The sequence below is a fragment of the Microcoleus sp. B5-D4 genome (genome assembly GCF_036705145.1).
In the GTDB taxonomy this organism is placed as follows: Bacteria; Cyanobacteriota; Cyanobacteriia; order Cyanobacteriales; family Microcoleaceae; genus Microcoleus.
Genome location: NZ_JAUBTV010000032.1, coordinates 4229 through 61899, shown reverse-complemented (window position 1 = coordinate 61899; position 57671 = coordinate 4229). Strand labels below are relative to the sequence as shown.

The following is a 57671-nucleotide window of genomic DNA, read 5'->3' as shown; positions in this document are numbered from 1 at the left end:
CTGGAAATTCGGTACAAGCGTTACTTGACCGTTAGCCGGTACACCGCCTTTAACCGCAGCAGTCCTTGAAGGCTCAGTGCGGATAGCTAGACCCCTCGGCGCTACGCGAGGTTCTACTTGTCGGCACAGGCTTACTGGGCCCGTTGCAGGTGCTGGTGCGGGCGCTGGTGCGGGCGCTGGTGCGGGCGCTGGTGCAGGCGCTGGTGCTGGCGCTGGCGCTGGTGCTGGTGCTGGTGCTGGTGCTGGTGCTGGTGCTGGCGCTGGTGCTGGTGCTGGTGCTGGTGCTGGTGCTGGTGCTGGTGCTGGTGCTGGTGCTGGCGTCGCTGCGGGTGCCGGTGCCGGTGCTGGTGCTGGTGCCGGTGCTGGACTAGGGGAAGGAGTTTGACTAATTGTGCTGGCTGTCGTGCACGAACCTAAATTAGCCTCGTTGTTGGGATATCCGCTAGCCACATACCCTGTGACGGGAGCGGTAATTTGAATCCAGAGGCGACCGTCGGAGGCTTTAACAGAAGTAGCGCCTTGGGACAGCATTACCTGAGTATTAAGTGGTACCCCGCCAACTCTAGGGGATTTGGGGTCTGGGTTCTGGCGAACGGTCAAACCTTCTTTGGGAGTGACTTTGCGGCAAAGGTTGCCAGCCTGGGCTATTTGAAACGTGGCGCTATCTTCAAAGGAAATATTTTCCGCATCTTGACTGACAGTGGATGTTGATGGGGCGGCAACACCGATGGCATTCGCCTGCAAACTTCCGGCTACGATCGCGATCGCGCCCAGCACTGCAGCGGGCTTATTCCAGCAATTCAAGTTTTTCATCCGTTCAAATCCTCACTTAACCACAATCATTATCTTAATTGCAGGTCAATATAGCAAAAAAATCGATTTGTCTTCCACAAAAAAGCTTTATATAACTTTTTTATGACCGCAAGTCAAGTTTAATTTATATATTTTAATGTTTGGTGAGTTGAGCGAAGACAAATAAAGCTGCTACGCCGATAAATGACTCATTATGGCAGAGCGGGGGAGGGAGAAGGCGAGAGTGTCCGAGTCGGGGAATGGTAGACGGGAAAAGTAAACAGTTAAGTGTTTAAATGCGGGACAGTTTACTAGGACTGCAAGTCATTTGTTGTGTTCGTTAAACCATTTAGCTGTCAGTTGTTGCAGTTGAGTAATATGGGGCTACATTTCATGTGAATTATTGGCAGATTCGAGAGCGAGATTGTGCTGGAGATAGTCCCAGATTCTGAGTGACAGGCGATGGGCGCGATCGACCCCATCGTCGTAGTGGGCTGGCACAAGCCGGATACAGTTCTTCGATCGCGCTCACATAACTCCACTGTCGATCGTACCTTACTTAAACAGGACTTACGCACTCAAGGGCGTTAAATCAAGGGTTTGAGATTGCTTCACTACTTTATCTTCCGACACAAAATCGTAGTACGTGCGTCCACAACTATTAAAATTGTGGCAAACAGCGCCAATCGCTAGCATTGACGCGATGGCTGGGGTCAATTTGATAAAATCTTCCAAAACGGAAACTTATCGGCTTGAGGCACAGTTGTGTTTTTGTGGCTAAAGCCACCCCGCCATCGGCGACAGTTGCTGTAGCTGTTTGCAAACGGTTTTGTTCCTGTGGAGACAACCAGCACAAAACCTCCGAACAAAAGCAGCCCGCTCAAATCAGAAACCAAATAGTTGCGCTAATTCTGATTTAATTATATTGCTATAGCAACCGCACTCGATGTTTATGAGGTTTTCAATTGCTGAAACTAATGCGGCATATTCCTTTGGAATGGGAGCCTATTAATGATAGGAAAAATTTTTTTTTCGCAGGGCGATCGGGATGATGTTACGCACAATGATAGTCAAAGCCCAATTAATCTCCTCCCTTGTTCCTGCTTTCCCAAATAACTAAACCCTTCTCTCTTCCAGAGTTAAAGCTTTCTTCCTTCTGCTATATAATGACCAAAGCGTTAAATATTTTTCCAGTGACAAAAACTACTAACAAAAAAAACGGCAAATCCTCTAAATATCCCTTTGACGGTCTATCTTTAGACGATCGCAATCCCGACTTCATTCAGTTTTGGCTGCCATTCTGGGAATGGCTGTACCGCTACTATTTTCGCGTAGAAAGCGACGGCTGGCACCACGTCCCCGCGAGCGGAAAAATGCTCGTTGTCGGTTCTCACAACGGGGGACTTGCCGCTCCTGATATGTTTATGTTCCTATACGAATGGTTCCGCAGGTACGGCACGGAACGCTTGGCCTATGGATTGATGCACCCCACGGTTTGGGAAGTTTCTCCTGATGTTGCTAGCATGGCGGTTCAGTGTGGTGCTCTCAAGGCGCATCCGAAAATGGCGATCGCAGCTTTGCGAAAAAATGCCCCAGTTCTCGTCTATCCGGGCGGCGCCCAAGATGTTTTTCGCCCCCACCACTTGCGCGATCGAATCTACTTTGCTGGACGCAAGGGATTTATCAAATTAGCATTGCGAGAAGAAGTGCCAATTGTACCGATTGTATCGCACGGTGCCCACGATACTTTGATAGTTTTGGCAGATTTGTACGAACAAGTTAAGCAATTGCATGAATGGGGGATGCCGTGGTTGTTGGGCATCGATCCGGTGGTATTTCCGGTATATTTGGGATTGCCTTGGGGATTGAGTATTGGGCCTTTGCCGAACTTGCCTTTACCCGTGCAAATTCGGACTCGCGTCTGCGAACCTATTGTATTTGAGAGGTACGGTTCGGAGGCGGCGCGCGATCGCGATTATGTTGATGCTTGTTTCGATCGAGTTACCGCCCAAATGCAAGAACAATTAGATTGTTTGGCTGGCAAGTGACAATTGCACAAGTCTATATTATTCTAGGCTGCAGAAATCGATTTTTTTTTACGACAATATAGCGTGAAGCGCGAGGGATATGAGTAAAAAAACAGGTTTCTTGAGTCCTGTGGGTAAGTCGTGACTACAAACATTTTTTGAAATCAATCCATTAGGTTTATTTCAAAAACCTAAAATTGCGGTACTAAGGAATGAGAATTAAATAACTTCCACTCTTGAAAGTGGGATGGGCGTCCCGCCCGTCCAAAAAGGACGTGCGGGACGCCCATCCCACAATAACAATTAAAATTGTAAGTTATTTAATTCGCGATCCTAAATCGGATTTCACCCATCTTAATTACGTGAAATACCCGAAAACCGCAGTCGCCAAAGTGATCCTTTTTATCATGCAGGTTGTAGCGGACATCATATCAGGTTAAATCAACGCAGATGAATAGGATTTCATCTGGCTTTATCTTCCTTCCTCGGCGAAAAAAAAATAGAATTGGCAAAACTAACCTGATTCTGTATAAACTCTCGATCTTAATTCTGCCTTCTGCCGAACAGTGAGTAATTGCCCGATCGCCTTCAGCGCAATACTGGGAGAAAAAAGTACAGCCGGCGACTCAATCATGTGCAGAACTTCCAAAAATGCTTGACAAACTTTAGCATCTCCGACCAGCACTTTTAACACCAAATCCATGTAATCAATTGTCAGCCGCGTAGCAAGGTTTAGTTTTGCACCTTCACTTCCCGGATAGCGAGAATCCTGACTGATGGCAAATGTCCAAGGAATTGTATGTAATTTTGCTAGTTTTTGTTGAAATTGTCGCGCAAAGCCTGTTAAATCTCCTTCTGGATACCGCTCTCTTTGCTTTTGCAAACATTCATCTAGCATCTGAGCATCCAGTGCAGCAACGGTCATTCCCTGGCCATAAACTGGGTTGAAAGCGCAAACTGCATGACCGATAACTGCCAAATTTTCAGGATAGCGGGAGAGGCGATCGTAGTGGCGCAAACGGTTTTCTGTACCTCGATAACTATAAATAGGTGTGATGGCTTCTGCATCTTTAATTCCATGATAAATTGTCGGGGTTGGCAGACTGCGGGCAAATTCTAGAAAACCTGCTTCGTCTGTGGGGGGATAATCGCGATCGCCCCCAGCGAAACCCACCAGCCAGCGATTGGCTTCGATCGGGAAAAGTGCACCGCCACGGGTGCGGAACGGCGGCCCTGGTGATACAAATACTGGCGCTGTTTCTGACAATTTACCGCTGCATTTATAGATGCGGGTGGCATAGCCGACAAAAGCATTGATAACGGTTTCTTGCGGAGGTTCATAACCCAAACTTTTCAACCATTGAGGTGTTTTGGAAACTTTGCCACTAGCATCGACTACTAAATCTGCATACAAATTCTCTGTATGGATGTTACCAGGGTTGTGGCGATCGCGAAAACGCACCGATACCCCAGCAATCTCCGTGCGCGAGGCATTCGCCAGAAACCCCCTTACTGTGCCTCCTTCGAGGAAATGTACGTTCGTATTTTCAGCCAAGCGGCGGCGAATTTGCCAATCAAGTAAATCCCGACTGAACATAATTACATCATTTAGATCCGGGCTAAATTGCGGGGCCCAACCCGCCGGACTAAACCACCCGATCGACTTCGGATCTAAACTAGGAGCACCAGCAGCTACCAGTTCGTTTTCTAAGCCGGGAAAAAACTCTTCGAGGATGATTTTCCCCCGATTTAAAAGGATGTGAAGATGACGAGATTGAGGAATCCCAGGGCGAGGTGCGGGTTTTTCTGGAAAAAAATCTCGTTCAACAATACTTACTCGGTCGAAGTGTTTTGCTAATACTCTAGAGGCCAACAGTCCTGCTAAACTCCCGCCCATAATAATTGCATGACTTTCTCGCTGCACTATCGAATTCCTTGAAAGCTAATTTGCTATGGCATTGGTTGATGAATTTTGAACAATTTGTCTGGGCTTGTGTGCCGACTCTTAATATCGATCGACCACAGATTCTCCTCTGCGATTATTTTAATCAGACTTACATACCACAAATATTCCTAAAGTGACAGCCCGCCACAGACATATTTCTACACTTCCAACTGTAGGGGGATGCTTTAGCTCGTCAATAAGGCGATGCTTGCCATTGGGGGCATGAGTCTAAAACTATACATTGGTTAACTCGCGCCAATGAGCGCGCGCACCCACTCCTTAACGAGGAATATACTATGTATCAAAATTTGCCAATAAATCCACAACTGTATAACATCGGGTTCTGGCTGGCTCAAGTGCCAGTAGAGCAGACTACTACAAACACAGCAGAAGACGCAGCACTCCTTTATTCCGGGCCGCAATTTTTTATCGCCTTGATAGCTGGAGTGGTACTCGCCTGCGCTTTCCAACTCTTGCTAACAAATTTATCAGTAGCAGCCGGCCTTTCGTACATGGGACAATCCCACGACGACGGCCACCACTCGGATAGCGGGAGCTCCCCAGTCCGCCACATCGGCCGAAAAGTAGGCACTTGGACGCTAATTACCGTCACCATCGCCCTATTCTTTGCTTGCTTGCTTGCAGTAAAGCTCAGCTTGATTAGCAGTCCCGGTTTAGGTGCGATCGTCGGTTTAGTCGTCTGGGCCACCTATTTCTCAATGCTTGTCTGGGTGAGTTCCACCACCGTCGGTTCCTTGATTGGTTCGGTCGTCAACACCGCGACATCAGGCTTTCAAGCCATTGTCGGCACCGCAGCCTCGGCTATCGGTGCCAAAGCAGCTAGCAACCAAGTAGTCGCCACAGCCAAAGCAGCAGCAGCAGCAGTGGGCCACGAACTCGGTAGCGCGATCGACCCCACAAGCTTGCGAGAAAACGTCGAAGATTACCTCCAAAGCCTCAAACCGCCGGAATTAGACATCAAAGGGATGCGTAGCGAGTTTGAAAAATTGCTCAACGATCCGCAACTAAAAACCATTGCAGCCGAAAATTTGCCGAATCTCGATCGGCAAACTCTCGTAGATTTAGTAAGTTCGCGATCGGACTTATCAAAACGCGACGTAAACCGGATTGTAGACCAACTTCAAGATGCTTGGAAACAAGTAGGAAAACAAGGGCAGCCATCAGACGGCATCGCCCAATTAGTAGACTATCTCAAATCTGCCAAATCAGGAGATCTGGTCTCAGATAAATTGGCAAGTCGGGTAGAAAAAGCCCTCAGCAATCTGGGCGGTCAAAATTCTGGACAAAGCCCGACCATGATGTCCCAAGCAACGACAATGGCAGTCAATGCTTTAATGGGAATAGTATTGGGTCGCACAGATATTTCTGACTTGGATCTTGAAAAAGTAGTCGGTCAGCTCAAAGAAGCTAAAGACAAAGTTACCCAGCAAACTGATAAAATTACCGCTCAAGTCAAAGGCGAACCCGTAACTTATAGCCCAATTCGTGCCGACGTAGAAAACTACCTACTCAACACTTATTCGTGGCAGATGAACCCCCAAGCCATCGAGCGCGAATTTCGGGACGTTCTCTACGATCCTACAGCCGATCCGGGAACTGTGCGCCGCGAATTAGAAAAACTCAAACAGTCTAATTTTGCCGAAATCCTCGCTAGTAGAGGTGTTTTTACCCAAGACAAAATTAAAGAAATTTCCCAGGAATTAGAAGCAATTAGACAGCGAGTTTTACAAACCGTGATCTTTGCCGAGGAGCAAGAAAAATCTCGCGATTTGCAGTGGCGGGTAGAAACTTATTTGAAGCTGACGCCGAAAGAAGAATTGACAGCAGCAGGTATCGGGAGCGATTTCAAAAAAATCTTAGAGGATTCCGATGCTAGTTACGAACAGTTGCGCGCGAGGCTTTCTCCTTACACCCGCGACAGTTTTGTGCAAATTCTCCGAGGTCGCGAAAACTTCGGATTCCAGGAAGTAGAACAGATTGTTCAAGAGTTGGAAAGGACGCGAGATGTAGTTTTAGCAGATGCTAAAGGTCTGCAAGAAGCAGCGCAAGCCCGACTAGACAATCAGTGGCAAAGAGTGCAAGAATACTTGAAGTCTACGGGTAAGGAAGAACTCAATCCCGAAGGCATCAAGCGCGATTTGAAAACGCTGCTGGACAACCCGGAAGCCGGAATGTGGGCGCTGAGAGCTAGAGCTTCTAAGTTCGATCGCGAAACTTTGGTAAAATTGCTATCTCAGCGGAAAGACCTCAGCGAAGACCAAGTAAATCACCTTCTCGACAGCGCCGAAGAAAATTGGCACAGCGCGGTGCATACGCCGCAAAAGTTGGCCGAAAAAGCTAAGGATCAGTACGACAATACCACCACCGCCCTTGCAGATTACCTCCGCAATACGGGCAAATCAGAACTCAATCCTGAAGGGATTCAGCGGGATTTGACAAAACTGCTACAAAATCCCAAAGAAGGAGCTTTAGCGCTGCGTGGCCGTCTGTCTCAAGTCGATCGCGATACTTTGGTAAAACTGCTTTCTCAGAGACAAGATTTGAGCGAGGAACAAGTCAATCAAATTATCGACCAAGTGCAGGAAACTCTTGGGTCGATTGTGAAAGCGCCGCGCCGTTTGGCAAAACGGGTGCAAAGCCAAGTGCAGGATTTTCAGAGTGTTTTAGAAGATTATTTGCGTAATACGGGCAAGGATGAGTTAAATCCCGAAGCCATCAAGCGCGACTTGCAACTGCTGCTGCATGACCCGAAAGTCGGCGCTTACAGTTTGGGCGAGCGCTTGTCGCACATCGATAGAGCTACAGTTGTTTCTCTGCTGTCTCAGCGGCCGGATATTTCTGAAGCAGAAGCCAATCGCATTGTCGATGGAATTTTGTCGGTGCGCGACGAGTTCGCAATGCAAATTCAGAAAATACAGGAGGGTATTCAGTCGGTAATTGACGGGATTCTCGGAAAAATTCGGGATTACCTCAATTCGCTCGATCGCCCTGAACTCAACTACGAAGGCATTACGCGGGACGTGCGGAAGTTATTTGACGATCCGCAAGCCGGATTTGACGCTTTGCGCGATCGGCTGGGTCATTTCAACCGCGATACTTTAGTAGCACTAATGAGTTCTCGCGAGGACATTTCCGAAGCAGATGCCAACCGCTTGATCGACCAAATTGAAAGAAGCCGCAACACCGTCTTGCAAAGAGCAGAACGCTTGCAGCAAGAGGCGCAGCTTCGCCTCGAAAGCATCAAACTGCAAGCCGAAAAACAAGCCGAAGAAACCCGGAAAGCCGCAGAAGTTGCCTCTTGGTGGCTGTTTTTCACCGCTCTTTCTTCGGCCGCTGCTGCTGCTGGCGCCGGTGCTTTAGCCGTTATCCGATAAAAAAGACTGAAGTTGCGATCGGATTGCAGATAGTGCCTGATATGAGTTTATACTGATATCAGGCACTAATGTTAGCTAGTCAGACGGGAATCCCCACACTATATCGCTTCGATTAGTGTGGGATACCTCGTCGCGTGAATCGAGGATTCCACATTTTCATGCCCTCACAAGCATAGCGGGCGAGCAATGAAGATGTGGATGACGACATCAAAGTACAATAAGTTTTTTATTTACTAGACCAACATTGTTGTGCGGTATAATTATTAATTTGCTTGACATGGTATAGTATTTTCGGGTATTTTTATTCTCAACAAATGCGTAAAGGTCGTAGCGCAATGAAGATAACATACCAGTATCAGTTATATCCCGACACCAGTCAAAAGTCAACCCTCAACCAATGGTTAAGAATTTGTCGCTATTGGTACAACAGACAACTAGGTGATCGATTTGATTGGTGGGAGAGGAACCGCACTACTGTGAATGCTTGTCCATTGCTCGCTAGTATCTCTGCGCCTCGTGAAAAGCCCAACTATTATTCGCAAAAACAACAATTGCCAGCCATCAAAAAAGACTTGGTAAAAGTCTTCCACAGTGGCGAGCTATTAGACTTTAAACAGGTAGATTCAACTATCCTACAAGATGTTTCTAAGCGAGTAGACAAAGCCTTTGAGCGATTTGTTGTAGGGGATAGCAAAGGCGGGCGATCGGGTAAACCTCGATTCAAGACAGAAGCGGATTACCGGACGATGACTTTTTATACGGCTAACAGCAACTGGATTAAGTTGGTTCGCAAGAATTGGTTTTATATCCGATTGCCAAAGTTGGGTGTCATAAAAGTTCGGATGCACCGCCCAATCCCCGATGGGTTTACCGTCAAGCAAATTAGTGTTACCAGAAAGGCTGACGGTTGGTTTATCCAGGTAATGCTTGAAGACTCTTGTGTGCCCCAGTTCACGCTCGACAAAGTTACCCCAAACTGGGACAACTCAATTGGGTTAGATGCGGTGCTGCATGAAGATGTCTATTTAGCAACGTCGTCAGGCGAGAAGTTACCTTCGTTGAAACCGCTCCGCAAAAACCAAGCTAAATTAGACCGCATTTCAAGAAAGCGGAACAAACGGAAGCGCGGTTCTAAGGCTCGACGGAAATTAGCCAAAAAAGAAGCGAGACAGCACCAAAAAATAGCGCGTTCTCGCCAAGATTTCCACTACAAAACAGCTCACAGACTTGTCAGGTCTGGAGCTAAATTCTTTTTTCATGAGGACTTAAACTTAAAAGGCTTAACGAAACGGAATAAAGTTAAGCAAGATAATGAGGGTACTTACCTCCCAAACGGTCAATCAGCTAAATCAGGACTAAACAAGTCTTGGTTGGATGCTGCGTTTGGTCAATTTTTCAAGACGCTGGAATACATAGCCGAAAAAGCTGGATCAGCCGTCGTTCCGCAAAAACCTGCTTATACCTCAATGGTTCTGTGCTATCGGAATGAAATTGTTTTTGCCGATTGCGGTATGCGAAACTATTGGGATGAGCAACATTCTTTAATGGTCGATCGTGATATCAATGCTGCGATTAATTTAAAGAAACTGGGATTGGACATTTTTCCCAGTATAAAACGCCGTGGCGGGAATCTTTCTGTAGTAGGAACTATAGATAATAGTACCGCGAAGGAAATTTTGCACACCCTTCATCGGGCTGCAAAGAAGCCTACGCCATACTCTACTCAGTTGGCGTAGGAGGATGTCACGTACAATAATAGTTAGGGTTCTCAACCCAGCACGCCTTTTCTCCCAACCGCCCGCCTCCCTGGCTGCGTCAGTATCAAACGCGAACTGTTTTGAGTTCGATCGGCGGTTTATGTTGAAGATGCCGATGTCAGGTTATAACTTGTAGGTCATAGGTTGTGCATAATAGGGAACTAAAGCTGTGAAAATACTACACTGACTGTGGGGGGCAACATACCGGATACCTTGGAACTACCAAGGGCTTTGCTTTCGTCAGCCCAGAACAGTCCCAACACGCAGGCCCTGCGATCGCCAATGCTAAACAACCTACGTCTCAAACCTCTCCTGGCTAGTTGCCTAGTAGCACCGTGAGGAGGGCGACGCCATGCAACTCCGAAAAAAAACACTATTAATCATCGGTGCAGCGCTGATCAGCCTGATTGTGGTTCTGTATGCCACTGCATCAACTATTTTGCTGCATGATTTTCACAACCTGGAGGCACAGTACGTCCGCCAGGATGTGGCACGGGCTTTGGACGCATTAGATGATGACTTGTCGAATTTAGACACCAGCGCCCAAGATTACGCCGAGTGGGACGATACTTACTCTTTTGTCGAAACACGGAACGAAAATTTTGTCAAGTCAAATTTCGTCGATTCGACATTTATTTACTTGAGACTAAACTTATTGGTACTGCTGGACTCCAACGGTAAGACGATCTTCAGCAAAGGTTTCGACCTGAAATCGCAAACCGAAATCCCGATTCCCGAAAGCTTAAAACAGCACTTGACCGAGGCACTAATAGACTCATCGACAGTCGAGGGCGATCGCCGGGCCGCCAAAACAGGCGTCCTCACCCTGCCAGAAGCCAGACTGCTGATTGCCTCCAAGCCCATCTTGAACAGCAACGCCCAAGGCCCGCCGCGGGGGACGCTGATCTTGGGACGCTACCTAGACAGCAGCGAAATCGGTTTGCTTTCAGAACTGACTCACCTGTCAGTGGATTTTAGATTGCCGAGTTTAGATTTTAAAGTGGGAGCCGCGAACTACTCCGGGCACAGCGCCAAGGCGATGGCTCGCTCTAGACAGGAGTTGGAAAATGTCAAACTCAAAATTTCCAACCTCAAATCAGTAGAAATTTTAGTCGAGCCACTCAGCGACACCTTAGTCGCAGGATACGCCCTGATTCGCGACATCCACGGCAACCTAGCGCTGCTGCTGCGAGTAGAGACAGATCGCATCATCTACGGCCAAGGTCAGGCTACCTTGGAGCTGTTTACCTTATCAATACTGGCAGTAGGTTTAATATTTAGCGCCATCACCCTGCTGTTGCTAGAAAAATTAGTCTTAGCGAGATTGGCTGCCTTGAGCACCAGCGTCAGCAACATCGCAGCCAACGGCGACCCAAGCTTGAGAGTTCCTATGGCCGGAGCAGATGAACTCGCAAGCTTGGCCGACGCCATCAACCGAATGCTAGAAGCATTGGGCAATTCTCAAGTCGAACGTAATGAAAGCGAAGACCGCTATCGGTTGATGGCCGAAAATTCAACCGACATGATCACCAGACACGACCCCACAGGCGTGTTTGTTTACGTCTCGCCCGCCAGCCGGGCTTTGCTGGGATACGAACCTTCGGAACTCATCGGCCGCGTCCCCAAGGATTATTTTCACCCCGACGATTTAGAAACCATTGCCAAAGCTCACTGGAAAGTCCTGGCACTCCCAGTTACTTACACCGTCAGCTACCGCATCCGCCGCAAAGACGGCAAATACATTTGGTTTGAAACCACCGGCCGCACGATCAGCGATCCCCAAACAGGCGAAGTCCAAGAAATTATCGGCATTTCCCGCGACATCAGCGTGCGGAAGCAAACAGAACAAGAACTTCGAGAAAGCGAAGCAGCAATCAAAGCTTTGTACCAAGTGACTTCGGCTCCCCGTACAGACCCGCTCAACCACCTCTCTACCTTTGATTTGCGCCTCCAAGAACTGCTGGCAATGGGATGTCGGCATTTAGGCCTGTCGGTGGGAATTTTGTCCTGCATTCAAGGCGACAACTATCAAATAATGGCTGTTGAGTGTCCCGACGGGTCGATCGTCAAAGACCAAATCTACGATCTGGAAAAAACTTTCTGCGTCGCTACGTCAATGGCAAAAGAACCGATTTACTTTGAGTCGGTGCGATTTTCGGGTTTTTCCTTCAACACGCACGATCGAGCCTTCCCCATTGAAGCTTACATGGGCATTCCCGTCACGGTGGGAGGCAAAGTTTACGGCACTCTGTGCTTCTTTTCTCCGACTCCTGTGACAGAACCGTTTCGAGCTGTAGACAGAGAGTTGATGAAACTGATGGCTCAGTGGGTGGGAAGCGAACTCGAACGCCAGCAAACCGACGTAGATTTGGCAAAAGCTCGCGATCAAGCACTGGCGGCTACTAGAGCCAAAAGCGAATTTTTAGCCACCATGAGCCACGAAATTCGCACTCCGATGAATGGAGTCATCGGCATGACTGGTTTGCTGCTGGATACCCCCTTAACTCGCGAACAGCGCGATTTTGTAGAAACTATCCGCAGCAGCGGCGATGCCTTGCTGACGCTGATCAACGATATTCTAGATTTCTCGAAAATTGAGTCGGGCAAATTGGACTTGGAGGAACATCCGTTTGACCTCCGCACTTGCATTGAGGAATCTCTAGACTTGGTAGCTGCTAAGGCGGCAGAAAAAAAACTGGAAGTGGGTTACTTGATCGATCGTACAGTACCGGTAACGGCGATCGGCGACAGCACCCGCTTGAGGCAAATTTTAATCAACTTGCTCAGTAATGCGGTTAAATTTACCGACGCTGGAGAAGTGGTGCTTTCGGTGACTGCCAAAAAGATTTCAGTGCCGGCGGCTAAGGCTAAAGAACCGCCATTAATGGCTGGCGAACCGGTAGTAATTAACCCAGCATACGAAATACATTTTGCGGTCAAAGATACCGGTATCGGCATTCCGAGCGATCGCATGGATCGGCTATTTAAATCTTTCAGCCAGGTTGATTCTTCAACGAGCCGGCAGTACGGCGGTACCGGATTGGGTTTGGCAATTAGCAAGCGTTTGGCCGAAATGATGGGCGGCAGGATGTGGGTGGAAAGTATGGGTAGTGTGGCGGGCAATCCTCCGGCCCATTTTAGATCGTCGGCAGTTATTGATTTGGGATGGGCAGAATCTTGCGAAATTGCCGAAAAATATGGCTATGCCAAATCTGTACTCAGCAACCAGCCGATCGCCCAAAATACGAAATCCGTTGGCTCTACTTTTTATTTTAGTACGATCGTTTCTGGCTGCAAGAATTCCTTACCACTTAACTTGAGCAATTCTCAACCTGAATTAGCTGGCAAGCGAGTCTTAATTGTCGATGACAATGCTACCAACCGCAGAATTTTGACTCTCCAAGCTCAGTCTTGGGGAATGGTGGCTAGGGCTTCAGCTTCGGCTCGTTTGGCTTTAGATTGGCTGGCTGCTAAAGAGATGTTTGACTTGGCAGTTTTGGATATGCAAATGCCGGAAATGGACGGGTTAGCTTTAGCGGCGCAAATTCGCCGATATCCTGATTGCGAAAAGTTGCCGTTAGTGATGCTAACTTCGATCGGCAGGCCAGAAATTAACCCCCCTTCTATGGAGATGGATTTTGCTGCTTTTTTGAACAAACCCATCAAACAATCTCAGCTTTACAATGTTTTAATCAATATTTTTGGAGAACAGACAACTGAATTTAAAGGGCAGCGCACTACCGGGTCTTTCTTGCAAACCATACCCGTGCTGGCAGAGGACTTACCCCTGCGGATTCTGTTGGCTGACGATCATTTGGTGAATCAGAAGGTGGCTTTGCAAATTTTACAGCGGATGGGGTATCGCGCGGATGTGGCGGGAAACGGTATCGAAGTGCTCGAAGCTTTGCGCCGCCAGCCTTACGATGTGGTGCTGATGGATGTGCAAATGCCGGAAATGGACGGACTGGAAACTACCCGCCACATCCGCGAGCAATTTTCAGCAGATTTAACTTTAGAAAATGACACGGGAGAATCAGAACTTTCCGCAACTGATGAGCAATCTAATAATCGAAAATCCCGAATCGAAAATCAAAAATCGACTGAGGAATCTAACAATCGAAAATCGAAAATCGAAAATCAAAAATCGACTGAGGAATCTAACAATCGAAAATCGAAAATCGAAAATCGAAAATCGACAAGGCCTTGGATTGTGGCGATGACGGCAAATGCGATGCAGGGCGATCGCGAAGAGTGTATGGCTGCGGGGATGGACGACTATTTGAGCAAGCCGATCGCAATTGATCAGTTGGTGCGAGCTTTGCTCGCTTGTAAATCTCGATCGAACTCTGCATTCGATCGTCTACAGCCGATCGTTTGTTTGGATGCCCCGGCGGAACATATAGAAGGAACGAGTGAATTAGAAGTGCGATCGAATGTGGCTGTTGCGGGAAATCCACAACTGACAATTTCCAATTCGCACGCAGTCGTCGATGGTGGTGCATCAAATCTCGATCGGGCTTTGTCAGAGAGCCACGAGTCCCTGAGTGCCAAGATTATAGAGGGACTGCGAGAGGTGGAAGCTTTGGACGAGGCGATCGAGATTTACCTCGAAACAGCTCCCGAACTGCTGCGAGGCATCTCTATGGCTCTGTGCAACGCCGATCCGCTGGCTTTGCGGCGATCGGCTCACTCTTTAAAGTCGATCAGCGGTACTCTCGGTGCTTTTCGCTTGTTTGAGCTGTGCGAGGAACTCGAAATCATGGGCCGCATCGGCACAAATGCTAACCAGTCTTTACCCGATCCGGCCTGCGCGCTTTTAGAAGAGGTTGAGGCGGAGTATCAAAGAGTGGAAACGGCGTTAAAAATAGAAATGCAGTCTGTTGATTGTTAGCTGTTATATGCTGTCCGATTGATTTCTCATAAATTCAAGTCCGCTCCGGGTAAGGCTGTCCATCTGAAGCAACACTAGACAATCGAAAGTTATCTCACTCACCCCAAGGAGGGGACTGTTAACTATTAAGGGACATCCAAGAAATAAACTCTTCCAGTCCCCGGAGAGGTAAACATCCGATAGTCAAACTCGTGAGCTTGACTTACAGCATATTCCATTTATATGTGGTACACATAATCTGATGGCCGGTGTAAGGTGCGTCGCCACCCGTCAATCTGTAAGTTATATCCAATATCTCGTAGCGACGCACCCGGAGGATTAACAGCACACAATTAAGGTTTCTACTGTACTTCATAAACCACCGAATATGCTGTATCAAACTGGGGTTAAGCTCACAACTCTGGAAATGGCTGAAGTTGAAACTAACTCAGATTCAGCGTCTTTCCCAACCGGTTGGGGATAGCCTCCCCAATCTCGGTAAGTGGTTTATCGATATTGCTTACAGTACCGCTTGATTTTGGACGAGTTTTTTATTTGGTAGTCCATTAATCAACAGCATTAATGCGCTCGATTTGTGTGTTTGTTTGAGGCTATTCGCGCCGTACTCGATCAAGCGTTGTTTCGCATCTTGACGGGTTAAATCCACAGATCGAGTGCGTCGGTTGAAGCATTCGATCTGTGGGTAAGCTCCAAAATGTGGAGAGTTGGGGATTCATCGGTTTGATTTTTTGGAGTTAGTCAATGAGCAGAAATTGTTTGCCACTCTTGAATCGCCGTCGATGGGATTTGTAACTCGATCGCTGAACCAGTTACCACTGGTAAAGTTAGGTGAAGGGGAATTTCAGCCTGCAACTGCGGTAGGATAGACTTAATGTCATATTCTGCGACATTAGCTGGGGTTGGTGTGTCCTTAGAAATTTCGCTAGAAATATCCTTGGCGGTTATAGTTTCGCCCATAGATGTTGTCAGAATCAGCGGTTGAGTGCGATCGAATTCCACCGCACCAGGAAAGCCCACGACGCGCAGAGAGACAGTATAACTACCTTCAGGATGGATGCGTTTGAAGGATCTCGCCTGCCAAGAATTTCCGTTCTGATCTTGCAGTTTTTGCCGGGATTGATACAGCATCTGCCCTGGATATTCTTCGATTTCCGTCACAGCAGAAAAAGCAGGTAAGGGAATACAGACAAGCAGTAAAACGCAGATACAAGCAGCCAGCAGCCAGCGCATCGGGCGAATCTTAGAGCAGTTAAAGTACATAAATTTCATCACAAAAGTCCTCAAAAATTTAAAATGTATTGCAATTAGTGAGTCAAAATTTTGGGATTTTTATCCTAATTGTTTTGGTATTAGCTCTGGTTCTAAACAGCTCTTTGAACCTTGCTTAGTCGCCGCTTACGAAGTAATAGCTTGCGAAGTTCTTCTGCACCAATCAAAATGGGCGGACAGGCTAACAAAATCAACCAATGCCAATTGGCTAGTGAAGCCGTTCCAAATACTTGTCTGAAGGGTGGAAAGTCGATGAATGCGAAGAGGGCAACACATTCAACAGTTATTCCTAACCAGAGCAAACTATTATTTGATAACGACTGACGGAATACCGAACCCCAATCAGAGCGACAGGCGAATAAGTTACCTATTTGACAAGCTACGATCGCAGCTAAAGTCATCGTTGTCGCTTGGCGATAGATTGCCGTCACCGTAGGATCGGCAGTATGGGAGAGGATTGCAGGAGTGACTTGTTGCAAGTCTGCCAACGAATAGCCATAGCTCCACCAAACCATCAAAAAGCCCAACATTGAGAGCATCGCTTCGATCGCACCAAGAAAGAGATAGGCGCGTAATATTAAAGGAACGTTGAGTAAAAACTCCTCCTTTGGACGGGGTGGACGATCCATAATCCCAGCTTCGGGAATTTCTGCACCCAAAGCTAGGGCTGGAACCATATCCGTGCCTAAATCTACGGCAAGAATCTGCAAAATCGTCAGCGCGGGTGGAATTTTGAAGGCAACCATGCCTAAAAATGGCACGACTTCTGGCACATTCGAGGCGAGGATATAGGTCATGAACTTGCGGATATTTTGATAAATCGCCCTTCCTTGCTCGATCGCTACCACAATCGTTGCAAAGTTATCATCAGTAAGTACAATATCTGCCGCTTCTCGCGCCACATCCGTACCATTTTGTCCCATCGCAATGCCGATATTGGCGGCGCGTAAGGCGGGGGCATCATTCACCCCATCACCTGTAACTGCCACAATTTCGCCGATGTCTTTGTAAGCTTGCACTAATCGCAATTTGTGTTCAGGTGACATCCGGGCAAACACTAAACCAAAGCGATATTTCACCACTTGCTTGAGTTGCGCGTCAGAGAGATGTCCCATGCCTTCACCCGTGACTACACGCACTTTGTCGCTAACTAAACCAATTTGACGCGCGATCGCTTCAGCCGTCAATCCATAATCACCCGTTACCATTATTACTTTGATTCCCGCTTGATGACATTGGACGATCGCCTTTGGTACTTCCTCACGCGGCGGATCGAACATCGCAACTAGCCCGATAAAAATCAAATCTTGCTCTAAATCCTGAGCTTTTAGAGCGATCAATTCCTCTCCACCTTGACGCGCCGCCAGACCTAACACTCGAAATCCTTGTCTGGCTAAATCATCATTGGCTTTGACAACTTCATCCCAATAATCGTGGGTTAATTCCTGCGATTTACCATCGCGCAAAATCCAATGGCAATGTTTCAGAACTTCTAATGGTGCGCCTTTGGTAAAAGCCAGATGGGGAAATTCACTTGACCATATTTCTGAGGCTTGCCAATTCAAAACCACTGTCATCATCAAGCGGCGAGAATCAAAGGGAATTTCTCTTAAGCGTGGGAACTGCTTTTGGAGATTTTCTAAATTCAATTCTGCTTTTGCCGCCGCTACTAACAAAGCCGCCTCTGTCGGATCGCCAATTTCTTGCCAACGACTAGGCGCATTGAGATGTACCAATCGAGCATTAGAACAAAGTGCCGAACCAATCAGTAAAACCTTAGCTTTCCAAGCAATTTCGGAATCAGAGGGAATATTAACTTTGCCATTAGTGGGATCGTAACCAGCCCCAGTAATTTCAATTAGCCTGTTAGTTAAGACATCATTAGGAGTATCGCGATTGGGTTCAGATTGCTTTGGTTCTGTCGGTAGCCAGAGATAGCGCACCGTCATTTCATTTTTGGTCAAAGTACCCGTCTTGTCTGTGCAAATCACTGTAGTCGCGCTGAGGGTTTCCACTGCCGAAAGCCGCCTTACAAGAGCGTTGCGCCGCGCCATCCGTTTCACACCAAGGGCAAGAGCTAATGTTACTGTTGGCAATAAACCTTCAGGGACATTTGCCACGATAATCCCGATCGCAAAAATAAAGCTCTCGGTAATATTCATGCCAATCAACAAGTAGCTAAGCGCGAATACAGTCGCACCCATACCCAGCGCGATCGCTGTAATAATCCGTACAATCCGAGCAACTTGAATTTCTAAGGTACTGGGTTCGCGTTTTACTACTGTAGTTAAATGCGCCACCTGTCCAAATTCAGTCTGTGCGCCCGTCGCATAAACCACCGCCACTGCTCGACCTGCTGCTACCGTCGAACCTGCTAATACAAGGTTAGCAATTTCTGATGGATTTACCTTTTCTTGCAAGGGCTGTTCCCCTTGACGCAGCATGGTTTTTCCAGCACGCACCGGAACGGCCTCCCGCAGACGTACAGGGTAAGGACTTCGCGCCACAGGTAAAGATTCCCCTGTCATTACTGATACATCGAGATATAAACTTTCGGCTGAAATTAATCTGGCATCTGCGGAAATGCGATCGCCTTCTTCCAATTGCATCACATCGCCGCGTACCAATTCTCTAGCTGGAATTTGCTTTAATTCTCCATCTCGATACACTTTTACTTGCATCGGTAAGACTTTTTTTAAAGCAGATAAAGCTTTCTCAGCTTGAAACTCTTGCCAAAAGCTAAAAATGGCATTAATCCAAATTACTGCCCAGACTGCCCAGCCCAGTTCAGGTGTGCGGGAAATAAATGCCAAAATCCCTGCAACCCACAGCAACAAAGCCATAAAATGGGTTAATTGATCGGCAAATCTGAGCCACAATGGACGATGGACGGGTTCTGGTAATTCATTTGCGCCAAATTTCTCTAATCGCTCTTGCGCTTCATTGTCCGATAATCCATTGGCAGTAGTGCCTAGAGATTCATAGACTTCTTCAACTGATAATGTCCATAATGGTTGGTGTAATGATGCCATGCCCGATCTACTCCTGTTTGATAACTGAAGCTGGTTAGCTATTCGGCACGCAAAGTGCGTTTATTAAACTCAGGACTTATTATGGCCTATAAACCGTTTTTTTTACAAAAATAGAGCATTGAATATATAGCCAATGCTGATAATACCAACGGTCATTAGCCCAATAAACACGGCTAAAAGTTGAGGTTTCAAAACTTTTTTGAGAATCACCATTTCAGGCAGAGATAGTGCTGTTACTGCCATTGTGAAGGCTAAAACTGTACCCATTGGCATTCCTTTATTGACTAAAGCTTCGGTAATCGGCATCACACCCGCAATGTTCGCATAGAGTGGCACGCCCAACATTACCGCGATCGGCACTGCAAAAGGATTATTTGCGCCTGCATATTGGGTGATAAAATCAGTCGGCACATAACCATGAATCCCCGCCCCGATCGCAATACCACCCACGACATAGAGCCACACCGATCGCACAATGGAGCTCGACTGGAACCATCCTTGCTCAAATCTTTGCCCCCAAGTTAGCATCACTGCTTCTGGATTGTCCTCATCACCTAGAGGTATTTCTTGATGAGATTTTTGCAGTTGCCAAACAAAGGGTTCCACCCATTTTTCTAATTTTAGTAATCCGATGATATATCCAGAGGCGATCGCCAAACCGACACCAAAACCGATATAGATCAGCGTCACCTTTAGTCCAAACAATCCCCACAGCAGGATAACAGCAACTTCATTTACCATTGGCGCTGCCATCAGATAAGAAAAGGTCACACCTAAAGGCACACCTGCTTCTAAGAATCCGATGAACAAAGGAACCGCAGAGCAAGAACAGAATGGTGTGACGATTCCTACCATTGCCGCCAAGATATTTCCCGCAAAAGTGCGCTTTCCTTCTAGCAAAGAGCGAACACGCTCTGGTTCTAAAAAGCTCTGAAATGTCCCAACAATAAAGCTAATTACAATTAGTAATGTTAAGACTTTTGGCACATCGTAAAGAAAGAAATGCAGACTCGATCCTAAATGCGATGACATCGACAAGCCGAAGAGTTGGGTGACAATCTGGGTTGCCAACCAATCAAAAGGATAAAATGGATCGAACATAACTTTGCCTCTTTAACGCTGCAATAAGGGCTGAATTTGTTCTGGACTGAGCACTTGACCTTTGCTGACGACTTTGCCATTGATTGTCATGGCGGGAGTAGACATCACACCTCGTTTAGCGATTTCGATGGGGTCGGTAATGTGCAGAATTTCAGCATTTAAATTGAGATTAGTTACAGCTTGTTTGGCATTTGCCTCTAGCTGTTGGCATTTTTTGCAGCCTGAACCCAAAATTTCAATCTCGATCGCATTCATGGCATAACTCCTTTTTTGTATTCTCTAATTCAATTCTCTCTCTACTGAATCCAAGCGATCGCTACCTTTTCTTAACTGACCCCACGCCCCGCCCAGATTCCCGAACTTGAGGAGAGCCAATATACTCTATTGAACCCACGCCGGATACAGTTGCATCTAACTGCTGACTGACATTAACCACAGCACTGCCCACGCCGCTATTGCGAACCGTAGCCTGCTTAGTCTTGAAATTCTCACCTTGGAAACTTCCAACCCCGGAAAAATTGAGTTCCAGCACATCGACACTTCCGGCGATTGTCATGCTACCCACCCCATCAAGGGAAATCGACAACTGTTTACCTTGGATATCCTTTACCTCAACACTACCGACACCATCTATATTCAAGCTCTCTAGGCTCTTTACCTCCACAACGAATTCAATGGGCTTGGTGGGATTCATATTGGTATCTTTCGTGATAGTGAGATACAGAACATTGTCAGTTACACGACTTTCTAGCAACGGCAGAATGTTGTCGTCAGCGGTGATCGTTAGGGACTCTTTTCCTGTCTGCTGTATCGTAACTTTACCTACGGATTTACTAGAAATGGATGAGAATCGACCTACTTCTCTAGATTCGGTCTTAACTATTCCAGAGCCTCTAAGCCCACCCAAATTGAGAGAGCAGCCTGTGAATAGGCTCAAAGCTGTTAAACACACAACCAAACCGTATAGCTTCGATCTCATTGTTTTGCCTGCTATATAAATCCTTAGTCGTTCACTTTTCATGGGTGCATTTTGATTGCGATCGCATCTTTCCATTAATGCAAGATTCCTAACACCATGATTGTTCTCCCGGAGGATTGTGCAGTAACTCCCGAATATTGGCTTCGATCACCCGATAGCCTACATTGCCGTTGAGTCTCTGCCGTCCTTCATTAAAAATCAGGGTGGGGCCATTGGTAACAAGTTAAGCTAAGAAAGCATTGTCAATCAGCAATTATGCTCAACATTTACTCGGATTTTGGGCATAAAACTGAGATTTGGGCGATCGAGGAATCATGCCTCCCATGATATTTATACCTACTCCCTCTCAAATCGTAAATTTTCCACTCCTAAAAAAGCAGTCTTTTTGAGTAATATTACTGATTGACAAATGCAATTAAGTCTTAACTTGTCACCAATGGGGTGGGGCTGACTGTAACCGTATGCTCTTTGACTAATTCAAAATCCTGGGATAGCTTGGCATAAGCCTCACCACTATCGATCTGAGCTTCGATAGCAGTGATCGGCAGTCTTAACTCCTCCGCAATTCCAAATTGTACCTTGCGGTCAGAAACATCTGCCAGTTTGGTAAAAAACGCCTCCCGAAATGCCCAGGTTGCTTTTTCAAATACCTGTTGATTTCGCTCTACTAAATCCTTCGTTTCTAGTAGTTGAATCGCATGGAGAAACAAATGACAGGAGGTCGATGAAAATGGTGTAACGTTAGTCCAAATATCAGGATGAACGCTGATGTGATCGAACTTTTTCGCAACCTCCTGGACATGATCGCTGTATCCTTGCAAACCACCGCGATCACGCCATCGGTTTTCCAGTTTTTCACGAGTAACACCAAAGACGGGGACAAAGTGCTTTGTGATCGCAATCTTGTCTTCAAAGGTTGTTTTCAACTCATCCAAACGAATCTGAGCAATATAAGCCCAAACGCAGAGAACATCGGAAAAATAAAAAATACGAATCGGTTCCATATCACTTCATCCTTAGACCCACCAGGGTTTCTTTCTAGTACGAGGATCAGTTTCCGTCCAAGCTGAGATCAAAATGCTGTTATCGATCACTGAAACCTGGACAATCTTGAGCGGTAGAGGAGCTGGGCTATGCACCACCGTCCCATACAGACGCTGATTGGATGTCCCTAACTTACTTTTTAGTTACCAAAACCCAATCCTCGGCTGTTTTGACAATCTCAGCATTCTGCAAACCTAAATGTTTTAAAACAGGTTTTTCTAACAGAAAATAAGGTTGAGGGAGAGTTTGCCATTTCTTTTTGAGCGTCGGCGCGTCGGCGACAATAACTTGGCGTTGACTGTAAAAATTCAGCGATGGACGGCCCAAGCGGTGAGAAGTAAACACCTGTTGACCGGCCGGAGTTCCTGTGCGGACAATTTCGGCGATCGGCTTAACAGGATAATCCTCCGCCAGTTCCCAAACCCAGTTATCAGAAGCCACCAATACCAACAGCGTCAGGTAAGTTCCCCAAATTAAAACTAATATAAACTGTCGGTCTTTGCGGTGCAGCAACACGGCCGCCATTGTCATTGTCAAAGCTACAAACATCAGCATTAACTGCAAATCTCGCTCTGGAGGCGCAATTTGTCCCCCGATCCGTACCCAGCCACTGAAGTACACGCAACCGACGACAGCAACTACACCCAGCATTGCCAAAATCGCGGGATGAGGCAACAAAGAAATAGCATCAAAACGTTCTTCTGCTTCCTCTTTGACGGGCTCTGGCGGCAGCCACAGTTGCTCCCAAACTTCAGCCAGATAACTGCCAACAGCAAGAGCAAAAGCTGGATAAATTGGCAAAACATACCACGGCAATTTAGTAGTCATCACAGAAATAGCCAGCAGATATACTCCAGTCCAAACCAATACTAATTTTGGCCCGGCAAAACTGCGATTTTCCCAACTCAAACGCAGCCCTTGTAGCCAAAATAACTGCCACGGCCAAGCTAATTTTAAAATTTCTAAAAGATAATACCAAGGCGGGCCTTTGTGACTGCTTACAGGTTCCGAAATGCGCCGGAAAGATTCGTTAATTAAATTAGTGTGGATGAAATATTGGCCGTAGTGCAGCCATTGGGCAAAATACCAAGCAGCTACTGGTAAAGTTCCGATCGCCAATCCGCCCCAAAGATACCCAGAAGTGAGGAGTCGCGGGGTATCCCAAACCAAAAAAATACAGCCAACAGCAGCCAACAGCAGCCCCAACATCACGCCCTTAGTCAGGCAAATGAGTCCGAACCCAATCCCCGCGCCCAAAGCGTAGCGCAAATCCCGGCGCGATCGTAGCAAACACCACATCGCCGCCAGCAAAAAACACAAAACCGCCCCATCCAACATCGCCAAACGTCCATGCCGCACCACCGGTAACAGCGTCAGATAGACGAGGGCAGAAAAAATGGATCTCGAACGCGGAGGAAACAACTCCCTGCCAATGGCGTAAAGCAAGGGCACAGAAGTGGCTGTCAGCATCGCCGGTACCAACCTCGCCGTCAATTCGCTGACACCGCCGACGGCAAAACACAGCCCTATTAGCCAGTGTACCAGCGGCGGTTTGTTCAAATAAGGCATAGAGTCGATCGTCGGATACAGCCAATTTAAGTTGCCGCGCCAAATTTCGCGACTTACCTGCGCTGCAATGCCTTCATCCCAATCCCGCAAAGCCACGCCGCCCAGATTCAGCCCGAAAATCAGCACTGCCGCCAACAGAAAAGCCAGCATCCACACTTTGTCTGTAAAGCTGTCATTCCAGCGATTTTTCGGTTTGCGGCTTAGGAATGGAAAGATTTCTGACATAAGTTAAGAGAGTTTTGAGCGTCCCAAACTGAGGGTAAACTTAGACAGCAGTTATTTGCGACTAGGAAAATACCATGAACTTGCCTGTAATTATAGATATTATCATTGGCTTAGTATTTATCTACCTGACTTTAAGCTTGCTAGCTTCGGAAATTCAGGAACTGATTGCTACTGTTTGGCAGTGGCGGGCGGAACATTTAAAGAAGTCGATAGAAGTGCTGATTTCTGGAGGCAGCGAAGGTGCGAAAGATCCCCTGCAATTTAAGCGAGTCGGACAGTTAGCCCATTCGATTTACGCCAATCCGATTATCAAGGATTTGAATCAGGGAGCGAAAGGGCTGTTATCAGAGGGATTCCGCTCTGTTACGCACCGCATGGGGGATTTGTACCACGGAGTTACGGGTACTAAAAATGTTTTCGGCAATAAATCCAGTGGGCCTTCTTATATTCCAGCCGAGTGTTTTTCGGCTAGCCTTTTGGAGACTTTAAAGGTTTCTAGTTTGCTCAGCTCTATCTCTAAAACCCGATTGGAAAGATTTAAAGACTTACAATTAGCACAAATTCAACAGATTGGACAAAATCTGAGTTTGCCGGATGCTACTAAACCGATTATTGAGCAAGAATTTAGGTGGCTGACTGCGGAGTTCAATCGAGTGGTTGAAGATTATCAAAACAATTTAGCAAGTTTGAGCAACAGCTTAAATCGGATGTCTGAAAAGCTAGGATTTTATATTAAGGATTCTCAGGTTTATCTACCAGAAACCGAGCTGGGAGGGAGAGAATTTCAGAGGCAGATGGCATTTGTGAAGGCTCGTTTTGACAGCAGAAATGAGCGGGTGGCGCTGCTAGGGCAACTACAACCTAGTTTCAGCAATCTGTTAAATACTGTTAAAAAAAGTCAAGAGTCGGCAGCCGAAATTATGGAACTCAAAGAGGAGAGTCCGATTTATCAACAAATTCAAGAAACCTTGGACAGTATGCCAGAATCTTTGAAACGCAGCCTTTATATTTTAGCGCAGCGCGCTGAAAAAGGCGGCGGAGATACTCAAGAGCAGTTGCAGCGGTTTCAGAAAGAAATTGAAATTTGGTTTGACCAATCGATGGAGCGTGCTTCTGGTGTTTACAAGCGTAATGCTAGAGGGGTTGCGATTTTGCTCGGAACTGCGATCGCTGTCGCTGCTAATGCTGATACCATTCATATTATTAATCGGTTGTCGAAGGATTCGATGTTGCGATCGACTGTTAATTTGTACGCTGAGCAGTTGGTGGTAAATAATGCTAAGACTAAATCAAATAATTTAACCAGTCTGACAAAAGTTCAACAGGATGTCGATCGAGCTTTGGATAATAATGTACCTCTGCCTTTGGGATGGAGCGAACAGAATAGGTTAAAACGAGATAAACAGGGGAATTTATTGTGGCCGGCTTTGATGGAAAAATTGTTTGGTTGGATATTGAGCGGTGTAGCTATTTCTATGGGGGCTGGTTTTTGGTTTGAGGCGCTCAACAAGATTATTAATATTCGCAATGCAGGGAAAAAACCGCCATCTTCTACAGAATCTTGAGCGGTGCAGTTGCGAGGCCAATCTACTAAGTGTCATACCCTTTTAGATTTTAGATTTTAGGTGGGGGAATGACTGAAGACTATCGAGGTTTGAAGCACGGGCTTACGGTGGGATTCTTTTGTAAAAGTGGGATCACGGACAGGATACCGGATCGATCGGTAATTGCGAGTTGGCCGGAAGTAAGGGAAAACACGCAGAATATAAATTCCGTGCGATCGCGGATGGCAGTGCTGCAGAAATAGGGCAAACTGATAGATAGGTGAAATAAGAATGAGCGAAATAAACAAGGTCGCTGGCAGTTTCAGAAGCTCTGACTCCAAGGCTGTATCTACCGCTAAACACACTTTTGGAGGACGGAATATGTTGACTTCTTTAAGGGAAACGACTCCCGCCTTGGAATACGCAAATTCCCCATCCAAAAGCTTTGTATTCAAGGACTCCAGCATCAGTCAAGGTGGATATTTTGTTTCCAGAATTTTGACTGGGGCATCTGACTGCATCGAGAAAATTACCTCGGCACTTCAAAAATCGACCTCTATCCTTAGAGAGATTGACAAAGTTGGCTCGACTTCTGACGGCCACTCAAACCAACTGCAATTAGGCTTTGTTATCCTCAGTTCAGATTACCTGGAACCATACAAAAGTCAATTGCCAAAATCGCACAGTTCCCTGACTCAAAACAGCGGACTTGGTGGGTGTTATGCCGATCGAGATAGTGATACACTCAGCAACGGCGGTGGGCGCGATCGACTGTTTGCTAATTAAGGAGAGTGATTTAATGCAGAGTATGGAACGTACCGAGGGCGACTGAACCCGAATACAATTGTAATTAGGGAGGCAGGCGCGATCGCAATCAACGATTTCGATCTGACTAAATCAGCAATCATATCAACTCCCGCTGAATAATTTGAATCACGTTTGTAGTGAGGTGGGTAGTCCTCACAGTGTCGGTAGCCCCCCATAAGTCAATTGATTTCCCGCGATGGGTTCCACTTAATATCATACCGTTTTGACTGTTAGTAAATGCGACCAAACATCCTGGTAATCAGTATTTGGGTGTACCGCAAACCTAGCAACTTCAAACCATATAGAATTCTTCAATATCTACATAATTCAGTTTTCCCTTGGATGAAATACAGCTAGGGAAACTCTAGTGCATTGTGCCTCTACGTAAAATCTCACACTCAAATAAAAACTACTAAATATAAGAGGAGTTATTCGGGGGTGAATTACCTCCACTATTTCCGCATCCCTCAACTCAGCCTACTATTAGCAAAATAAGGTCAAAAAAAATTGGATAATAGAACCTAGTTTATTTCAAGATTCCCGATTAATATTGCAATCTATTCCCATAGATAGAGGCTCAAATTTCCATTTGACTCAAGAGGCGAAAGGCAAATGCCGAGCAAAATAAATCACTAAAAAAGTTTTTAAAATGACCCCATTTCCCAATTGGGTGTTAAGATATAATGGAATAAGCCTGATGAGATAACTCCGGGGTGTATCTACTAATAATGCCCTTAATGGAGTCTCCAATATGAGTTCTACATTCGCTCAACTTAACTCACAATCTGCTTTTGAAAAAATGCCACCTCGCTGCTTAGTCTTCATTGACTCCGGCGTTAAAGATTACGAGTCAATTGCAGCGGGAGTGCTGCCGGGACAGCAGGTAGTAATACTCGATAGCACCAAAAACGGCATCGCACAAATCACGTCCGAGATGGAAAAATACGCCTCTACTAATGGGGCGATAGACTCGGTTCACATTATTTCTCACGGCAGTTCAGGCAGCTTACAATTAGGCAATACCTCTCTGGGTTCAGATAACATAGAGCAATACAAAAGCCAGTTGGAAAAGTGGCAAACTTCACTAGCCCCACAAGCAGACTTCATGGTGTACGGCTGCGATGTAGCAGGCGGTACAGGTGCTAATTTCCTCGATCGATTCAGTCAATTAACCGGGGCTGACGTTGCGGCATCCACCAACATAACCGGCCGTAGCGGCGACTGGAATTTAGAATTTGCTAAGGGTCAAATTGAATCTCCCTTAGCCTTGCAGCCAGAGGCTATGGCAAGTTACCAAGGTGATTTAGCTACGATCGTAGTAGCCAACAATAGCGATAGCGGGCCGGGTTCATTAAGGGCTGCGATCGCCAGCGCTGTTGCCGGCGATATCATTAACTTCGCTCCAGGTTTAGCCAGCCAAACCATTACCCTCACCAGCGGTCAACTCGATATTCCCGTTGGCAAAAACATCACGATTGACGGCGCCGCCGCACCCGGTTTAACCATCAGTGGCAACAACGCATCCCGCGCCTTTTTTGTCAACGCCAACGTTGCGACTGCTACCAATTTTGTGGTCAAAAACCTCATTATTACTAACGGCAAAACTACCGATCGAGGTGGCGCGATCGGCACAACCGACGAAGTAAACCTCACAGTAGAAAACGTTCAGTTCAACAACAACGTCGCCGATAAAGGCGGTGGCGCAATTTTTGGTAATTTCAACAATACCCTGACTGTTACCAACAGTAAATTCACTGGCAACGTAGCCACCTCCGCTAACGATGAACGCGGTGCAGGTGCGATCGGCTTTTTGAGTTCCAAAACTTTTACAGTCACCAACAGCGACTTCACCAACAACAAAGGAATTAACGGCGGGGCGATTAACAGCCTTCAAGGTAAGTTAACCATTGACAACTCGCGATTCATCGGCAACGACACCACCTCCGCCTCTTACGCCACAGGCAAAGTTAATCCTGGTTTAAGGGGTAACGGTGGCGCTATTTACACAGACAGAGCCAGCAATCCGAGCGAAGCTTCCGGCACAATCAAGATCACCAAAAGTGTATTTCAAGACAACAAAGGGCGAGGCGAAGGCGGAGCAGCTTATCTGTTCACCGGTAGCCAGGACAATGTAATTTTGGAAAACACCACCTTCCAAAATAACGAAGTTATGGCGCTCACAGGCAGCCCCAATGGTGGAAATCCTGGAAATGGTGGTGCGGTAACGATTTTGAGCGACAGCACCAACAAGGGATTGACCATTGCCAACACCACCTTTGCTGGCAACAAAGCCAATAATCAAGGTGGCGGCCTGTGGATGCGAAATGCCCCTACTACGATTACTAACAGTACGTTTTCTGGCAACTCCACGGCGTTTGCTGCTGGTAATTTCAACAAACTCGGCGGTGCAATGACTCTTGGTGCACCCACAACCATTCTCAACACGACGATCGCCGATAATTCTGCCGGCTGGGTTGGTGGAGGTATCTTCGCCGCTGCCAATAATGTCACCCTCAAAAACACGATTCTTTCCAACAATACAGCGGCTAACGGAGGAAACCCTTGGGGCATTCAGCAACACGTCACCGCCCAATATAGCGATCAAGGAGGGAATTTTCAGTGGCCGGTGATTAGCACCGATACCAAGGTAACGACAAGTGTGACGATCGCAGACCCCTTACTCGGCCCTTTGCAAAACATCAACGGCGCTTTAGTCAGGCCCCTGCTGACAGGAAGTCCGGCAATTGATAAAGGGATTGCCACCGGCGCACCCGCTACGGATCAGCGCGGCGTGGCTCGCCCTCAAGATGGCGACAGCATTCCAGGTGCGATCGTAGACAGCGGCTCTTTTGAATTGGGAGGTAGTGTCGTCCCGGTGCCAACTCCGACGCCCGCGCCGACTCCTACTCCCACACCGACTCCGGCGCCAACTCCGACGCCCGCGCCAACTCCTACTCCCACACCGACTCCGGCGCCAACTCCGACGCCCGCGCCGATTCCAACTGAGACTCCGACACCCACACCCGAACCCACTCCTACTCCCACACCGACTCCGGCGCCAACTCCCACACCCGAACCCACTCCTACTCCCACACCGACTCCGGCGCCGACTCCGACGCCCGCGCCAACTCCTACTCCCACACCGACTCCGCCGCCGACTCCGACTCCGGCGCCAACTCCAACTCCGGCTTCGGATGGTTCCCCGCTCGATGACCTCAACCCCCCCCAACTAGATCCTGCCACCATCACCCCCAACCCCGTCCAACAAACTATCAACGGCGGCGAAGGTATCGATTTCATGATGGGCGGTGTCATCAACGACTCAATTAACGGACTTACCGGCAACGATACACTCTACGGCATGGGCGGCAATGACAACATTGACGGCGGCGCAGATAACGACTCAATCTTCGGCAATGGAGGCAGCGATTTCATCTCTGGCGGCGCTGGCAACGATACCATCTACGCTGGCAAAGATCCTGACACTGTGGTTGGTGGTGAGGGCGACGACTTTTTGAGGGGAGATATCGGCAATGATACTGTTGCCGGCGGCCTTGGCAACGACAGCATTTTCGGCGGTAAAGATGACGATATCTTGCTGGGTGAAGATGGGGACGACTACATTTTAGGCAACTTAGGAAATGACACAATTAATGCTGGAAATGGCAACGATATTGCCTTTGGCAATGAAGGTGCAGACCTGATTTTTGGCGACATCGGTAACGATACCCTGTACGGAGGCAAAGAAAACGACAGTCTCGATGGCGGTGAGGGCAACGACTTACTCTTCGGTGGCAATGACAACGATGTGCTCTGTGGCGACATCGGTAACGATACCCTGTACGGCGGCAAAGGTAATGATATTCTCAGCGGTGGTGCTGGGGACGATTTCCTTTCCGGGGATGTTGGGGACGATACATTGACGGGAGGTTCGGGAAATGATGTGTTTTTCCTCAATCAAAGTGTGGGTAGCGACATCATTAATGATTTCCGCAAGGGAGAGGATTTAATTGGGTTGAATTCTGGTTTGAGTTTTAATCAACTCAGTATTACTTCCAGCAACAATCAGACTTTGATTACTGTGACGGATACCAATCAATTGTTGGCGAAGCTTAACAATATTACCCCCGGTATTCTCACTGCTAGCGATTTCACTCAGGTAACAATCTAACTGCCGGGGGTAGGGTGCGCCATAAGCAGCCAGCCCGCTTAGAAGTGCTGAAGAAAGCTCTAAAGCTCTCAAACTCCTGAAAGTTGGGGATGACGTTAGCGTCGCCCGTCCCTACGGGGCCTACGCCAACGAAGAGGAGCGATCGATCTGATTCTTTTCAACAGCGATCGGTAATAAATCTTGTTTATTGCCGATCGCCCACACCTAGAATGAGGCACATCCGTCTATTGCACTCCTGAGCTGGCTAGCCATAAGTAGCGCCCGAATAAAGCAAGCTTTCTCAACAACAAAATTTCCGATTTTTGGGAACTTTTTTCCTGCAGGTAAAAAAGTTAAAACAATCAAATTGTTAGGCAATTTTCCTGGTTTTCGCTAAGGTGAACGTATCAGGTAATAGCTAGAGAAATTGTCGGAAATTTGGCAAGTATAAAATCTTTTTGTAGTTTTACGTATCCCATGCTTATCAATGGTTTGAGGTACTACTTGTCGGGCTAAAGATGTGCAGGGTAAATCTACAGAGAGAGGTTCCCCGTGGCAGACTATTTACATTACATCTTCTGCAATTAATTGCTAAAGAAATCGCAATTTCTACACAGCTTAAGCTGATTAGGGAGACAAGTCTCGGATTTCACTTAGGCATAAAATTCAAGTTTTTTCTTAAATTTGAATTTCCCCGATGGATCACCGAGGTTTTAATCCTGCCTACTGCCTTCTGCATCTCTAGCCTTCTGCTTTCAAGGTGAATCTACCAGCAAATAGTAAACATTCTCATGGGTATGCGAAATGAGTTCAACTTTTGCCACCAACATGGATTCACAATCTGTTCTCCGCAATGTTGGTTCTAAATCTATTGTCTTCATTGATTCCGACTTAGATGACTATCAAACTCTTGCGGGTGGCGTGCTTCCCGGTGCAGAGATCATCATTTTAGATAAAAATGGTAACGGAGTAGAGCAAATTACTGCGAAACTGCAAACAATTTCTGCTGCGGGGGAAACTGTAGAGCAAGTTCACATTTTTTCTCACGGCAATTCTGGCAGCTTGCAGCTAGGTTCTGCCACGCTGAATTCGGATAATTTGCCGCAATATGAAAGCCAGTTGCAAGGGTGGCGAAATGCGCTAAGCGACAAAGCAGATATTGTGCTTTACGGTTGTGATCTTGCTGCGGGTTCGGGAAGCAATTTTGTCGATCGCCTGGGCGAGTTAACCGGGGCTGATATTGCGGCATCTAGCGATCGCACTGGCCGCGGCGGTAACTGGAATTTGGAGTTTGCCAAGGGTGATATTGAAGCACCGCTAGCCTTGACTCCAGAGGCAATGGCGGATTATCAAGGGACTTTAGCGACTATTACCGTTACCAACAATAATGATAGCGGGCCGGGTTCATTGAGAGATGCGATCGCCTCCGCAGCAGCCGGCGATACCATTCAATTTGCCTCGACTCTTGCGGGCCAAACAATTACTCTCTCGAACGGTCAACTTGTCATCAACAAAAACTTGACAATTGATGCAGTTGGTGCAGCAAATTTAACCATCAGTGGCAACAATGCTTCGCGGGTAATCCGCACAGAAGGTGCAACAAATGTTACTCTAAAAAACCTGATTGTTGCCAACGGCAAAGTTTCTGGAACCGATCCCAATAGTGAGGCAACTAGCGCCGGTGGTGGCATTCAAACAGGAAGTAGCAGCACTTTAACTTTAGAAAATTGCCAAGTCAATAATAATGTTGCCGGTTTTGGTGGCGGCATTTACACGGGTTTCCGCAGCACGACGACTGTAATTAACAGCAAGTTTAGCGGCAATGACGGTTCGCGAGCGGACAATACCGAACGCGGTGGCGGCGCGATCGCCACTAAAAGCGGCGGTGTTCTGACTATCAGAGATAGCGAATTTACCAACAACAAAGGCAGCTACGGCGGAGCTGTTAATAACCTGTTGGGCAGCATGACGATCGAAAACTCTAAATTCATCGGCAACGTGACAGATAAAGGCGTTGGCGGGGCAGTTTACGTCGATGGCGCTAATGCTTCCGGCCCGAATGCAACCCCCGGCCCGGTGGCCGGAAATATTGCCATCCGCAACAGCATTTTTGATGGCAATATCGGAGCGAGAGAAGGAGGAGCAGGGTTTTTATTTGGCTATCTTCAAGATAAGATAGTTTTGGAAAATAGCACTTTTATTAACAATAAAGCTGTTAAGGATCTAGCAGGAGTTGGAGGTTCGGGAGGCGCAATTCGTCACGGAAATGTGGATCTTACGGTAACAAACTCCACTTTTGCTAATAACCAAGCTGAAGATAATGGGGGCGGTTTGTGGTCAGGAGGGAATGGAAATATCAGCATTGTCAACAGTACATTTTCCGGCAACAGCGCTGCTAAGCAGGGCGGAGGAATGCTTGTCGCTAACAGAGATTCCTTTTCGACTAACATCGTCAATTCGACTTTTGCTAAGAATACCGCTGAATTTTCGGGAGGTATTGCTACTTTTAACGATCCTGTGAAATCGCCAATTACTGTCAAGAATTCGATTTTTGATAGGAATACGGCAAGTAACTCTTTTAAAACTAGGCAGCACACGGGACGGGAGCTCATCGATGGGGGAAACAATATTCAATTTCCCGCTAAACTGACGACCGGAGATCCTAATGATAGTAATGTTACGGCAAATGTGACGATCGCAGACCCCTTACTCGGCCCTTTGGAAAATATTAACGGGGCTTTCGTGCTGCCGCTGCTAACAGGAAGTCCGGCAATTGATACTGGTACTGGTGCGGGCGCGCCGGCGGCTGATCAGCGCGGTGTCAGTCGCCCTCAAGATGGTGATAATAACGGAAGTGCGATCGTTGATATTGGCGCTTATGAACTTAACCCTACAGTCACGCCGACTCCAACTCCGACACCGACTCCAACTCCGACGCCCACTCCGACTCCGACTCCCACACCCGAACCAACTCCCACGCCCACACCCGAACCAACTCCCACGCCCACACCCGAACCAACTCCCACGCCCACACCCGAACCCACACCCACGCCCACACCCGAACCCACACCCACGCCCACGCCCACTCCGGCCTTAGATGATTGCCTACTCGATAGCCTCAACGCCCCCCAACTAGATCCGGCCACCATCACCCCCAACCCCGTCCAACAAACTATCAACGGCGGCGACACTACCGATTTCATCATGGGTGGCGGCATCAACGACTCAATTAACGGACAAGCCGGCAACGATACTCTCTACGGCATGGCCGGCAATGACAACATTGACGGCGCTGCAGATAACGACTCAATCTTCGGTAATGAAGGCAGCGATTTCATCTCTGGCGACGCTGGCAACGATACCATCTACGCTGGCAAAGATCCTGACACTGTGGTTGGTGGTGAGGGCGACGACTTTTTGAGGGGAGATATCGGCAATGATACTGTTGCCGGCGGCCTTGGCAACGACAGCATTTTCGGCGGTAAAGATGACGATATCTTGCTGGGTGAAGATGGGGACGACTACATTTTAGGCAACTTAGGAAATGACACAATTAATGCTGGAAATGGCACCGATATTGCCTTTGGCAATGAAGGTGCAGACCTGATTTTTGGCGACATCGGTAACGATACCCTGTACGGAGGCAAAGAAAACGACAGTCTCGATGGCGGTGAGGGCAACGACTTACTCTTCGGTGGCAATGACAACGATGTGCTCTGTGGCGACATCGGTAACGATACCCTGTACGGCGGCAAAGGTAATGATATTCTCAGCGGTGGTGCTGGGGACGATTTCCTTTCCGGGGATGTTGGGGACGATACATTGACGGGAGGTTCGGGAAATGATGTGTTTTTCCTCAATCAAAGTGTGGGTAGCGACATCATTAATGATTTCCGCAGGGGAGAGGATTTAATTGGGTTGAATTCTGATTTGAGTTTTAATCAACTCAGTATTAGTTCCAGCAACAATCAGACTTTGATTACTGTGACGGATACCAATCAATTGTTGGCGAAGCTTAACAATATTACCCCCGGTATTCTCACTGCTAACGATTTCATTACTCTGTAATTATTATAGCAATCCTCGCATCATTTGTGAATTTCTTACTCCCTCCCCTTGGTCAGGGGAGGGTTGGGGTGGGGTAAAAAAATTACGACTCCTGCAAGGATTGCTATAATAAAGCGGACTTGATACTATTCCCTTCCAATACGATCGCACAAATGTCTATCTTCCTCCTTCACCTCAGCATTTGTCCGCAAATAATCGCGCACGCGATCGCAACCATCAGCCAACAAATCCACTTTCAAAACTCGATCCACATCCCACAAAATCAGCGTATTATCCTCACTCACAGAAGCCACAAATGACCCATCCCCACTATACGCTACCCCCCGAATCGCCGCAGAGTTACCTCTGATGGTCGTTAATTGGGTACCGTCAAGCTTCCAAAACTTCAGCGTATTGTCTACACTACCAGAAGCAATAATATTACCATCCGGGCTAAACGCCACCCCCCATACCGCGGCAAGATGACCTTCCAGAGTTCTCAGTAACTTACCATCCACAGTCCAAAGCTTAATCGTATTGTCCCCGCTGCCAGAAGCCAGAAATTTACCGTCAGGGCTAAATGCCACCCTCCACACAGCAGCAGTATGACCTTGAAAAGTTCTCACTAAAGTACCATCAAGCTTCCACAACTTAACAGTACCATCCCCTCCTGCCGAAGCAATTAGCTGACCGTCAGGGCTAAATACCACCTGCCAAATAGGAGCATGATGTCCTGTCATAGTATGCAATAAAGTACCATCTGGCCGCCAAAGCTTGATAGTATTATCTTGACTTCCAGAAGCAAGAATTTGACCGTCAGGACTGAAAGCCAACCCCATAACTGTAGCGTTATGACCTACCAAAGTTGCGATCGCTTTTCCGTTTCGAGTCCAGATATTCACCTTATTATCATTTCGGCCAGAAGCAATTAACTTGCCATCGCCACTCATGGCAACAGCATAAATCGCAGCGTTTTCTACAGTGAAAGTCCTCAACAATTTGCCTTGCCGACTCCAAAGCTTAGTCGTGCCATCCTCGCTGCCTGTAGCAATTGTAGAACTATCCGAACTCAGTGCGATCGCCCAAATCCCCGCTTTATGTGCAGTAATCATCGTTCGCAATGGGTTTTGACTCTGCCACAGCCTCACCGTATTTTCTGCACCCGCCGAAGCAATAAAACTGCCATCCGGGCTCCAAGCTATCCCCCAAATCGCAGCAGTGTGACCTCTCAATGTCGTCCGTTCTGTTCCGTCAAGATTCCAGAGTTTTACAGTTTGATCCCGACTTGCAGAAGCAAGAGTCTGACCATCGGGACTGAAAACAACTCCCGATACTACAGCAGAATGACCTTCAAGCGTTCGTAGGGGCAGCGCCCCCGTGCCTGGCCCATTAACTGTCCAGAGTTTCACCGTTTTGTCTCCACTTCCTGAAGCCACAATCTGACCGTCTGGACTAAACGCCGCTGCAGATAACACAGAAGTATGACCCCGGAAAGTTCGTAGGGGCAGTGCCCCCGTGCCGGCCCCGTCTTTGTTCCAGAGTTTCACCGTTTTGTCTCCACTTGCCGTAACAATAGTCTGACCGTCTGGACTGAAAGCCACTGAGGGTACCCCAGCAGTATGACCCTGGAGAGTTCGTAGGGGCAGTGCCCCCGTGCCGGCCCCGTCTTTGTTCCAGAGTTTCACCGTTTTGTCCATGCTGGCAGAAGCAATTGTTTGACCGTCGGGACTAAACGCCACTGTCCAGATACCAGCAGTATGACCCTGAAAAGTTCGTAGGGGCAGTGCCCCCGTGCCTGCCCTATCCAGTTTCCAAAGTTTTACAGTTCCATCATCACTTCCAGAAGCAATAAACTGACCGTCCGGGCTAAATTTGACAGACCGAACGATCGCCTGATGACCTTTGAGTGTTGCTATTTCCGTTCCGTCCCGCCGCCACAGTTTAATAGTTTTATCCACACTTGTTGAGGCAATAAACTTACTGTCCCGACTAATATCAATTCCAATAGCAGCCGCTTTATGTCCCGATAAACGGTTGTATTCATCCCCTTCATAAACCGCTTGACGCAATACATTGATCACTCGCTCTTCAATATTTTTATCTGTCTTGCCTAAGTTTTGTAGTCGCCGCTTAGCTTTAATTGCTGCTATTAGTGCATCCAATCGGCGATTAGAGGCAAACAGCCCCTCCGAGGAAGAAACCAGCGCTTCAATTTCACTCATCCGAGCTTCGCGCTCACTAATAACTGCTCGGCGATACTGAAAATAACTTGTTACTCCTAAAGCACAGGCAAGCAGCAGTGCCATACTCACAGAAAATAGTAAGGCCCTCTGTCGTTTAACTGCTTTTTTTTCTTGAATTAATCGCATTTGTTCCTCGGCCAGTCGCGCTTCCACTTCTTTGGTGCGTTCTGCTTCTAAAGCTTGTTGAACTTCTCGCCTATCTAGTTCGGCACTAGCAGCTAAGAACTGATAGTCTAGGTTACTCAAGCTTTTTTCCTGCGCCCAGATTTGACCATCTTTTAAAGCTTGTCCCCGCAAAAGTCGGGAAAAATCTGTTTGTTGTGAAGCAACCCAAGCATCGAAGGTTTGCGAGTAGGGGCGCAGTTGCCCTAATTGCTTCTCTACCCATTCCAGATTAAAAACTTCAGCATAAACCCTGTTTCTCACCTGTAAATAACCATTAGTTTTGACAACTAATCCCGATAATAATAGTTCAATTTGTTCTGGTGAGTCATCAGTTGATACCCTTCCCGCTCTTTTGCTCAAAGGTAAAAATCTTTCATTTCCTAGTAGGGGCAATTCCCCTGTAGTTGCCCTATAAAGATTTGGGTCAGGCACGGGGGTAATGCCCCTATCATCCTCTTCAAAGTCCCACAATGAAAGAGAACCGCTGGTTAAGGGGGGGTTAGATTGTAAAATTTGCTGGTAGATGCCGAGTAATCGGCCCGCGCGTTGTTCGTTGCGAATAATCCGCTCCTTTATGGTTTTTAAATGTTCCGGCTCATCCTGAGATTCCCATTTATTGATGATATTTTCTCGCACTAAACGAGCTACCCAAAACTCTTCTGTTCCGGCGGGAATTGTTACTACTTTTTGCGGTGTAGTTTGAGTTGCTATGTAGGCTAAATAGCACAGTTTTTGCGTAAGAAATGGCTGCCCAGAAGTCCAAGCCAATATCTGTGTGAGAATAGCTTGAGAATTATTGACTACACTTGCCAATCCCGCCGCTAATGGCTGGGCTTCTTCGAGTTCAAAACCTCGTAAATTTATGGCGCGACCAATATTAAAAGGCGTTCGTTTTTTATCAACAATTAAATCGCTAGGGGTTGCTACTCCAAATATTGCAAAAGTAATACGATTATATGCTGGATTAATTGAGCGTTGATTATAGCAAAAGCGAATTAGGGCAAAAAAATCATCGACAGGAAACTCTAGACTGAGAACACTGTCAATTTCATCAATAAATATAAAATTTTTTTCTTCAGGAAACTTGGCTAACAAAATATCTTCAATAAAATGACTCAATCTTTGCAGAAATGATACATCTTCTTCATCACGCCACCAGGTTTTTAGGTTAACTTGCCCTAAAAGATTGAAGCCGCGCCACAGTTCCCCAATCATGCCTTTATACCACTGTAAAGGAGTGATATTTTCGCTACCGATGCGAGTCATGTCGATCGTGCTGCACTGAAAACCTTCTGCTTGCAGTCGGTGCAGGGTACGGACTAAAAGAGAAGATTTGCCCATTTGCCGGGAGTTAAGAACGTAACAAAATTCGCCAGCTTTTAAGGCTTCATAAAGTTCGGAATCTGCTTGCCGAACTACGTATGTAGGCGCATCACTGGCGAGACTTCCACCAATTTGGTATGTTACCTGGGTCATGGGGTTTATGGGTGGGTTTAAAGCTGAGTATGTAGGGAATTTATTTAGAGGTAAGGATGTGGTGCTGGAGCTTCATTATAATATAATAGCCATCCTAAATCATTTGTAAATTTCTTACTCCCTCCCCTTGATAAGGGGAGGGTTGGGGTGGGGTCAAAAATTTACGACTCCTGCAAGGATTGCTAAAGTTATGATAAATTAGGCTAAATTCGGGTTAATTTATCCCTTTTTTTTAGTGCGCGTAAGCGGACTTTGTTTGTATAGCAGCGATTTCCAATCGCCAGGAAAAGTGGAGTTTTCAAGGCGGATAGTGGATTACGCAAATAAACTGTAAAGCCGGCTCTAAATAAAGTTGTGCGAACCAAAATAGAGGCGGTACAACTCGCAGCTTAGCGTACAGCGGTTGTTATCGATATGAATCAGCCCCATACTAAATAATTTAGAAGCCACTATCGGATCTAATTCCACTCCACACTCAGATTTTACCACTTGTTTAAGTGCAACCGCCAGTTCGGGATACTCTTGCAATGTTGCCCAAAAACTCCGCAGGTAATCTTTATAAATTCCCGCTATTGTCGGAGCTTCTTGTAGTAGCTGATCTAGCCTTACGCTGTTTTGACAGAGGTGGTAAAGAGCTAGCCGTACCAGATAAGGATGTCCCCCCACCATTGCCATCAGTCGCTCGGCATCGGAACCCTCTGTCCAATCCAGTCCGTGACGCTGCGCTAAAGCAAGTATCTGCTCTTCTGTAAAATAGGGCAATTGCAGCGGTAAACCGACATTAAAAGGCGATTCAGTGAGCTTTAAAGGAATATAAATTTCTGTGGAGTGAAGAACGATTAACCGCAGTTTTCCCAAAGTTTCAATCCGCTTTGCTTCTTCATGCCAGCTTCGCAGCAGCGGCAAAAATTCTCTGGCAATTTTGGGATATTCAAAAATTATATTTACTTCATTTAAAGCTAACACAAGAGGGGTACTTATTTCTGCTAATATATATTGTTGCAAATAGATGGTGCAGCTTACTTTGCTACCCATGTCTTCATCCCAATAATCATCTAATAGAGGTGGTAATTCTAGGTGACGGCTGATGTTGGCACAAAACCAGCGTAAAAATTTATCGAGGTTGTCTAAAACAGATTCCTCGGCTTGCTGAAAATCTAAACTTACAGTTCGATAGTCAAGAGAAGTCGCGCGATCTAAAATGCGTAGCAGAAGGGAACTTTTTCCCATCTTCCTGGGAGCTTTAATCCGCAGCACACTTCCTGGTTTGGTAATCTCTCGATAGGCGAGTTCTTCAATTAGCGGGTGAGGGATATAAAATGGCGAACCCAGGGGCACGGGAGAGCCGGGAAATTCTAAAGGTGTTGCTAGGCATTGGCTGCGGGTGAATGCTTCAATTAATTCTCGTTCTTCTGCGGTGAGGGAACGTGATTCTACACAAGAGCGAAAATTTGATTTGCTAATAGATGTCTGCAAGATTTGAGAGAGAGATTGCCACAAAGACGAGGCGATGTTTCTCAGGTAATGCTCTCCGTAATGAGAGCCAGATGCAATACTTGTATAAGTCTTTCCTTCCCAAACTTGGCGGAGTATGATTTCTTGTACTGGATATAAATCTTTTTGTAATCGGACACGAGTTAGCTGTAGTACCTCATCTATCGTCATAACTGGCAATAACTATATAAGTGTATCGTTGATATTATCACTTATGATTGACTGTAAAGCTGAAAGCGATCGCCTATTGGATTGCGACACTATCCTGTCGCGACATTTCTCTGGGGGTAATTGGTCACATCGGTTAATTCTCCCCCGAAGAGTATCACTATCAATAAAGAATTCCCTCGCGGGGTGGGGACGGGTGTATTTAACCTGTCTGCACTCTTCAAGGGTACAAGAGTAAACCGACCTCTAGAGGTTTTTGAGAATGGTTCTCTTGATTATGTTAAATCCGTGACATCCGTTAAATCTGGTGATTATCCCGTTGCCTGACTGGTTACTGAGTGCTATAACCCAATTTCAATGGGCGCTGGCGCTCCTACTGGAAAGGAATCTGCGCTCAGTTTTTCTTTATCGTTGCCCAAAATGTCATCCCGGTGTCACAGTTGGTAGTGAAGGCAGAATTAAAAATGTGACAGTTGACTTTGCTAAAGCTTAGTCGATTGATGTTAATTTAATTAACAGTAGTTTCTGATCGCTGCATTTACTCATCACAAGCGTTAAGTCCAAAAGCATAATTCTTCTTTTTGTGCTAGCAGGTTTTTTGATTTGCCTGTAATACGGTCTTAAAAATTTAGCAAATAACCTAGTTGATTTAATGCAAATGGTTCATAAAATTTTTCCTAATTATTTTATTCCTCACGGCCATTGCTACTTGTGGAAGCCTGGATTAGTGGGGCTACACGTTTTGTCCGATGGTTTGATAGCAGTCGCTTATTTTTTGATACCGATCACGCTGATTTATATTGTAAAAAAGCGGCAAGACCTGCCTTTTGACTGGGTTTTCATGCTGTTTGGTTCTTTTATTATCTGCTGCGGGATTACCCATATTATGGAAATATGGACGCTGTGGCATCCTAATTATTGGTTCTCTGGTTTTCTTAAAGGGATTACTGCGCTGATTTCGCTATGTACAGCAGCAGTGCTGGTAGAACTAATCCCAAAAATCTTGGCTATTCCCAGTCCCGCTCAATTGGCGGTGGCAAATAGGGCTTTACAAAATGAGATTGGCGATCGCAAACAAGCTCAGGAAGCACTCTCGCAATTAATGCTAGAATTGGAAAAACGGGTTATTGAGAGGACGATCGCGTTAGAAGTGGCTAATGAACGTTTGCAACAGGAAAATCGCGATCGCTCTTTGGCTGAAAATTCATTGCGCCACTCGGAAGCTAAACTGCGAGAGCAAACTCAGCATTTAGAGAACGCTCTGCAACAACTTAAAGGCGCTCAAGCTCAACTCGTGCAAACTGAAAAAATGTCGTCTTTGGGGCAAATGGTAGCTGGGGTTGCTCACGAAATAAATAACCCTGTTAACTTCATTTATGGCAATCTGATTCCGGCTGAGGAATACATTAAAGATATTTTGGAATTAATTAAGGCTTATCAAGTTTATTACCCCAATCCTGCGCCGGAAATTGCAGACAAGATTCACACTATCGAACTCGATTTTATTTTAAAAGACCTGCAAAAACTTTTTGGTTCGATCAAAATTGGAGCAGAGCGAATTAGGGAGATTGTTAAGTCTTTACGGACTTTCTCCCGGTTAGACGAAGCCGACATGAAAAAGGTAAATATCCATGAAGGTCTCGATAGCACTTTAATGATTTTGCAGCACCGCTTGAAAGAACAACCAAACCGTCCGCCTATCCAAGTGATTAAAGAGTATGGAGATTTGCCAAAATTGGAATGCTACGCTGGGCAGCTTAACCAAGTATTTATGAATATTTGTTCTAATGCTATTGACGCTTTAGAACAGATGGCACAGCAGGGAGATTTGGCCAACGGCTATTGGGAAAATAATTTCTCTGACAACTTACAAAACACCTATTGCCCACTTCTAAAAATTCGCATCCGCACGCTTTTAGTTGATGGCAAGTGGGTGCAGATTCACATTGCTGATAATGGCACTGGCATAGATTATGATGCGATCGCTAAAATTTACGATCCATTTTATACGACGAAACCTATCGGTGCTGGTACCGGGCTGGGTTTGGCAATTTCTTATCAGATTATTCAAGCCCATGAAGGTTATTTGCGCTGCACTTCCGAGGTGGGGAGAGGTACTGAGTTTATCATTGAAATTCCTTTGCGATCGCAATTTGGCGATCGCCACCTAGTGCAAAAGCAAGCTGTTATGAACAAGCTGGGTTGAGGCGTTAATAAATAATGCTGAATCCAGCTACCATTTTCGTTTTTTTTTATTTTTTGCCTAACTTAGGCATCATCAAATCCATATTATCTGGCAATAACAAGTATTATGTGGGAAGCACTCAAAAATATCTTTTCCCCAACTCAGTATATGCCTCACGGTCATTGCTATCTTTGGCAAACGCCTTTAGTGTGGCTGCACGTAACTGGGGACTTCTTAATCGCGATCGCCTACTATTCAATTCCGGCGATGCTAATTTATTTTATCTTCAAGCGGCGCGATGTTCCTTTTTTAGGAATATTTGCTTTATTTGGTGCATTTATTATTCTGTGCGGCACGGGTCACTTGCTAGAAATTTGGACATTGTGGCATTCCGCTTATTGGCTGTCGGGGATTGAAAAAGGAATTACTGCACTGGTTTCCTGCTTCACAGCAGCCTCGATGGTAACACTATTGCCCCAGTTTTTGTCTTTAAAAACCCCCCAAGAATTAGAGACCATAAATCGCCAATTGCAGGCTGAAATTGCGGTACGTGAAGAGGTAGAATTAGCGTTGCGCCACGCTTATGATGATTTAGAAATTAAAGTCCAAGAGCGCACCGCAGAGTTGACAGAAATTAATGGTTATTTAGAAGCAGAAATTAGAGAGAGAATAGCAGCTGAATCGGCTTTACGCGAACGAGAAACTAGGTTGACAGAACAACAAACTGGCTTGCTAGAATTAGCTAAAAATTCTAGTATCTACGAGGGAAATATCGGCGAGGCGTTGAGAGAGATTACGCAAATGGCAACTCGTACCCTGAATGTGGATCGGGCAAGTATTTGGTTTTATCAGGAAGATAAATCCGCAATGTGCTGTGCCGATCTTTACGAACTAACACCCAATCAACACAGCGCCGGTGCAGAACTGAAAGTTGCTGACTATCCTAGCTATTTCCAAGCTTTGAATACAGAACAGGTACTCGCAGCGGTTGATGCCAAAACCGATCCGCGCACCCTAGAATTTAGCGAATCTTATTTGAAGCCTTTAAACATCTCGTCGATGCTAGATGTTCCTATTACCCATAAAGGGCAAATTGCGGGTGTAATTTGTTTAGAACATCTGGGAACGACCAGGAATTGGACGCTCGACGAACAAAGCTTCGCTAGCTATGTGGCGCAGATCGCAGCTTTAGCAATGGAAGCTCGCGATCGCAAGCAAGCTGAGTTAAACTTGCGTTCTGTCACCGAACGTTTGCAATATTTGCTGGCGACTACCCCAGCGGTGATTTTTAGCTGCAAATTAGGGGGAAATTATGACGTAACATTTGTCAGCGATAATATTGTTTCAATGATTGGTTACGAAGCGAGAGAATTTGTTGATGGTTCCCTTGATTGGCATAGCCTGGTTCATCCAGAAGATCGAGAGATTGTTGATACTTCATTCGCTCAGATATTGGAAAAAGAATCGATTTCCTACGAATACCGCGAACGGCACAAAGACGGTAGTTATCGCTGGATTTACGATGAGATCAAGTTAGTCAAAGATGCTGCGGGTCTACCTGTGGAGTGCGTGGGTTATGGAGTAGATGTTACTGCTCGCAAACAGGCGGAAATAGCCTTGCAGCAACAAGTTAAAAGAGAGCGGCTCGTGAATGCTATTCAAGAGCGGATTCGCTCCTCTCTTAACCTAGAAGAAGTAATGAAAATGGCTGTGGAAGAAATTCGCCATTTTTTGTCAACTGATAGAACAGTTATTTACCGCTTTAATCCAGATTGGAGTGGATTTATAGCCGTCGAGTCGGTATCCGTCGGTACGATGCCGATTTTGGGAATTGACATTAATGACCCTTGTTTTCGAGAACGCTACGTCTCTGTTTACGAGCAGGGACACCTGCGCGCGATCGACAATATTTATACGGCAGGTATTTCAGAGTGCCACGTTAATTTACTGAGCGAGTTGGAAATTAAAGCTAACCTCGTGGTTCCCATTTTGCAAGGTAAAAAACTATGGGGTCTACTCATTGCTCATCACTGCCGCAGTCAAAGGCATTGGACTTCTTCTGAGATAGAATCTCTCAAGCAAATTTCCGTACAGCTAGCAATTGCCATCCAGCAATGCACCCTTTTTGAACAAGCTCAAACAGAAATTGCCGATCGCAAATTAGCAGAAACAGCATTACAAAAAGCTGTTATAGCTGCTGATACAGCTAACCGCGCCAAGAGCGAATTCCTTTCTTCTATGAGCCACGAATTGCGAACTCCCCTGAATGCCATTCTCGGATTTAGTCAGGTGATGGTGCGCGATTCATCTCTCAACAATCAACACCAACAGCACCTAGAAATTATTAATCGCGCGGGTGAACACTTGCTTGCGCTAATTAATGACATTTTGGAAATGTCCAAAATTGAAGCGGGCAGAAGTCAGCTTAATGAAAGCAGTTTTAATTTAATGCGCTTGCTAAAAACCTTAGAAGAAATGTTTCGATTAAAAGCTAAATCTAAGAAATTGCAGCTAAATTTGGAAGTGGGTGACGGCGTACCGGACTTTGTTAGTGGAGATGAAGGTAAACTGCGGCAAATTTTGATTAATCTTGTAGGAAATGCGATCAAGTTTACAGAGATGGGTAGTGTTACTTTGCGAGTAAAAAATCAGGTAGAAGAAAGTTTGAGAGCTGAAACCGCAGAGTTTGGGGACACACAAACAAAACTTGCCGACGCGGCTTCTGAACATTCCGAAAGCTTAGCGGTTGAAACCACAGCTATACCAAAAAAACCCGGATGGTGCACTGGTTTTAATCAGTCCGAAAGCTTGGCGAACTTTAGTTGTGTAGACGCGAATGACCTTCAGGCGGAATTTTTACGCCTTCAGTTTGAAATTGAAGATACTGGCCTTGGCATTGCCCCAGAAGAGATGAATAAGTTATTTGAACCTTTTGAGCAAACAAAAACAGGTCAAAAGTCTCAACAGGGGACTGGATTAGGTTTACCAATTAGCCGCAAATTTGTACAAATGATGGGAGGAGATATTACTGTCAGCAGTACACCTGAGTTGGGAAGTAAGTTTGCATTTGATATTCAAATCCGCCTTGCCCCTCCCAGCGAGATTAAAATCCTTAAACCGCAGAACAAAGTAATTGGTTTAGTACCGAATCAACCAGAATACCGGATTTTGGTTGTTGACGATCGCGCCGATAACTGCCTAGTCATAGAGAGATTATTGTCACCACTAGGCTTCATGGTGCGATCGGCTAGAGATGGTCAAGAAGCTATTGCTGTATGGGAGGATTGGCAACCGCACCTGATCTGGATGGATATGCAGATGCCTGTCATGGATGGCTATGAAGCCACCAGACAAATTAAAGCTCATCCTCTCGGAAAACAAACTGTAATAGTTGCTCTTACTGCTAGCGCTTTTGAAGAGGAACGACAAACTATTTTAGGAGCAGGCTGCGATGATTTCATGCGTAAACCCTTCGATGCAAAGATATTATTTGCGAAAATGGAAGAACTTTTAGGAGTGCGTTACATTTACGAGGAATCTGTTGATGCACCACTAGAAAATGAAAGCGAAATTAGCGGAGGGACTAGCAATCAATCTGTCGAGTCACAACTCGATCAAATGCCTCTTGAGTGGGTAGAAAAGATATCTCATGCTGCTCATGAATGTTGCGACGATAAAATTGTCAAGTTGATTGAGGAAATGCCGAGCGAGTTTGCTTTAGCCGCACAATATTTAACTACTTTGGTGCAGGATTTCCTATTTGACGATATTATAGATATAGCGCAGTCAGCAGTTGCGATGAGGTAAAAATACCAGTTTTCAACTAATCTAAAGTTGGGAGGTTATTTTTTTAAAAAAGACCTAACATTAAGCCCAAATAGCGTCTCCTTGCCATCTCTTTTTAGGATAGAAAATCGAAATTTATACTATGGCGTTTTTTTTTGAGGTAAACTTCTTAAGTGTTAATATCTTTTCTCTTAATAAACTACCGTGAGCGATCGCATGGACAGCAATCAATATTTTACAATTCAACCCAACATTTTAGTAGTTGATGATAAGCCCGATAATGTGCGGCTTTTATCTACAATTTTGACCGAACAAGGGTATCAGGTTCGTAAAGCGCTGAACGGGCAAAGGGCGATCGCTACAGTGCAAGAGTTTCCGCCGACTCTAATTCTGCTTGACGTGATGATGCCAGACATGAATGGATATGAGGTATGTGCAAAGTTGAAAGCTTCACCAAAAACCAGTTCGATTCCCGTGATTTTTTTAAGCGCCTTAGATGATGTTTTAGATAAGGTGAAAGCCTTTGATGTGGGAGCAGTTGACTATATTACTAAACCTTTTCAAGGTAAAGAAGTATTGGCACGAGTGGCAAATCAGTTAACAATTCAAAGTCAACAACAGTTACTTCAAGAGCAAACGAAGCAATTTCAAGAACTTGTCGAACGTTTGCAAAACGAAATTAAAGAGCGGCAGGGGGTGGAGCTAGCTTTACGGCTGGCTCAAACAAAGTCGGATCATTTATTGCTGAATATTTTACCAGCAGCGATTGTTGAAAATTTGAAAAAGGGCGAGGGTTCTCCTGCCCAGAGGTTTGATTCAGCAACAGTTCTTTTTGCCGATATTGTCGATTTTACGTCTATTGCTGCTAGAATGTTACCTCTAGAATTGGTAAATGTACTGAACCAGATTTTTTCAAGGTTTGACCAACTAACTGAAAAACACGGTTTGGAAAAAATTAAAACAATTGGAGATGCTTATATGGTAGCGGGGGGGTTGCCTGTGCCGAGGGCAGATCATGTAGAAGCGATCGCAAATATGGCTTTGGATATGCAGGAAGCGATCGCGGATTTTCAAACTGACAGAGGCGAACCATTTCAAATTAGGATTGGCATTCATACAGGGCCCGTAGTTGCTGGCGTAATTGGCACTAAAAAATTTAGCTATGACTTGTGGGGAGATACTGTTAATGTTGCTTCTCGGATGGAATGTCAAGGATTACCGGGATATATTCAAGTTACTACGGCTATTTACGAACTGTTAAAAGAGCGGTATTTCTTTGAGGAAAGAGGTGCGATCGCGGTTAAAGGAAAAGGAGAGATGATCGCTTATTGGTTAAAAGCTAAAAAAGATAATTCAGCGGTTGAAACTGATTATTGTCAAACGCAGTCCACTCCTACCGAACTAATAGAGTACCCAAATACCCGAATTATTTAAGAAGTTGGGCATTTAAATTGCATATTCAGGGCGGGCGGGACGCCCACCCCACAAGAGTTGGATTGTTTTTTGATAGACAATTTAAATGCCGCAATAGCTTAAGAAGTCGGGTATCTAACCTAGGAGCTATGGATGAATGTCGAGCTAATCCTTAAAAAATGAAAATAATTTGCAGTTGCCAATTTTTATTTTCCCGGACGATTTCAATGCGATCGATAAATTCTCGAAAGTAAAACCTGCGTTCTGATTCTGATAAATCGAGCCAAAATTGGGGAAGGGAAACTGTTTGGGCAGTTTCTCGCAAATTTACTGGGGGTAGTTGCGCTAATTTGCTTTGCAGTTCGGCAATTTCGGTGCGAATTTTGTATGCTCTCAACTCTGCCGTTTCGGTGTCTAATATGCCGCTGTCAATCAGGGCCCAAAGTTGCTCTATGATTTCTTGTTTCGATGCGATCGCCCTGACAATTCCTGCTTTGATTCCATTCATATTCGGCATTTGTAACCCAGCAACAGCATCGGGTAAATCCCGACAAATACCGGCGATGGTTAATTGCAATACTTCATCGTAGGAAAGACCGCTACATTTAGGCTGTTGTTGACAGTTAATCGGTCGCAAATAAAGGTATTCTTTTTCTTTGCGGTAGGAGGTGACTTTGGCAACTGTCATGGGCGATTTGCATTCTGCACAAATTGCTAAACCTGCGAGGGAACGTGGGGCGCTAGCGCTGCGAGGAGAAAGGCAGCGGTTGCGGCGCAGTAACCTGTCTATTTGGGCGGCTTCTTCTCTGGAAATAATCGGGACGTGGGTGTTAGAAATTACTTGGCTGTTTTGATATTCCAAATCGCCTCGGTAGGCGGGATTTGTCAGCCAGCGGCGGCCGGTGCTTACAGAGATTTTTTTGTTGTATTTCTTGGCTAAATACCGCACGGAACCTCGCAAGGAACCGTAAATTAAAAAGTGTTCAAAAAAGTCTTTGACTGTGGGGGCGGTGGTTTTATCGATCGTATAACAATCTTTGCCGCGCCGGTAGCCGTAAGGAGCCTTACCCGGTGGCATCCGGGATTTGATGCGGTTGCGCGCGTGTCCTTTGCGAATACTCCGGCTGTGTTGGCTGCGCTGGATTTCTGCGAGGATGTGCAGCAAGTTTTTGCGGTTTCGCGGTTCTGTTTCTGCTTGTACGATGATTTCGACGCCGAGGTTTTCGAGTTGGGCGAGGTGCGAACACACTTGCTGCAATGTGTCGCCTAGTTCTTCAAAGCGCTGAACTAATAAGTATTTGACTGGTTCTGTTTCGCAGTCTTTGAGGAGTTGCTGAAGTTGTTGCCGCCCTCCTAAGTCTTGATAGGTGCGATCGACTTCTTGGCCCCAATTTTCCGGTGCGGGTGCTGCTTCCAGTAGCGGTTCGGTGTAAGAATAAGCGATGATTTTCATCTGTTACTCGCTGAGTTCGATGATGTTGCCGTCGGGATCTTGGGTAAATAATGCCGATCGACCTGACGCGCTCATTTGGAACGGGCAATTGTGAGCGATTAACTGTTGTTTGGCTGCCTCTAAGTTAGCCACAGAAAATGCTAGATGTCGGTTGCGTCCCCATTTGGCATGGTCTACGGCATCTGGGATAATTGTTGCACCTAAAATTAGGTGGAGCTGGAAGTCGCCGATTTGATACCAGATTCCGGGAAATTTTAAGTCTCGATCGATTTTTTGCAGGTTTAGTACGGTGCTGTAAAAGTGTTGGGATTTTTCCAGGTTGGAGATGAGTATGGCGCTGTGGAGGGATTGAGTAATTTGCATTATTGTTGGGATTTATTGTTTTATTTTAACCGCTGATGCAGGCAGATGAGCGCTGATGAACGCAGTTTTTTTGATGTTGGTTGAGTTTTTGATATGATAACATTGTCTGTCGCTATTAATATATCCATTATCAAGTCTTGTAACAAAAAAATGCCCGCTGGGAGTGTTTTTAACAATGGTTTCTCAAAAAAGTGCGATCGTCTCCAGAGCGGGCAAAATCCGTCTCCGCAATGTCTTGGTAGTTCCCTTTGTTCTCCAAATTTTGGCCGCTGTTGGCTGCGTTGGCTATCTCTCTTACAGAAACGGAGAGCAGATAGTCAACAATATTGTTAGTCAGTTGCGCCACGAAGTGAGTGCGAGAGTTTACGAACGTGTTCAAACCTATCTAGAAGCTCCGCCACTGGTGAATCAGATCAATCAGGATGCTGTACCTTTGGGGGTGTTGAACTTTGACGATTTGGAGCAAGCTAGACCATATTTTTGGAAACAAGTTCTGCAATTTAAGTCGATCGGTCACGCGGGAATTGCCAACGAAAAAGGTCAGTACCTGCGTGTGGGTTGGGTAAATCGGCTGGTTGGACTGGAACAACCTCAGCTTGCCCAGCAACTGATTCCGGGGGGTGGCGACTTGATCTATTACAACCTTGACGATAATGGAAACCCGACAACAATCGAAAAAAACACGCCCAATTATGACGTTCGCACGCGCCCTTTTTACAGAGTAGCTGTTGAGAAGAAACAGGCAGCTTGGAGTGAAGTTTATATTAATTTTGGCTACGGTACGCTGCAAATTAATGCGAGTCTACCCTATTATGATGCCGAAGGGAAACTAATTGGCGTGCTGACTTGCCAGATGGGACTAGATCAAATTCGCCACTTCCTGCAAACCTTACGCGTGGGTAATTCCGGTCAAGTATTTATCATTGAACCCCAGGGTGAGTTAATAGCAACTTCCGTTAAAGAACAGCCTCTTTCGGTGGGAACAGGCAAAGATACAAAGCGGCTCAAAGCACAGGAAAGCAGCAACCGGCTGATGCGTCAAAGTGTGCTTTATCTGCTCGATCGCTTCAAGCGTTTGGAAGACATCGATCAAACTGTTCAACTTGACTTTTATCTGAACGGTGAGCGGCAATTTATCCAAGTTTCTCCGCTAACAGACAAGTATGGTCTCAATTGGCTGAGTGTAGTAGTAGTTCCTGAAGCGGACTTTATGGCGCAAATTTATGCTAACACTCGCCAGACCATTTGGCTCTGTATTGTGGCTCTCATTGTCTCTGTTGCAATGGGTATTTTCACCGCTAGCTGGATTACTCGCCCCCTGAATCAAATTGCTCAAGCTTCAGAATATCTAGCAGGTGGTGATCTTAACCAGAACGTTGATTCCAGTCGGATTTTGGAAATTGAAACCTTAAGAAATTCCTTTAACAGTATGGCGAGACAACTGCAAGAATCCTTGGAAACGCTAGAAGATAAAGTCAAAGAACGTACCTCTGAACTCGCTACAGCCACCAAACAAATTGCTACTCTCAACCAGCGTCTAAAAGCGGAAAACCTCCGCATGAGTTCCGAACTCGATATGCTCAAACAAATGCAGCAGTTGATTCTGCCCAAACCTGCTGAACTCACAGCCATTGAAGATTTAGATATTGCCGGATTTATGGAGCCAGCCTCGGAAGTAGGTGGTGATTACTACGACGTACTTTGTACTAACGGGGTTGTCACAATTTGCATTGGTGATGTCACCGGACACGGATTAGAAAGCGGCATTTTGATGGTGATGACTCAAGCTGCTGTCCGCACTCTTCAGGAAATGCAAGAATCCAACCCTGTGCGTTTTTTAGATACCCTAAACCGCACTATTTATAAAAATGTCCAGCGCATGAACTCCGACAAAAATATGACACTGGCTTTGCTCAACTATGCCGATCGTACAATTAGTATCAGCGGTCAACATGAGGAAACTATTGTGGTCAGGAAAGGTGGTAAAATCCAGCGAATAGACACCATTAATTTAGGATTTCCGCTCGCATTAGAGGAGGATATTTCCGATTGGATTAGCCATGTTTTAGTAGACTTAGAGCCGGGGGACGGGGTGGTGCTTTACACTGACGGCATTCCCGAAGCTAGAAATATGCACAAAAAATTCTATGGTATTGAAAGACTCTGTGAAGTGGTTTCTCAAAACTGGCATTTGAGCGCCGAACAAATCAAGGAAGCCGCCATCGCTGATTTGCGAAATTTTATTGGAAAACAAAATGTTTTTGATGACATTACTTTGCTAGTATTGAAGCAACAGGGAAATATTGTGCATAATTGATGATTGACTGTCGTCAACCAGGTTTCTACGATCGAGCTTGGATTTAGTCGCCAAGCATGGAACCAGCAACCGGATTTATCGCTTTGCCCGTGTAAGTTATAATAATTTACAGCGAGCGAGTCAAACAATTTTTCGCTTCCCGATTCGGAAGTATCAATTATGAAACCACAAGTAAATTTAGCACCATCTAAATCTCCAGAAGAACTCCATACCCAGCTACAGGAGTTGAGCGAAAAACTTGAGGAAGTAGAGGATGAAAAAAATAGCTATGAAACCTTAGTAGAAATTATCACGCAACACTCCACGGATCTGGAAAACCAGATCCATCATAAAAACCGAGAGATGCAGACTTACATTGAGCAGGTAAAAAAGGTTATAGATGCAGCTATTGCTGTAAAAAATAATAGCTTTGAACCCCAGATATTGTCAGATGTGGCAGCGCGCAGTGATGCACTGGGAGAACTAGCACAGGTATTTTCGCATATGGTGCAAACGGTGAAAGCGCGGGAACAAGAATTAGAGAAACTTTTGCAGGCTTACGGACGTTTTGTTCCCGCTGAATTTCTCCAATTTCTCGGCAAGCAGAGCATTGTTGATTTCCAGCTTGGAGATCACGTGAGCAAAGAGATGGCAATTATGTTTTCCGATATGCGTTCGTTTACCACGATGGCGGAGCAAATGACTCCTCAAGAAAACTTTGACTTCATCAATAACTATTTACAGCAAGTTAGTCCGGAAATTCGTAAGCACAATGGTTTTATTGTCAAGTATATTGGAGATGGAGTCATGGCAGTTTTTCCCGATGGCGTTGATGATGCTATTCAGGCAGGAATTGTGAAGTTGGATCAGTTGCAAAAATACAATCAAAGCCGTAAAATAAATGGGGATATACCGCTGAATATTGGCATTGGTATCCATGTGGGTGATACGATGGTTGGGATTATTGGAGATGCGAATCGCATGCAAGCAGATGCGCTCTCGGATCATGTCAATCTCACCGCTCGTCTGGAAGGTTTGACTAAGTATTATGGCGTATCTTTATTAATTTCTGGAGATGTGGTACAACGTTTGAGTCAACCCGAAAAGTATCATATCCGTTTTTTGGATCGGGCTATTGTCAAAGGTAGACAAGAAGCCATTACAGTTTGTGAGGTGTTAGATGTTGAAGTAGAACCAGTGCGATCGCTCAAAATTCAAACTTTGCCTATATTTGAGGAGGGACTCCAAGAATATTGTCAGGGAAATTTTGCTAAGGCCATAGTTTGTTTTGAACAGATAGTAGCCCTAAATCCAGATGACAAGCCCAGTCAACTTTACCTAAAACGCATCCAATCGCTGTTAGAAAATAGTCTTCCGGCTAACTGGAATGGCGTGTGGAAATTCACCAAGAAGTGACCTTAATACATCAATTGGATAGAGAAAAATCATGACATCTGGAAGCTTAAAAACAATGACACAAATATTTGGAGAATTCATTGAAGAATTTCCTCCTGAACACGACTCCCTAGAACTTACATTTACTCCCAGTTCTCGCCCGATCAAACAGCGCTGGCGCAACAACAGGCTTTCAGCTCATTTTGTAGCCGATTATTTGTCTAGCTTTCTACCTGTGGATGAGGAGGATGCTAGCAGCGAGAAACGGATCAAACAAAGCAAGGGAGCAGTGAGCTACGTAGCCAACGAACTGTTAGAAAATGCGATAAAATTCAATAACGATGATACCAATTACAAGGTCAGATTTGGCATCCACTTTATTGGTGAAACAGAGGTGACGGCGGTAATTTTTGCCAGTAATAGTGTCACTTCAGAAGGGGCGAATAAGTTGAAGGAGTTTATTGAAGAAATTATGGCTTCCGATCCAAATGAACTTTATTTGCAGCAGCTTGAAAAGAATGCGGAATCGGAAAGTGATACCTCTGGATTGGGATTGCTGACGATGATTAATGACTATTCAGCTAAGATAGGTTGGAAATTCGAGCCCAGGCCAGATAGTGATACCATCATTGTTACGACTGTGGTTCAAATTAGGGTCTAGTTTCTAGCATTTCAATATTTACTCTCTTGTGCGATCGCAATATTTTAGTCAGGAAACAAAATCACAATGGGCATTCAAGAAATTAAAGGTGAAGATTACAGCATTCAATACGATCGAGAATCAGTCACAGTCACTTTCAAAGGCGAACTCAGCCTGAGCGGCCCAGCAGAGTATGCACCAATAGCCGAATTGTTAGATGAGGTCGCCAATGGCGAACCGCCTACTATTACCTTGAACCTAAAACAATTGGAATTTGTTAACAGTTCCGGTATCAGTATGCTGTCTAAATTTGTCATTAGCGTCCGAAAAAAGAAAACTATTCAACTTTTGGTATTGGGTTCAAATGATATTCCTTGGCAACAGAAATCTCTCAGAAATTTAGAAAAGCTGTTGCCAACTTTGAAGCTCGAATTAGCGTAGGATATGTGTAAATTTTAACTACAGTTAACACAGGCGGGAGGCCCGTGCCACAGTTAACACAGGCGGGACGCCCTTGCCACAGTTAACACAGGCGGGACGCCCGTGCCACAGTTAACACAGGCGGGACGTCCGTGCCACAGTTAACACAGGGGGGACGCCCGTGCCACACATAGTTAACACAGGCGGGACGCCCGTGCCACACATAGTTAACACAGGCGGGACGCCCGTGCCACACACAGTTAACACAGGCGGGACGCCCGTGCCACACACAGTTAACACAGGCGGGACGCCCGTGCCACACATAGTTAACACAGGCGGGACGCCCGTGCCACACATAGTTAAAATAGATAAATTTGGATGTTAGTAAATTGCTTAAGTTTGCTGGATCGGCAGTTCCATGATAAACTCGGTTCCCTTGCAGGGTTCCGACTCGCACCGAAGCGATCCTCGGTGATTCTCTACTAAGATTTTGTAGACAATAGACAATCCTAAACCGGTACCTTTACCGATTTCCTTGGTGGTGAAAAACTGCTCGAACATTCGTTCTTTTATCTGTGGTGTCATTCCGGGTCCCGTGTCAGCAATCCGCACTCTCACGCGATCGGGCCCTGCTAATTCTGTGCTGATAAAAATTTTTAGCGCAGCATTGGGCTGATTTTGTGCTGCCTCGTCCAAAGCATCGATCGCGTTGGTAATTAGATTCATAAATACTTGATTTAGCTGTCCTGAATAACACTCTACAGGAGGCAATTTTCCATATTTTTTAATTACTTGAATATCGCGACGGTCTATTTGAGAATTGAGACGGTTTCGCAAAATTAACACGGTGCTATCAATGCTGTCGTGCAAGTCGCACATGGTCATGTTACTGTTATCGGTGCGCGAAAAGTTGCCCATAGATTTGACAATTTCGCGAATGCGATTGGAACCCATTTGCATGGAAGACATAACTTTAGGCAAGTCTTCAACTAGAAAATCAAGATCTATCTCTTCGATTTTAGCTGTGATTTCGGGACAGGGATTGGGATAGCATTCTTGATAGAGACGCAGCAGGTTCAGCAAATCTTGAGTATAAATTGCGGCATGGCTCAAGTTGCCGTAAATAAAACTAACTGGGTTATTAATTTCGTGGACGATACTAGCCATTAGCGCCCCCAGCGAAGACATTTTTTCGCTGTGGAGGAGTTGAGCTTGAGTTTGTTTGAGTTCGCAAAGTGCGCGATCGAGCTGGGCCGCTTGAGCTTCCGCTTTCGAGGTAGCAGCACAACTTTCTTGATAAAGTTCAACCTGTTTGAGGTCGATTTCAAATTGTTCGATTTCGCTTTCTTGCTGGTATTGACTCACCACGGCATCGAAAGCTTCTAGCAAGTCGCCGCCCGCTGCTTCCACAATGTACAGCAGGTGGGGGTTTTCCAGCCTGAGTTCGGCATCGGGAACTTGCACCAAGGCTTTTATTCGATCGATATATGCGCGCACTTGTTTGTCTAAATACAGTGGCGGCTCAAAATACATTGCCTTGACGGTGGCTGAAGGCGGACTCAATAAGTTGATGCTGCTGCTAGTATTAATTAAGTCGCGGTGCGATTTTTCCATAAGCTCGATCGCCTCTAACAAATTCACCCGCAGTTTTGCTCTTTCTGCCGCATTCTCCGAGCAAACTAACCTCATGCAAAAAAAAGCCGTTCGTTGGGAAAGCATTCGCTGGCGGCCGCTGATGTTAATTACCGCAGCACTAATTTTTCTGGCTGTCGTAATTTCTTCCAGATTAAAGTAGTTGCTCAGTGCTGCCATTGGTAATACCCCCGACTCCACTAAATGTCTGTAGCTCCTGCTGACACAAGATTTAAGAGCCATAAAAAAAATTGTACAATACACTAATCAATATATTCTGTATTTCCTAATAAAGTAGTATACTAAAACACAATTATTTTCCATTTGTGGCTTATCACAATTTTTATGATTCGGCTTCTTGCACAGTTTTTCTTAATTATTCAAAAATTCACAAGTCAACTTCGCCATAATTGGAGCTTGAGTTTGCGGCAACCCGTGAGTGGCATTGGGAATAATTGCTAACTCTGCCCCCGGTATCTCGCCCGCGTAGGTTTCACAGTGCCATAGAGGAATTGTTTCGTCACTCTCTGCTGCGATAACTAAGGTAGGAATTTGCAATTTGTGAATTTCTTTTTCTACTGTATCAACTGCATCTTCTGGCCGCATCCGACTCATTAAAAATGACCTTGCTACTGGTTGAGACATTAACTCCCTGCGCCACCCGGAAATTTGCTGCAATTTCTCACTTTTTCCCGCTAAACTAGCAAAAGGTTTTGCCAACTGCAAGGCCCAATCAACAACTGGAGTTTCCCACAATAGCGGCCGCAAAGCATCGTATTGACCGCAAAAACTGTCGTCCCGAATTCCGGCTGGTGCTGCTAACACTAAACTGCTGACAGAATTAGGATATTTGAGGGAATATGCAGATGCTACCCAACCGCCAAAAGAATGTCCGATGATGCAGCAGGGTTCGATATTTAGTTGTTCTACAACTTGCCGCACAAAAGCCACTTCTACAGCTACGTCGTAGCGGATTTCTGGTTTGCTGGATTCTCCAAAACCTAACATATCTAAACTGATGCACCGAAACTGAGATTGCAATAACTCAATTAATGGCAGCCAGCAAGTCTTTTCTCCGAAGAAACCGTGCAACATCAATAAGGGTCTGCCGCACCCGATGTCGAGGTAGGTGGCTGTTTGGGTGGTGCTATTGACAAATGTACTTAATGTGTGCTTTTGTCCTACAAGTGCTTGAGACTGCATGGGGATCGACTCCTGATAGGTAAGAAATATTTGTAAAGGATTGTAACAAAAAAGCAGTCCAAACGTTAAACTTCATTACGGAGTACACAGTTAGAAATAGACCATGATATTGTCTATGATTATTAGAAAATTCTACAAACTCAAAGCAGGAGAACACTTTGAACTCTACTTTAAAACAGTACCCGGCTTGCTCTCTTCGCGAAGATGTCAGTGAGTACGTAGCACACCTACAGCTTCACATGACTTTACAAGCTCGCAACTTGCTCCCTACCATTACCACCGCTAAGGATAGTCGCGAACAACTGTTGCAGCAGACTCAGGCTCATTTTGAGAAACGAGTTTCTCGACAAGCTATTTAAACAAATTTAACGATCGCCCGCAGTTGATCGAACTTTCCGACATTTCAGCATCCCAGAAACCCGGTAGCCTCAAAAATACCGGGTTTCTTTTCGGCTAATTATGCAGGGGGCCCGGTTTTGGGTAATATGCGTTGGGTGTGCTTTAAATTTAATGTCTATGCGAATTTCGATTATTGCATTTTTGACTTTGGCGGCGCTGGGTGGGGGCGAATTGGCAGCGCGGGCGATCAATCCGAGTGCCACACCGACTGAGGCGGAGTCTAGGGAGGGAACCGCAGAGGCGCAGAGGGAGGAGGATGAGGTGAGTCTCACATCTGGCACCATTCTCCAGAACGGGCAAGATGCCCGTTCCACAAGAGATGAATTGTTTGGTGGCACAGGCATCTTGCCTGTTCATCAAAAGCTG

The 57671-nt window shown here is 45.9% G+C and carries 35 protein-coding genes and 1 pseudogene (1 of these 36 cut by a window edge); 18 read left to right on the top strand and 18 right to left on the bottom strand.

Annotated elements, in window-relative coordinates; translation table 11 throughout:
• Both QUB10_RS16795 and QUB10_RS16790 read right to left on the bottom strand, forming a co-directional pair.
• Positions 1-813: the 5' portion of an SH3 domain-containing protein gene (locus QUB10_RS16795; RefSeq protein WP_333203797.1), read on the bottom strand. It extends 99 nt beyond the left edge of the window; the window shows 813 of its 912 coding nt (coding positions 1-813); its start codon is at positions 811-813; the stop codon falls past the left edge of the window.
• A gap of 640 nt (positions 814-1453) precedes the next feature.
• On the bottom strand, positions 1454-1639 hold the full coding sequence (locus QUB10_RS16790; RefSeq protein ID WP_333156640.1) for a hypothetical protein: 186 nt from the start codon (positions 1637-1639) through the stop codon (positions 1454-1456).
• A gap of 319 nt (positions 1640-1958) precedes the next feature.
• On the opposite strand from QUB10_RS16790, the gene QUB10_RS16785 reads away from it, so the two are divergent.
• Positions 1959-2840, top strand: a complete 882-nt coding sequence (locus tag QUB10_RS16785; protein WP_333203795.1) for a lysophospholipid acyltransferase family protein — start codon at positions 1959-1961, stop codon at positions 2838-2840.
• 493 nt (positions 2841-3333) lie between these two features.
• On the opposite strand, the gene QUB10_RS16780 is transcribed toward QUB10_RS16785, so the two are convergent.
• Positions 3334-4743 carry a 2-polyprenyl-6-methoxyphenol hydroxylase-like oxidoreductase gene (locus QUB10_RS16780; protein WP_333203793.1) on the bottom strand — a complete coding sequence of 470 codons (1410 nt, stop codon included), beginning with the start codon at positions 4741-4743 and terminating at the stop codon, positions 3334-3336.
• A gap of 317 nt (positions 4744-5060) precedes the next feature.
• On the opposite strand from QUB10_RS16780, the gene QUB10_RS16775 reads away from it, so the two are divergent.
• From QUB10_RS16775 to QUB10_RS16765, 3 genes are all read left to right on the top strand, one after another.
• The gene (locus QUB10_RS16775) at positions 5061-8159 is read left to right on the top strand and encodes an MFS transporter (RefSeq protein ID WP_333203791.1); all 3099 of its coding nucleotides are present in this window, start codon (positions 5061-5063) and stop codon (positions 8157-8159) included.
• A 335-nt stretch (positions 8160-8494) separates the two neighbouring features.
• Positions 8495-9895: a transposase gene (locus tag QUB10_RS16770; RefSeq protein WP_333203788.1), complete on the top strand. Its 1401-nt coding sequence runs from the start codon at positions 8495-8497 to the stop codon at positions 9893-9895.
• Positions 9896-10268: 373 nt separating this feature from the next.
• Positions 10269-14807, top strand: a complete 4539-nt coding sequence (locus tag QUB10_RS16765) for a response regulator (protein WP_333203786.1) — start codon at positions 10269-10271, stop codon at positions 14805-14807.
• A gap of 202 nt (positions 14808-15009) precedes the next feature.
• Here the strand turns inward: QUB10_RS16765 and QUB10_RS16760 are convergent, their stop codons facing one another.
• From QUB10_RS16760 to QUB10_RS16725, 9 genes are all read right to left on the bottom strand, one after another.
• The gene (locus tag QUB10_RS16760) at positions 15010-15162 is read right to left on the bottom strand and encodes a hypothetical protein (RefSeq protein WP_333203784.1); all 153 of its coding nucleotides are present in this window, start codon (positions 15160-15162) and stop codon (positions 15010-15012) included.
• 144 nt (positions 15163-15306) lie between these two features.
• Entirely contained in the window at positions 15307-15453 is a 147-nt protein-coding gene (locus QUB10_RS34260) for a cation-transporting P-type ATPase (RefSeq protein ID WP_445299396.1), read from the bottom strand.
• A 92-nt stretch (positions 15454-15545) separates the two neighbouring features.
• Complete coding sequence (locus QUB10_RS16755; protein ID WP_333203782.1) at positions 15546-16076, bottom strand: DUF3122 domain-containing protein; 531 nt, start codon at positions 16074-16076, stop codon at positions 15546-15548.
• A 92-nt stretch (positions 16077-16168) separates the two neighbouring features.
• Positions 16169-19108 (bottom strand): cation-transporting P-type ATPase, encoded by a 2940-nt coding sequence (locus QUB10_RS16750; protein WP_333203780.1) that lies wholly within the window; start codon positions 19106-19108, stop codon positions 16169-16171.
• A gap of 102 nt (positions 19109-19210) precedes the next feature.
• Complete coding sequence (locus QUB10_RS16745) at positions 19211-20209, bottom strand: permease (protein WP_333203778.1); 999 nt, start codon at positions 20207-20209, stop codon at positions 19211-19213.
• Between the two features lie 12 nt (positions 20210-20221).
• Positions 20222-20464, bottom strand: a complete 243-nt coding sequence (locus tag QUB10_RS16740; protein ID WP_333203776.1) for a thioredoxin family protein — start codon at positions 20462-20464, stop codon at positions 20222-20224.
• Between the two features lie 61 nt (positions 20465-20525).
• Positions 20526-21188 carry a GIN domain-containing protein gene (locus tag QUB10_RS16735; protein WP_333203774.1) on the bottom strand — a complete coding sequence of 221 codons (663 nt, stop codon included), beginning with the start codon at positions 21186-21188 and terminating at the stop codon, positions 20526-20528.
• Positions 21189-21610: 422 nt separating this feature from the next.
• Positions 21611-22192, bottom strand: coding sequence for a DsbA family protein (locus QUB10_RS16730; RefSeq protein WP_333203772.1), 582 nt, complete (start codon positions 22190-22192; stop codon positions 21611-21613).
• A 172-nt stretch (positions 22193-22364) separates the two neighbouring features.
• Positions 22365-24026: a glycosyltransferase family 39 protein gene (locus QUB10_RS16725; RefSeq protein ID WP_333203770.1), complete on the bottom strand. Its 1662-nt coding sequence runs from the start codon at positions 24024-24026 to the stop codon at positions 22365-22367.
• Positions 24027-24100: 74 nt separating this feature from the next.
• On the opposite strand from QUB10_RS16725, the gene QUB10_RS16720 reads away from it, so the two are divergent.
• The 5 genes from QUB10_RS16720 to QUB10_RS16700 all read left to right on the top strand — a co-directional run bounded on the left by QUB10_RS16720 (position 24101) and on the right by QUB10_RS16700 (position 34595).
• Positions 24101-25591, top strand: coding sequence for a hypothetical protein (locus QUB10_RS16720; RefSeq protein ID WP_333203769.1), 1491 nt, complete (start codon positions 24101-24103; stop codon positions 25589-25591).
• A gap of 68 nt (positions 25592-25659) precedes the next feature.
• Entirely contained in the window at positions 25660-25833 is a 174-nt protein-coding gene (locus QUB10_RS16715; protein ID WP_333203767.1) for a hypothetical protein, read from the top strand.
• 118 nt (positions 25834-25951) lie between these two features.
• Complete coding sequence (locus tag QUB10_RS16710) at positions 25952-26356, top strand: DUF4347 domain-containing protein (protein ID WP_333203765.1); 405 nt, start codon at positions 25952-25954, stop codon at positions 26354-26356.
• Positions 26357-27128: 772 nt separating this feature from the next.
• Positions 27129-30548, top strand: a complete 3420-nt coding sequence (locus tag QUB10_RS16705) for a DUF4347 domain-containing protein (protein ID WP_333203763.1) — start codon at positions 27129-27131, stop codon at positions 30546-30548.
• A gap of 783 nt (positions 30549-31331) precedes the next feature.
• Positions 31332-34595: a DUF4347 domain-containing protein gene (locus QUB10_RS16700; protein ID WP_333203761.1), complete on the top strand. Its 3264-nt coding sequence runs from the start codon at positions 31332-31334 to the stop codon at positions 34593-34595.
• Positions 34596-34720: 125 nt separating this feature from the next.
• Here the strand turns inward: QUB10_RS16700 and QUB10_RS16695 are convergent, their stop codons facing one another.
• Together QUB10_RS16695 and QUB10_RS16690 are read right to left on the bottom strand one after the other, a co-directional pair.
• On the bottom strand, positions 34721-38458 hold the full coding sequence (locus QUB10_RS16695; RefSeq protein ID WP_333203759.1) for a WD40 domain-containing protein: 3738 nt from the start codon (positions 38456-38458) through the stop codon (positions 34721-34723).
• Between the two features lie 342 nt (positions 38459-38800).
• On the bottom strand, positions 38801-40123 hold the full coding sequence (locus QUB10_RS16690) for an AAA-like domain-containing protein (RefSeq protein ID WP_333203757.1): 1323 nt from the start codon (positions 40121-40123) through the stop codon (positions 38801-38803).
• A 649-nt stretch (positions 40124-40772) separates the two neighbouring features.
• Here QUB10_RS16690 and QUB10_RS16685 point away from each other — a divergent pair.
• From QUB10_RS16685 to QUB10_RS16675, 3 genes are all read left to right on the top strand, one after another.
• Positions 40773-42326 carry an ATP-binding protein gene (locus QUB10_RS16685; RefSeq protein ID WP_333203755.1) on the top strand — a complete coding sequence of 518 codons (1554 nt, stop codon included), beginning with the start codon at positions 40773-40775 and terminating at the stop codon, positions 42324-42326.
• A 105-nt stretch (positions 42327-42431) separates the two neighbouring features.
• Positions 42432-46112 carry a GAF domain-containing protein gene (locus QUB10_RS16680; protein WP_333203753.1) on the top strand — a complete coding sequence of 1227 codons (3681 nt, stop codon included), beginning with the start codon at positions 42432-42434 and terminating at the stop codon, positions 46110-46112.
• A gap of 195 nt (positions 46113-46307) precedes the next feature.
• Complete coding sequence (locus tag QUB10_RS16675; protein WP_333203811.1) at positions 46308-47525, top strand: adenylate/guanylate cyclase domain-containing protein; 1218 nt, start codon at positions 46308-46310, stop codon at positions 47523-47525.
• Positions 47526-47676: 151 nt separating this feature from the next.
• Here QUB10_RS16675 and QUB10_RS16670 read toward each other — a convergent pair whose 3' ends face one another.
• Both QUB10_RS16670 and QUB10_RS16665 read right to left on the bottom strand, forming a co-directional pair.
• On the bottom strand, positions 47677-48957 hold the full coding sequence (locus QUB10_RS16670; protein WP_333203751.1) for a recombinase family protein: 1281 nt from the start codon (positions 48955-48957) through the stop codon (positions 47677-47679).
• A gap of 3 nt (positions 48958-48960) precedes the next feature.
• Positions 48961-49320 carry a VOC family protein gene (locus QUB10_RS16665; RefSeq protein WP_333203749.1) on the bottom strand — a complete coding sequence of 120 codons (360 nt, stop codon included), beginning with the start codon at positions 49318-49320 and terminating at the stop codon, positions 48961-48963.
• Between the two features lie 175 nt (positions 49321-49495).
• On the opposite strand from QUB10_RS16665, the gene QUB10_RS16660 reads away from it, so the two are divergent.
• From QUB10_RS16660 to QUB10_RS16645, 4 genes are all read left to right on the top strand, one after another.
• Positions 49496-51637 carry a SpoIIE family protein phosphatase gene (locus QUB10_RS16660; protein WP_333203747.1) on the top strand — a complete coding sequence of 714 codons (2142 nt, stop codon included), beginning with the start codon at positions 49496-49498 and terminating at the stop codon, positions 51635-51637.
• 159 nt (positions 51638-51796) lie between these two features.
• Positions 51797-53032 carry an adenylate/guanylate cyclase domain-containing protein gene (locus tag QUB10_RS16655; protein WP_333203745.1) on the top strand — a complete coding sequence of 412 codons (1236 nt, stop codon included), beginning with the start codon at positions 51797-51799 and terminating at the stop codon, positions 53030-53032.
• Positions 53033-53063: 31 nt separating this feature from the next.
• Complete coding sequence (locus tag QUB10_RS16650) at positions 53064-53672, top strand: DUF6272 family protein (RefSeq protein ID WP_333156142.1); 609 nt, start codon at positions 53064-53066, stop codon at positions 53670-53672.
• Positions 53673-53738: 66 nt separating this feature from the next.
• A complete protein-coding gene (locus QUB10_RS16645) occupies positions 53739-54092 on the top strand; it encodes a slr1659 superfamily regulator (protein WP_333156140.1) in 354 nt (117 codons plus the stop codon).
• Positions 54093-54464: 372 nt separating this feature from the next.
• On the opposite strand, the gene QUB10_RS16640 is transcribed toward QUB10_RS16645, so the two are convergent.
• Together QUB10_RS16640 and QUB10_RS16635 are read right to left on the bottom strand one after the other, a co-directional pair.
• A complete protein-coding gene (locus QUB10_RS16640) occupies positions 54465-55946 on the bottom strand; it encodes an ATP-binding protein (protein WP_333156138.1) in 1482 nt (493 codons plus the stop codon).
• Positions 55947-56075: 129 nt separating this feature from the next.
• Positions 56076-56906 carry an alpha/beta hydrolase gene (locus QUB10_RS16635; RefSeq protein ID WP_333156136.1) on the bottom strand — a complete coding sequence of 277 codons (831 nt, stop codon included), beginning with the start codon at positions 56904-56906 and terminating at the stop codon, positions 56076-56078.
• A 158-nt stretch (positions 56907-57064) separates the two neighbouring features.
• Between QUB10_RS16635 and QUB10_RS16630 the strand changes: the two genes are divergently transcribed.
• Together QUB10_RS16630 and QUB10_RS16625 are read left to right on the top strand one after the other, a co-directional pair.
• The gene (locus QUB10_RS16630; RefSeq protein WP_006634481.1) at positions 57065-57265 is read left to right on the top strand and encodes a hypothetical protein; all 201 of its coding nucleotides are present in this window, start codon (positions 57065-57067) and stop codon (positions 57263-57265) included.
• 151 nt (positions 57266-57416) lie between these two features.
• A pseudogene (locus QUB10_RS16625) lies at positions 57417-57671 on the top strand (BamA/TamA family outer membrane protein); the annotation flags it as partial.

Coding starts and splice junctions, on each gene's coding strand:
- QUB10_RS16785 (WP_333203795.1), top strand. CDS start 1,959: ATGACCAAAGCGTTAAATATTTTTCCAGTGACAAAAACTACTAACAAA.
- QUB10_RS16775 (WP_333203791.1), top strand. CDS start 5,061: ATGTATCAAAATTTGCCAATAAATCCACAACTGTATAACATCGGGTTC.
- QUB10_RS16770 (WP_333203788.1), top strand. CDS start 8,495: ATGAAGATAACATACCAGTATCAGTTATATCCCGACACCAGTCAAAAG.
- QUB10_RS16765 (WP_333203786.1), top strand. CDS start 10,269: ATGCAACTCCGAAAAAAAACACTATTAATCATCGGTGCAGCGCTGATC.
- QUB10_RS16760 (WP_333203784.1), bottom strand. CDS start 15,162: ATGAAGTACAGTAGAAACCTTAATTGTGTGCTGTTAATCCTCCGGGTG.
- QUB10_RS16755 (WP_333203782.1), bottom strand. CDS start 16,076: ATGAAATTTATGTACTTTAACTGCTCTAAGATTCGCCCGATGCGCTGG.
- QUB10_RS16750 (WP_333203780.1), bottom strand. CDS start 19,108: ATGGCATCATTACACCAACCATTATGGACATTATCAGTTGAAGAAGTC.
- QUB10_RS16745 (WP_333203778.1), bottom strand. CDS start 20,209: ATGTTCGATCCATTTTATCCTTTTGATTGGTTGGCAACCCAGATTGTC.
- QUB10_RS16740 (WP_333203776.1), bottom strand. CDS start 20,464: ATGAATGCGATCGAGATTGAAATTTTGGGTTCAGGCTGCAAAAAATGC.
- QUB10_RS16735 (WP_333203774.1), bottom strand. CDS start 21,188: ATGAGATCGAAGCTATACGGTTTGGTTGTGTGTTTAACAGCTTTGAGC.
- QUB10_RS16730 (WP_333203772.1), bottom strand. CDS start 22,192: ATGGAACCGATTCGTATTTTTTATTTTTCCGATGTTCTCTGCGTTTGG.
- QUB10_RS16725 (WP_333203770.1), bottom strand. CDS start 24,026: ATGTCAGAAATCTTTCCATTCCTAAGCCGCAAACCGAAAAATCGCTGG.
- QUB10_RS16720 (WP_333203769.1), top strand. CDS start 24,101: ATGAACTTGCCTGTAATTATAGATATTATCATTGGCTTAGTATTTATC.
- QUB10_RS16715 (WP_333203767.1), top strand. CDS start 25,660: ATGACTGAAGACTATCGAGGTTTGAAGCACGGGCTTACGGTGGGATTC.
- QUB10_RS16710 (WP_333203765.1), top strand. CDS start 25,952: ATGTTGACTTCTTTAAGGGAAACGACTCCCGCCTTGGAATACGCAAAT.
- QUB10_RS16705 (WP_333203763.1), top strand. CDS start 27,129: ATGAGTTCTACATTCGCTCAACTTAACTCACAATCTGCTTTTGAAAAA.
- QUB10_RS16700 (WP_333203761.1), top strand. CDS start 31,332: ATGAGTTCAACTTTTGCCACCAACATGGATTCACAATCTGTTCTCCGC.
- QUB10_RS16695 (WP_333203759.1), bottom strand. CDS start 38,458: ATGACCCAGGTAACATACCAAATTGGTGGAAGTCTCGCCAGTGATGCG.
- QUB10_RS16690 (WP_333203757.1), bottom strand. CDS start 40,123: ATGACGATAGATGAGGTACTACAGCTAACTCGTGTCCGATTACAAAAA.
- QUB10_RS16685 (WP_333203755.1), top strand. CDS start 40,773: ATGCAAATGGTTCATAAAATTTTTCCTAATTATTTTATTCCTCACGGC.
- QUB10_RS16680 (WP_333203753.1), top strand. CDS start 42,432: ATGTGGGAAGCACTCAAAAATATCTTTTCCCCAACTCAGTATATGCCT.
- QUB10_RS16675 (WP_333203811.1), top strand. CDS start 46,308: ATGGACAGCAATCAATATTTTACAATTCAACCCAACATTTTAGTAGTT.
- QUB10_RS16670 (WP_333203751.1), bottom strand. CDS start 48,957: ATGAAAATCATCGCTTATTCTTACACCGAACCGCTACTGGAAGCAGCA.
- QUB10_RS16665 (WP_333203749.1), bottom strand. CDS start 49,320: ATGCAAATTACTCAATCCCTCCACAGCGCCATACTCATCTCCAACCTG.
- QUB10_RS16660 (WP_333203747.1), top strand. CDS start 49,496: ATGGTTTCTCAAAAAAGTGCGATCGTCTCCAGAGCGGGCAAAATCCGT.
- QUB10_RS16655 (WP_333203745.1), top strand. CDS start 51,797: ATGAAACCACAAGTAAATTTAGCACCATCTAAATCTCCAGAAGAACTC.
- QUB10_RS16650 (WP_333156142.1), top strand. CDS start 53,064: ATGACATCTGGAAGCTTAAAAACAATGACACAAATATTTGGAGAATTC.
- QUB10_RS16645 (WP_333156140.1), top strand. CDS start 53,739: ATGGGCATTCAAGAAATTAAAGGTGAAGATTACAGCATTCAATACGAT.
- QUB10_RS16640 (WP_333156138.1), bottom strand. CDS start 55,946: ATGGCTCTTAAATCTTGTGTCAGCAGGAGCTACAGACATTTAGTGGAG.
- QUB10_RS16635 (WP_333156136.1), bottom strand. CDS start 56,906: ATGCAGTCTCAAGCACTTGTAGGACAAAAGCACACATTAAGTACATTT.